Below are 57,506 nucleotides of genomic sequence, written 5' to 3'. Positions count from 1 at the left end.
CCCCCACGGGCAGCTCCGGCAGCAGATTGCCGACCAGCTCGTCGGCCAGCTCGGCGGCGGTCAGTTGGCGGGTGGTGCGCAGCCCCGGTTCGCCGTGGATGCCCATGCCCAGCTCGGTGGTGCCGCCGTTGACGGTGAAGAGCGGCTCGGCCGCGCCCGGGAGGGTGCAGCCGGCGAACGCGGCGGCGAAGGTGCGGGTGTGGTCGTTGGCGCGGGCCGCGAGGCGGGCCACGGAGTCCAGGTCGTCGCCGCGCTCGGCGGCCGCGCCGGCGACCTTGAAGACGAAGAGGTCGCCGGCCACCCCGCGCCGGTCCCGGGACGGGTCGATCGGCTGGCCCTCCACCGGCGGCGGCCCGCTGGCCACGTCGTCGGTGACCAGCACCGTCCGGGTCGCCACGCCCTCGGCCGCGAGCCGCCGCGCGGCCAGCCCGAAGTGCATCACGTCGCCCGCGTAGTTGCCGTAGGCGAGCAGCACGCCGGCGCCGCCGTCCGCGGCCCGGACGGTGCGGTAGACCTGCTCGGCGCTGGGGCTGGCGAAGACGTCGCCGACCGCCGCGGCGTCCGCGAGCCCGGGCCCCACCAGCCCCGCGAAGGCCGGGTAGTGGCCGGAGCCGCCGCCGATGACGACCGCGACCTTGCCGGGGCGGGGCGCGTGGCGACCGACGATGCCGTAGGCGCCCGGGACCCGGCGGACCGTGCGCGCATAGGCGTCGGCCAGCCCTTCCAACCAGTCCTCGCGGAAGGTCTCCAGGTGGTGTCCGAGGCCGGCGGGTTCGGTCGTCATCAGGCCACACTCCTTTGTTTCTGCCTCTGTTGGATTTAACACCCAGATCACAGATTCGTCACCCCTGGCGGCCGAAATCCCGCGCAATCCTGTGAGAATTGCCGCCAAGAAAACCCTGCATCACACCTTGCATGTGAACTTCACAGGATTCATGCTGCTCCCATCACACCCGCACCCGCCGGAGGCGTGCAATGGCAGCATCCCCTCTCCTCGACCGGATCGGCATCCCCAAGGCCCTGGTCTTCGGCTATCTCGGCGTGTTGCTGTTCATGGTCGGCGACGGGGTGGAGTCCGGCTTCATCGCGCCGTTCATGGCCGACCACGGCGCCGGTACCGAGGTCCGCGCCTCCTACGTCATCACCGCCTACGGCATCACCGTGATGCTCGCCTCCTGGCTCTCCGGCGCCCTCTCCGACCTGTGGGGCCCGCGCCGGGTGATGCAACTGGGCCTGGCCGTCTGGATCGTCTTCGACGTCCTCTACCTCACCCTCGCCCTCGGCCCGCACAACTACCCGCTGATGCTGGTCTTCTACGGCCTGCGCGGCTTCGGCTACCCGCTCTTCGCCTTCGGCTTCCTGGTCTGGATCACCGCCACCGCCCCCAAGGCCCGCATGGGCACCGCGGTCGGCTGGTTCTACGTCGCCTTCACCGGCGGCCTGCCCACCCTCGGCTCGCTCGTCGCCGGCGCCACCAACCCCTGGTTCGGCCCCTTCGGGACCCTCTGGATCGCCCTCGGCATCATCGTCCTGGGCGGCGCCTGCTGCCTCCTCGGCGTCCGCGAACGCACCGGCTTCGCCCGCCTCGCCCCACCCGAGGTCAAACCCGTCCAGTCCCTGGTCTCCAGCCTCGCCATCGCCTGGACCCACCCCAAGGTCGCCGTCGGCTGCCTCGTCCGCATCATCAACACCGCCCCGGAATTCGGCTTCCTGGTCTTCCTCCCGACCTTCTTCGGCAAGGAACTGGGCTTCGGCGAGGGCCGCTGGCTGACCCTGCTCGCCGTCATCTACGGCACCAACGTCTTCTGCAACCTGCTCTTCGGCGTCATCGGCGACAAGATCGGCTGGCGCCGCACCATCGCCACCTTCGGCGGCCTGGGCTGCGCGGTGACCACCCTCACCCTGTACTTCGTCCCCCAGGCCGTCGGCCCCCACTACTGGGTCGCCCTCCTCGTCGGCATGCTCTACGGCGTCACCCTCGCCGGCTTCGTCCCCATCTCCGCCCTCGTCCCGGCCCTCGCTCCCGACAACAAGGGCGGCGCCATGGCCCTCCTCAACCTGGGCGCCGGCGGCGCCGCCTTCGTCGGCCCCGCCATCGTCAGCCTCTTCCTCGACCCCCTGGGCCCCGCCGGCGTCGTCATCATCTTCGCCGCCCTCTACGTGGTAGCCGCCCTCCTCACCCTGTACCTCGAACTCCCCGAACCCCGCCCCACCCACCCCACCACAACCCCAACCCCCATCACAGCCGCGCAAGGCTGAACGCCCCACACCACCCCACGAGTTGAGCCGCCGACGGACGCCCTCACCGGCGGACGGCCACCAGCGCGTCCCGGCCCGCGAGTTGGGCTGGTGCCGCACGGCCCCACCATCGGAAAGTCGGCGACGGCGCGGGGCGGAGGGGCTGTCCCGGGGTGCGCCCGCAGGATCCGGAGCGAAGCCCCGGTCATTCCTCATCCACACACCAGAGGCGCCCGCCCCCACAACGGCAACAGCCAAAACACACGGCGGCCCCCACACCACCAAGGTGCGAGGGCCGCCGAACGCGCAACAAGCTAGCGGTACATCACCGCTGCCAGCTGGTCGCCCCGTGGAACCCCATCTGCCGCTCCAGCCGCCGCCACCGAGCGGCCGTCGTACGCGGCCGGACCGGCGCCGCCGGCTGATGCGCGGCACGGGCCACCAGGACGGCGGTCAGCGCAGCGAGCTCCTCCTCGCTGGCCTGACCCTTCTCGACGCGGATGGGCGCAGCGGCAACAACACTGCTATCGGCAGGCTTCACGACGATCTCGATTCTCCGTGACGGAATGAAAGACGGGTGGCGGAACGAGGGGCAGAAGGAACGAGCACGGCGCCCCGCGGCGGAACCCACCACGGGCGCGCCGCAACTCCCCTACTGCGGCGGGTTACCGTGCTTGCGCGCCGGCAGATCCGCGTGCTTCGTCCGCAGCATCTCCAACGCCCGCACCAGCGTGTGCCGGGTCTCCGCCGGGTCGATGACGTCATCGACCAGGCCGCGCTCGGCCGCGTAGTACGGGTGCATCAGCTCGGACTTGTACTCCTTGACCATGCGGCTCCGCATCGCCTCGGAGTCATCCGCCTCGGCGATCTGCTTGCGGAAGATCACGTTGGCCGCGCCCTCCGCGCCCATCACCGCGATCTCGTTGGTCGGCCACGCGTACGTCAGGTCGGCCCCGATGGACTGCGAGTCCATCACGATGTAGGCACCGCCGTACGCCTTGCGCAGCACGATGGAGATCCGCGGCACGGTCGCGTTGCAGTACGCGTAGAGCAGCTTGGCGCCGTGGCGGATGATGCCGCCGTGCTCCTGGTCGACGCCGGGCAGGAAGCCGGGGACGTCCAGCAGCGTGACGATCGGGATGTTGAACGCGTCGCACATCTGGACGAAGCGGGCGGCCTTCTCGGACGCCTCGATGTCCAGGACGCCGGCCAGCGACTGCGGCTGGTTGGCGATGATGCCGACCACCCGGCCGTCGAAGCGGGACAGCGCGCAGATGATGTTGGTGGCCCAGCGCTCGTGGACCTCCAGGTACTCGCCGTCGTCGACGATCTCCTCGATGACCTTGCGCATGTCGTACGGCCGGTTGCCGTCCGCCGGGACCAGGTCCAGCAGCGTGTCGCAGCTCCGGTCGACGGGGTCCTCGCAGGCCACCACCGGCGGGTTCTCCCGGTTGTTGGCCGGCAGCAGCGACAGCAGGTAGCGGACCTCTTCGAGGCAGGTGACCTCGTCGTCGTAGGCGAAGTGCGCGACCCCGGAGGTCTCGGCGTGCACATCGGCGCCGCCCAGGCCGTTCTGGGTGATCTCCTCGCCCGTGACGGCCCGCACCACGTCCGGACCGGTGATGAACATCTGGGAGGTGTCCCGGACCATGAAGACGAAGTCGGTGAGCGCCGGCGAGTAGGCGGCACCGCCGGCGCACGGGCCGAGCATGACGCTTATCTGCGGGATGACGCCGGACGCCTTGGTGTTGCGCTGGAAGATGCCGCCGTAGCCGGCGAGCGCGGAGACGCCCTCCTGGATGCGGGCTCCGGCGCCGTCGTTGAGCGACACCAGGGGCGCACCGGCCTGGATGGCCATGTCCATGATCTTGTGGATCTTGGTGGCGTGGGCCTCGCCCAGGGCGCCGCCGAAGATCCGGAAGTCGTGCGCGTAGACGAAGACGGTCCGGCCGTGGACCGTGCCCCAACCGGTGATCACACCGTCCGTGTACGGCTTCTTGGCCTCCAGGCCGAAGCCGGTGGCGCGGTGCCGGCGGAGCGGCTCGACCTCGTTGAAGGAACCCTCGTCCAGCAGCAGGTCGATCCGCTCGCGGGCCGTCAGCTTGCCCTTGGCACGCTGCGCTTCGGTGGCTCGCTCGCTGGGGCCTCGCCGGACCTGCTCACGGATCGCGCGCAGTTCGGCGACGCGCCCGCGGGCGTCGTTGGCACCGGCGGGCACATCTTCGACAGTGGTCATGTATCGACGGTACGTGGGCGAGGCCCCACACACCGATGTCGGTTTCGTACAACGTCGGGCGCGATTTCGTGGGCAGGCGGTACAGAACCACGCTGCACGCGGCCCGACTGCTGGGCTGTGGCGGGGTGGACGCGGTGTCCAGCGTCTGTGTGGTGCCGACAAACGACGCGCGGGCGACGTTGTGCCGGTCGGTGGTCGGCGGCCCGGCCGGCGGCGGTCAGCGCAGCAGCACGGTGCAGGTGTGGGTGGCGCAGGCGGTGCCGGGGGCCAGGCGCAGCCGCAGGGCGTCGCCGGTGGCCAGGACCTCGACCGCGTCGTCGTGGGCGAGCACCGCGCGGACCGGCCGGGACCAGGTGAGCTCCAGGGGTTCGCCGGTGCGCTCGGGGGCCGCGGCGCACAGGGTCGCGGTGCGGCCGGCCCGGCCGGGGGCGCGATGGGTGCGGAGCAGGACGCTGGCCGGGCCGTCCGTGGTGAGCGGCCCGGCGGTGCCGGCGCGCCAGAAGTTGGCGGCGGTGACGCCGAGCGGGTCGACAGCGACGGCCTGCCGGCCGGCGTCGTTGGCGAGGACGGTCAGCCAGTGCCGGTCGGCGGCGCGGGCGGCGAGGGCCCGCCGGTCGGCGCCGGGCATCAGCAGGTAGGCGTAGCCGGCGTCGGTGGGGTCGGTGCCGTGGTCGTGCCAGAGGGTGAGGTAGCGGCGGGTGTACGGGTCGGTGGTGGAGGTGGTGTTGAGGTCGGACCAGCGGCCGGTGCGGTCCTCGCGCAGGGCGTGCAGCGGGGCGCCGCCGGGGAAGACCCAGCCGCCGTGGCCGGCGAGGTGGGCCCAGTGGGCGCGGGGGAAGGCGGCGGGACGGCCGGGGGCGGTGGGCTGGCGGACGCCGTCGACGGTGAGGGCGGCGGTGCCGCCGGCGCCGAGGTTGCGGTTGTCGACGACGGTCTCGGCGGGGACGCCGTCCCGGCAGGTGATGCCGGCGCCGAGGCAGACCACGCAGTCGGCGAGGGCGAACCAGGATTTCCTGGCGCGGAGGGTGGAGCCGAGGCCGCGGAGGTCCTGGCCGAGCGCGGCGTAGCTGCCGTCGGTGGTGCCGCCGACCCAACGGGCGTCGGGCTTCGGCTCGCCCCAGGGGCCGCCGGCGCCGTCGGCCAGGCGCCGGGTGGAGACGGTGGTGCCAGGGAGGCGGTAGGGGTCGACGGTCGGCCAGAAGGCGTCGGTGTACTGGTCGCCGGCGCGGCCCGCGGGCCACCAGGAGAGCATGCCGGCGCCGGTGTGCCAGCCGCGCTTGTTCTCGCCGTTGCCGTTCTCGTAGTGGGCAATGCGGTCGGAGGCCATGGCCAGGCCGGCGGTCCAGCCGGGGCGGCGGTGCACGGCGCGGTCCATGGCGGGGAAGAGGCGGTGGCCGACGGGCTCGGGGGCGGCGGGGGCCGGGCCGGCGTCGACCGCGGCGAGGCGGGCGAGGTCGGCGACGGAGAACTGGCGGTCGGTGCGGACCGGCAGGGTGCGGTCGCGGGCGACGTGGCCCTTGATCAGGGCGTGCCAGCGGTCGCGTTCGGCGGCGCTCGCGGCCTCGGCGAGCAGGGCGATGGCGGCGAGCACGGCGTGGCCGTGGCGGTGGTCGCTGTGCAGGAGGTGCCGGGGGTCGTTGCGCAGGTAACCGCGGCTGACGGCACGGCCGTTGACGCTGTCCATCATCAACCCGTCGTGGAGCAGCGGCGCGTAGGCGTGCTCGACGCCGTCCAGGACGAGCTGCCGGTGAGGGTCGGTGATCTCCCAAGTGGAGCCGCCGAGCAGGGTGAAGAGCCGGCCGAGGCCGTCGAGGAGGACCGCGCCGTAGGTGCCGGAGTAGGCGACCCAGGTGTGCTGGACGAAGGAGCCGTCGGCGTAGAGGCCGTCGCCGTGGGTGACGTGGGGGAAGACCGGGGAGAGCGCGTCGCGGGCCAGGGCGATCTTGGCGGGGGCGCGGCCGAGGACGCCGCGGAGGGCGACGACGCGGCAGAGGTCGACGCGGTTGGCGCCGGTGCTGGTGCCGGTGTACGAGCCGAGGGCGCGGTCCGGGACGAAGTGGTCGACGGCGGCCAGGCAGCGGGCGCGCAGGGCGTCGCCGGCGCCGCCGGGGAGGTGCTCGTCGAGGACGGCGAGGGTGTCGAGGAGGAGTCTGGGGCTGCCGATCTGCCACTCCCACCAGTTGCCGTAGGGGGTGGTGGCGGGGTGGTAGACGGTGCGGTCGAGGTGGTCCAGGCCGGTGCGGACGGCGGCGGCGAGGTCGGCGTCGCCGGTGTGGCCGGTGCCGGGCTGGGCACAGGCAAGGGCCATGGTGGCGAGCCGGTCGTAGCTGCGGGTGAGGCCGGCGGGCGGGTCGTAGGGGCTGTCCGGCCAGAGGGAGTCGGCGGTCGGGCGCATGGTCCGGCGGTAGCCGGCGGCGAGCCGGCCGATCTCCTTGAGGGCGCCGGCGTACGGGGCGGCGGTGGGGTCGTAGCCGGTGCCGAGGGCGAGGTCGCACCAGCGGCGGCGGAGGGCGGCGTAGGCGTCCCCGTCGGCGGGGACGGCGTCGGCGGGCCGGGCGGTGGGGCCGAGGGCGAGGGCCAGAGTGCCGGCGGCGGTGGCGGACAGGAATCCTCGGCGCGACCAGGCGGGCGGGGCGGCGGGCGACATGGTCGCTCCTCTCCGTGGCGTCAACTGGGGTGTGGCGCTGCGCACTTGGGAGTTCCCGATGGTCTAGCACGGGCTCGGACGGGGCGGCAATGACCGCGCCGGGGGGAGCCGGCGCCACTCGTGCGGGGGAACCGCCCATCACAAAGGTTGAAAGTTAAACGAGATCCCGCTACCGTGAATCTCGTTGAACATTAAACAAGAACGGTTCAACGCCCCGCGCCGCGCATTCCCCGCCCGCGGCCGTCCCCGAGGAGGAGCCATGCCCCTGTTCCGCAAGCGCCCCGCCGCTGCCCCCGCCCCGACCGCGACCACCGCCGTCCTGGACGTGGACCCCGCGCTGGCCGCCCTGACCGGCCACTACACCATCGACCCGGCCCACAGCAGCATCGGCTTCAGCGTCCGGCACGCCATGGTCACCAACGTCCGCGGCACCTTCGGCAGTTACGAGGGCGCCCTGCACCTCGACGGGTCCGCCCCGGCCCGCTCCACCGCCACCCTCGACGTCACCATCGCCAGCGTCGACACCGGCATCGCCGACCGCGACGCCCACCTGCGCGGCGCGGACTTCTTCGACGCCGAGACCTTCCCCCGGATGACGTTCCGCTCCACCGCCGCCGAGGCGACCGGCGGCGACGGCTACCGGATCACCGGCGACCTGACCATCAAGGACGTCACCAAGCCGCTCACCATCGACCTGGAGTTCAACGGCGCGGCCACCGACGTCTACGGCGCCGAGCGCGTCGGCTTCGAGGGCAGCGCCGAGATCCTGCGCTCGGAGTGGGGCCTGACCTGGAACGCGGCGCTGGAGACCGGCGGCGTGATGGTCAGCGACAAGGTCAAGCTGGTCTTCGACATCTCGGCGGTACGGGCGGGGAGTTGAGCGGGTACGCGGGGGCGGGGCGGGTGACCACCACCGCCCACGCCCCCACGACCGCGGCGCTCCCCCGCGCCGCCGACGCTCAACCCTGCGGCTCGACCCCGGCCCGCAGCAACCCGTACGCATAGGCGTCGTCCAGCGCCTGCCAGGACGCCGCGATGACGTTCTCGGCGACGCCGACCGTGGACCACTCCCCCCGGCCGTCGCTGGTGGAGACCAGCACCCGGGTCGTCGAACCGGTGCCCAACGCGCCCTCCAGGATGCGGACCTTGTAGTCCACCAGCTCCATCGCGGCCAACTGCGGGTAGATCCGCTCCAGGGCCACCCGCAGCGCCCGGTCCAGCGCGTTGACCGGGCCGTTGCCCTCGGCCGTGGCGACGATCCGCTCGCCCTTGGCCCACAGCTTCACGGTGGCCTCGTTGGCGTGCGTGCCGTCGGGGCGGTCCTCGACGATGGCCCGCCAGGACTCCACGGTGAAGTAGCGCAGCGGCGCACCGCCCTCGCCCGACCGCCGCAGCTCGTCGCGGAGCAGCAGCTCGAACGACGCGTCGGCGGCCTCGTAGGTGTAGCCGGCCAGTTCGCGCTCCTTGACCCGCTCGACGACCCGGCCGACCAGCTCCCGGTCGTCGCTCAGGTCGATGCCGAGCTCCTTGCCCTTGAGCTCGATCGAGGCCCGGCCGGCCATGTCGGAGACCAGCATCCGCATGGTGTTGCCGACCAGCGCGGGGTCGATGTGCTGGTAGAGGTCCGGGTCCACCTTGATCGCGGAGGCGTGCAGCCCGGCCTTGTGGGCGAACGCCGAAACCCCCACGTAGGGCTGGTGGGTGGAGGGCGTGAGGTTGACGACCTCGGCGATGGCGTGCGAGATCCGGGTGGTCTCGGCCAGCTTGCCGGGCGGCAGGACCGGGCGCCCGTACTTCAGCTCCAGGGCGGCGACGACCGGGAAGAGGTTGGAGTTGCCGACCCGCTCGCCGTAGCCGTTGGCGGTGCACTGGACGTGGGTGGCGCCGGCGTCGACCGCGGCCAGGGTGTTGGCGACGGCGCAGCCGGTGTCGTCCTGGGCGTGCACGCCGAGCCGGGCGCCGGTGTCCGCGAGGACGGTGCGGACCACCGCGGTCACCTGCGCCGGCAGCATCCCGCCGTTGGTGTCGCAGAGCACCACGACGTCGGCGCCGGCCTCGTGCGCGGCGCGCACGACCGCCTTGGCGTAGTCCGGGTCCAGCGCATAGCCGTCGAAGAAGTGCTCGCAGTCGAGGAAGACCCGGCGGCCCTGGGCGCGCAGGTGCGCGACGGTGTCGCGGACCATCGCGAGGTTCTCCTCGGGCGTGGTGCGCAGCGCCAGTTCCACGTGCCGGACGTGGGACTTGGCGACCAGGGTGATGACCGGGGCCCCCGAGTCCAGCAGCGCGGCGACCTGCGGGTCGTCCTCGACGCGGACGCCGGCCTTGCGGGTGGCGCCGAACGCGACCAACTGGGCGTGCCGGAAGGCGATCTCCGCGCGGGCGCGCTCGAAGAACTCGGTGTCCCGCGGGTTGGCGCCGGGCCAGCCGCCCTCGATGAAGCCGACGCCGTAGTCGTCCAGGTGACGGGCGATGGTCAGCTTGTCGGCGACGGTCAGGTTGATGCCCTCGCGCTGGGCGCCGTCGCGGAGCGTGGTGTCGAATACGTGGAAGTCGTCGGGGACGGCGGCTTCGGGTACGTCCGTCATGCTGGTCAAGGCTCCTGTCGGATCTCGGTCTACCGGAATGCCCGGTTCCACCGTCCCTCCATGATCCCTCGCGCCGCGCCTCCGGTGCAGGGGGTGGGCCCCGGAAACGAAAAAACCCCTCGCGGGTGCGAGAGGTCTGCGCGCGGGTCTGGGACGACGGTGGCCACGCCGTACTCGGGTCGTACGGGGCGGTCACTGCGGACCGGCGCGCCTGCTGCCAATAATCATGGCGAACGAGAGCACGGGGGCAGTGTGGCACACCACCGCCCCCGACACGTCGTCGTCTCAGGATGCGAGCACCCGGTCCTGGTCCGCGGTCCCGTCGCCGCGCGCCGTCCCGACCCGGCCCAGGTCGATGGTGCGGGTCTCCCGCATCGTCAGGTAGACGACCAGCGAGACCGCCGCACAGCCGGAGACGTACCAGGCGAAGCCGGACTCGATGCCGGCGTTCTTGAACCACAGGGCGACGTACTCGGCCGTGCCGCCGAAGAGGGCGTTGGCGATGGCGTAGGGCAGCGCGACGCCCAGCGCGCGGATGCCAGTGGGGAACAACTCGGCCTTCACACAGGCGTTGATGGAGGTGTAGCCGGTGACCACGACCAGGGCCAGCAGCGACAGTCCGAGCGCGGGCCAGAAGGAGCCGGCGTGCTTGAGCATCGTCATGATCGGCACGGTCAGGAGGGTGGAGCCGACCGCGAAGGTGATCAGCAGCGGGCGGCGGCCGATCCGGTCCGACAGGTGGCCGGCCAGCGGCTGGAGGCACATGAAGAGGAACAGCGCGCAGAAGCTCACCAGGGAGGCGGTGGGCTTGGACAACCCGGCGGTGCCGGAGAGGTACTTGGTGAGGTAGGTGGTGTACGTGTAGTACGCCACGGTGCCGCCCATGGTGAGGGCGATGACCAGGAACGCCTCGCGCTTGTGGGCCCACAGCGCCTTCATGGTGCCGCGGTCGGGGTCGGTGCTGGCCTGGTCGTCCTCGGCGTAGACCTCGGTCTCCAGCATGTTGCGGCGCAGGTAGAAGACGATGCCGGCGCCCAGCGCGCCGACGATGAACGGGATCCGCCAGGCCCAACTGTGCAGCGCCTGATCGGACATGGTGCGCTGGAGGACGATCTGGAGGGCCAGGCCCAGCAGTTGGCCGGCGGTCATCGACACGTACTGGAAGCTGGAGGCGAAGCCGCGGCGTTCGGGCGCGGACGCCTCGGTGAGGTAGGTGGCGCTGGCCGCGTACTCGCCGCCGACCGAGAGGCCCTGGAGCATCCGGGCCACCAGCAGGACCGCGATGCCGCCGTAGCCGGCGACGGCGTAGGTGGGGGCGACGGCGATCAGGACGGCCGAGGCGGACATCAGGGTCACGGTCAGGGTGAGGGCGGCCTTGCGGCCCCGGCGATCACCGACCCGGCCGAGCAGCCAGCCGCCGACCGGGCGGAGGAAGAAGCCGACGGCGAAGATCCCCATGGTGTTCATGAGGTTGGCGGTGTCGTTCCCCTTGGGGAAGAACGCGTCGGCGAAGTACACCGCGAAACTGGCGTAGACGAACCAGTCGAACCACTCCACCATGTTGCCGGCCGAGCCGACCCAGATCTTCTTCCACTGCTCTCGTCCCATAGCCGATCACGGTCGTCGAGAGCGGGCCCTTCGGCAAGGGTGGCGGCGGCAACGATCACGCGTACTTGCGTGCGTTGCGGTCACGGCGGCCGCGGTCCGGGCCGGTGCGGCGGCGGGCGGTCGCCGGGCGGGGTGAGCGCCTCGTCCAGGAAGTCCCGGACCTCGCGGCGCGCCCGGTCGCGGTCGGTGCCGGGCAGGCCGACGACGAGGTGGGTGCCGAAGCCGTCCAGGAGGGCGCGGGTGCGGGTGGCGAAGCGCTCCGCGTCGACGGGCCGGAACTCGCCCTTGGAGGCGCCCTCGACGAGCAGTGCGACCAGGTCGCGGTGCCAGGCCAGTTCGAGGTCGAGCTGGCGCTGGCGGGTCTCGTCGTCGGCGTTCTGGGAGCGGACCCAGACCTCCAGCCAGAGCGTCCAGCGCGGGTCGCGGTGGCCCTCGGGGAGGTAGAGGTCGACCAGGGCGTCCAGCCGTTCGCGGGCGGAGACCCGGCGGGCGAGGGCGGCCCGGCGTTCGGCGCCGAGCTGCTCCTCGCTCCACTGGAGGGTCTGCAGCAGCAGCTCGTCCTTGGTGCCGAAGTAGTACAGGATGTGGCCGCTGCTCATCCCGACCTCGCGGCCCAGCCCCGCCATGGTGAGCCGGTCCAGCCCCTCGGCGGCGATGGTGGCCATCGCCGCGGCCAGCACCTGCTCGCGCGGCTGGCTGAGCCGCCGCCGGGGACGGCGTACGGGACCGGGCACGGGGACCTCCGGGGTCGGGGCGGGGCTGGTGGGTCAGACCCTCGGTTGCTGCTGGGTGATGCAGTGGATGCCGCCACCCGCTGCGAAGATCGTACGGGCGTCGACCAGGGTGACGTCGCGGCCGGGGAAGAGCCGGCGGAAGAGCGCGGCCGCCTCCTCGTCGCGCGGGTCGTCGAAGGCGCACAGGACGATGCCGCCGTTGCACTGGAGGTGGTTGAGGTAGGAGTAGTCGACCGGCTCGCCGTCCACCTCGACGACGGTGGGCGCCGGGACCTCCACGACCTCCAGGTGCCGGCCGCGGGCGTCGGTGGCGGCGCGCAGCAGCTTGCCGAGCTCGGTGCAGATGGCGTGGTCGGGGTGGTCGGGGTCGGGCTGGGTGTGCAGCATCACCACGCCGGGGCGGGCGAAGGCGGCGACGATGTCGACGTGGCCGCGGGTCCCGAACTGGCCGTAGTCGGCGTACAGTCCGCGCGGCAGCCAGATGGCCTTGGTGGTGCCGAGGTGGGCGTGGATCTCCGCCTCGACCTCCTCCTTGCCGCGGCCGGGGTTGCGGCCCGGGTCGAGCTGGACGGTCTCGGTGAGCAGGACGGTGCCCTCGCCGTCGACGTGGATGCCGCCACCCTCGTTGACCAGGGAGGTGGCGTAGCGGCGGGCGCCGGCGAGGTCCGCGACCTGCTCGGCTATCCGCGCGTCGCGGTCCCAGGCGGCCCAGTCCTGGGCGCCCCAGCCGTTGAACACCCAGTCGACGGCGGCCAGTTGGCCGTTGCCGTCGGTGAGGAAGGTGGGGCCGATGTCGCGCATCCAGGCGTCGTCGAGGGGGCGTTCGACGAGGTCGATGCCGTCGCCGAGCAGGGCGCGGGCGCCGTCGAGTTGGCCGGGGCCGGCGACGACGGTCACCGGCTCGTACCGCCGGACCGCACGGGCCACCGCGGCCCAGGCGCGGCGGGCGTCGGCGAGCGAGGCGTCGCCCTCGGCGCCGAAGGTGAAGTTGGGGCCGGGCCAGGCCATCCAGGTGCGCTCGTGCGGGGCCCACTCGGGGGGCATGCGGAAGCCGTCGGCGGCGGGGGTGTTCATACGGGTCCTCGGTCCTCGGGAGGTGCGCGGGGTCGCGGGCGGAAGGGGGGTTGCGGCGGGACGGCGTCCCGGGGCGGTGGGTGCGGGCCGGTGGCCGGTGGTGTCAGAGGAAGTAGAGCCTGGACAGCGAGACGGTGTCGGCCGGTTCGGAGCGCATCGGCTCGCCGTCGAGGGTGACCAGCCCGGTGCGGGCGTCGACCTGGACGTCGCCGATGCGGGCGTTGTGGATCAGGTCGCGGGGGCCGATGCCGCGGGTGCCGCGGACGGCGACCCGGCGCCGGCGGGTGGGCAGGGTGTCGCCGCCCTGCTGGGCCGCGGCGCCGGCGACGAAGGCCACCGAGATCTCGGCCGGGGTGGCGCCGTGCGCCCCGAACTGCGGCCCCAGCACCAGGGGTTCGCAGGTGTCGGTGGCGGCGTTGGGGTCGCCGGTGACGCCGTAGGCGGGGAAGCCGGACTTGAGGACCAGTTGTGGTTTGGCGCCGAAGAACTGCGGTTGCCACAGCACGAGGTCGGCCATCTTGCCGACCTCGATCGATCCGACCTCGTGCGAAAGGCCGTGCGCGAGGGCCGGGTTGATGGTGAGCTTGGCGATGTAGCGCAGGACGCGCGCGTTGTCATCGTGCGGGCCGTCGCCCTCGGCCGGGCCGAGTTCGGCCTTCATCTTGCCGGCCATCGCGAAGGTCCGACGGACGGTCTCACCGGCCCGGCCCATCCCCTGGGCGTCGGAGGAGGTGATGCCGATCGCCCCCAGATCGTGCAGCACGTCCTCGGCACCCATGGTGCCGGCCCGGATGCGATCACGGGCCATGGCGGCGTCGCCGGGCAGATCGGTCTTCAGGTCGTGAACGGAGACGATCATGCCGTAGTGCTCGGCCACCGCGTCCCGCCCGAAGGGAAGGGTGGGATTGGTGGAGGAACCGATGACGTTGGGCACACCGGCCATCTTCAACACGTTGGGCACATGCCCACCGCCGCAGCCCTCGATGTGGAAGGCGTGAATGGTGCGGCCGTCGAGGACACCCAGGGTGTCCTCGACGGAGAGGCACTCGTTGAGGCCGTCACTGTGCAGGGCGACCTGGACGTCGTACTCCTCGGCGACCCGTAGCGCGGTGTCCAGGGCACGCGCGTGCGCACCCATGTCCTCGTGCACCTTGAAACCCAACGCGCCCCCCTCGGCCAACGCCTCGACCAGCGGCGCCGGATCCGAGGACGAACCACGGCCCAGGAAGCCGATGTTGACCGGCCAGGCGTCGAAGGCACCGAACGCGTGACCCAACGCCCAGGGGGAGTTGACACCCACACCCCAGACCGGGCCGAACTCCTGCCCGATGATCGTGGTCACGCCGGAGGCCAGCGAGGCTTCCATCACCCGCGGGGAGAGCAGGTGGACGTGGGTGTCGATGGCACCGGCCGTGGCGATCATGCCCTCACCGGAGACGATCGAGGTGCCCGTGCCCACGACGACCTCGACACCGTCCAGAGTGTCGGGGTTACCGGCCCGCCCGATGGCGTGGATACGCCCCTCACGGATACCGATCGAGGTCTTGCGGATCCCCAGGACCGCATCGATCACCAGGACGTTGCTGATCACCACGTCGCAGGTCTCCCGCACCGCGGCGGCCTTGAGATGCAACCCGTCACGGGCGGTCTTGCCGAAGCCGGCCAGGAACTCCTCACCACGCTTCTGCGAGTCCGACTCCACCCGGACGACCAACCCACTGTCACCCAACACGACCCGGTCACCGGCCCGCGGACCGTGCACCGCGGCGTACTCGTGCGGATCGATACCCCGACTCATCCCCGCTCCTCCGCTCCCCGATAACCGCACGCGACGGCCCGCCGCAGCGCCTCGGCCCTGGCACCCGGCGCATCCAACGGACCGTCCACCAACCCCGCGAAACCGATCGCGACCCGCTCACCACCGATCGGCACCAACCCGACCTCGCTCGCCTCACCGGGATCGAACCGCACCGACGAACCCGCCGGAACACACAACCGCATGCCGTAGGCGGCACCACGATCGAACTCCAACCGGGGATTGACCTCGAAGAAATGAAAGTGCGAGGTGACACTCACCGGCACACTCGCGGTGTTGCGAACCGCCAGCGTCAACGCCGGCTCGGGCTCCGGATCGGCCGGACCGGGCAACACCGCACCCGGAGCACCCGCACCGAGCCCGCCACCCTGGAACGGATCACCGACCACCGCGAGCCGGGAACCGTCGTCGAAGACCGCCTCCACATGCACCTCGGTGACAACATCCGCCACCCCCGGCAGCACATCGTCGGGACCCAACACACTGCGCGCCGCCTCGACGGCCTGCGCGAGGCGACGCCCGTCCCGCGCCGCCTCGCAGACCGTATCGGCGATCAACGCCGTCGCCTCGGGCACGTTCAACCGCAGTCCACGGGCCCGCCGGGCCCTCGCCAGCTCCGCCGCGCCGAACAACAACAGTCGGTCACGTTCCGTCGGGGTGAGCCGCATCCGGTCCCTTCCTCCCGCTCGAATTGAGCGCCACTCTAACTCGGAATTCATCATTCCGAAACCATTGACCTAGCCCGGAAGCGTGCTTCATATTGAGCGTCGCTCTAAGGGATGGCTTGAACTGATCGCTCTTAGAGCATCACTCAAAAGTCCTCGCCCGCGCGAGCACCCGCTTCGTAGGCATCGCCGACGAACGCCCCACCCACCGACGGAGCACCGCACCAGCACCGCTTCGAAACCTGCCGTTCCGGCCTCTCAGGGGAGCCCTCATGCCGATAGAACAACGCGGAGTCGACACCGTCCCGGACGAGGAGCGGACCAGTCGCCCGCGCGACCTGGTCTCCCTCCTGCTCGGCTCGAACCTCGCGCTCGGCGTGGTGATCTTCGGCTGGCTCCCGGTCTCCTTCGGCCTCGGCTTCTGGGGTTCGGTCACCTCCCTCGCCGCCGGCACCCTGGTCGGCGCGCTGCTGACCGCGCCGCTCGCCCTGGTCTCGCTGCGCAGCGCGACCAACCTCTCCACCTCCAGCGGCGCCTTCTTCGGCGTCCGCGGCCGGCTCATCGGCTCGGTGATCGGGCTGCTGCTCTCGCTCGGCTACACCGCGCTGACCCTGTGGGTCGGCGGCGACGCGATGGTCGACTGCCTGCACCGCCTCACCGGCCTGCCGGCCGACGGGGCGGCGTACACGCTCGTCTACGCGGTGCTGGCCGCGGCCACCGCCGTCGGCGCGGTCTACGGCTACAAGGTGCTGCTGCGGCTCAGCAAGGTGCTCTCGGTGGGCCTGACGATCCTGCTGGTGATCGGCCTCTTCGCCTACGCCCACCACTTCAGCACCGGCCCGGTGCCCGGCGTCCACTACGCGCTCGGCGGCTACTGGCAGACCTGGCTGCTCTCCGCGGTCTCCGCCGGACTGAGCGGCCCGATCGCCTTCATCACCCTGCTCGGCGACTACAGCCGCTACATCTCCCCGCGCCGCCACTCCTCCCGGGCGGTCTTCGGCGCCACCTACCTCGGGCTGGTGCTCGGCCTGCTGGTGCCGCAGCTCTTCGGCACGTTCAGCGCGCTCGCGGTCGGCGCCGGCACCGACTACGCCGGCCCCCTGGTCGCCGGGGCACCCGCGTGGTACCTGGTGTTCCTGCTGCTCAACGCCTCGGCCGGGTCGGCCGGCAACTCCGGGCTGATGCTCTACAGCATGGGCCTGGACCTGGACGCGATCCTGCCGCGCGCCACCCGCACCCAGGCCACCTACGTCGTCGCCGCGCTCTCCACCCTGCTGGTGTACGTCGGCCACTTCCTGTGGGACGCGCAGAACGCGATGACCTCCTTCGTCCTGCTGATGACCGCCATCGGCACGCCGTGGGCGGTCATCACCGTGATCGGCTTCGTCCGCTGCCGCGGCGTCTACGACGCGGAGTCGCTCCAGGTCTACAACCGCGGCGCGGTCGGCGGCGTGTACTGGTTCCGGGCCGGCTGGAACGTGCGGGCCACGCTCGCCTGGGCGCTGGGCTCCGCGGTCGGCCTGCTGGCCGTCGGCTCCCCCTACGAGGGGCCGCTGCTGCACCTCACCGGCGGCATCGACATGAGCTTCCTGCTGGCCGCCGCCACCGCCGCCGTCGCCTACCTCGCCCTGGTCGCCCGGCAGCCGCGCCCGGTGCCGCCGCTGCGCCCGGCCGCGGCGCCGACCACCCAGGAGGCACCCGCCGAGGTCGGCTGACCCGCCGGCCCGCGCGGGCGAACGGCGAAGGCCGCCCCGGCGGGGAGCCGGGGCGGCCTTCGAAGGTGCCCGGGAGACGCGGGCCGTCAGCCGATGGGGTGCATCCAGCCGTGCGCGTCGGGGACCACCCCGCGCTGGATGTCCAGCAGCGCCTCGCGCAGCTTCAGCGTGACCTTGCCCGGCTCGCCGCCGGACTCGTGCCACTCGGCACCCGCGCGCTTGACCGTGCCGACCGGGGTGATCACCGCGGCGGTGCCGCAGGCGAAGACCTCGGTGAGCGCGCCGCTGGCGGAGTCGTTCTGCCACTGGTCGCAGGAGACCCGGCCCTCCTCCGCCTCGTAGCCGAGGTCGCGGGCGACGGAGAGCAGCGAGTCGCGGGTGACGCCGGGCAGCAGCGAGCCGGTCAGGGTCGGGGTGACGATCTTGTCGCCGTAGACGAAGTAGAGGTTCATCCCGCCCAGTTCCTCGACCCAGGTGTGCTCCACGGCGTCGAGGTAGGCGACCTGGTCGCAGCCGCGGGCCGCGGCCTCGGCCTGGGCCAGCAGCGACGCGGCGTAGTTGCCGCCGGTCTTGGCGTCGCCCATGCCACCGGGGACGGCCCGCACCCGGTCCTCGGAGAGCCAGATGGAGACCGGCTTGACGCCGCCGGGGAAGTAGGCGCCGGCGGGCGAGGCGATGACGACGAAGAGGTACTCGTTGGCGGGCTTGACGCCCAGCCCGACCTCCGTGGCGATCATGAACGGGCGCAGGTAGAGCGACTCCTCGCCGCCGTGCGGCGGCACCCAGTCCTGGTCCTGCTGGACCAGCAGGTCACAGGCGGCCAGGAAGGTCTCGACCGGCAGCTCCGGCATCGCCAGCCGGCGGGCGGACGCCTGGAAGCGCCGGGCGTTGGCGTCCGGGCGGAAGGTGGCGACGCTGCCGTCGGGCTGGCGGTACGCCTTCAGCCCCTCGAAGATCTCCTGCGCGTAGTGCAGGACGTTGGTCGCCGGGTCGAGGGAGAGCGGACCGTAGGGCACGAGCTGTCCGTCGTGCCAGCCGCGCCCCTCGGTCCACTTGATCGTCACCATGTGGTCGGTGAAGTACCGGCCGAAACCGGGGGCGGCGAGGATCTTCTCCCGCTCCGCCGCGGGCAGCGGATGCGCGGAGGGCTTGAGCTCGATGGTGGGCGTCGTCATGTATCCGTGTCCTTCGCTGCGTGTCCGATACCGGGGGTACTCCCACCCAGCGCGCGCCGGGGAGGATCACCGGCCCTCCGGCCGGGGGCGTTCCCCGCTCGCCGCACCGGTGCGGTGGGGAGCGGCCGCACACCGTCGTCCCTTGGCCGTACCGGTCGTTACTGGGACGTTTCGAGTTTCCGGCCGACGGCCCCTCGTCCGATTATCGCGCGTGGGTGTCCGCCTCTGGAACCGGTGTGCGTGGCCCGCGTCAGATGGTGGCATCCGACCCGCCGGTTGCCCAGACGGGCCGGGGCCGGGGTATGCGGACAGCGCCGGACCGTGGTCGGCCCGGCGCTGTCGGTACTGCTGGTGCGTCGGGCGTCAGCCCGCTACGCGTGCGGCGAGCGCGTCCCCGATCTGCTCGGTGGTGCGGGCCGTGCCGTCCCGGGCCTCCAGGTCGGCGGCGACCTCCGCCTCGATGCGGGCCGCCTGCTCGTCGAGGCCGAGGTGCCGCAGCAGCAGGGCGACGGAGAGGATCGTGGCGGTCGGATCGGCCTTGCCGGTGCCCGCGATGTCCGGCGCGGAGCCGTGCACCGGCTCGAACATCGAGGGGAACTCCCCGGTGGGGTTGATGTTCCCGGAGGCGGCCAGGCCGATGCCGCCGGTGACGGCCGCGGCGAGGTCGGTGAGGATGTCGCCGAAGAGGTTGTCGGTGACGATCACGTCGAACCGCTCGGGCTGGGTGACGAGGAAGATCGTCGCCGCGTCGACGTGCAGGTAGTCGGTGGTGACCTCGGGGTACTCCTGGCCGACCTTGTCGAAGATGTTCTTCCACATGTGGCCGGCGTAGACCAGGACGTTGTTCTTGTGGACCAGCGTCAGCTTCTTGCGCGGGCGGGAGTTGGCCCGCTCGTAGGCGTCCCGGACCACCCGCTCCACGCCGTAGGCGGTGTTGACGCTGACCTCGGTGGCGACCTCGGCGGGGGTACCGGTGCGCAGGCTGCCGCCGTTGCCGGTGTACGGACCCTCGGTGCCCTCGCGGACGACGACGAAGTCGATCTCGGGGCGGCCGGCCAGCGGCGTCGCGGTGTTCGGGAAGAGCTTCGAGGGACGCAGGTTGACGAAGTGGTCGAAGGCGAAGCGGAGTTTGAGCAGCAGCCCGCGCTCCAGGACGCCGGACGGCACCGTGGGGTCGCCGATCGCGCCGAGCAGGATCGCGTCGTGCTCCTTGAGCGCCGCCAGCTCCGCGTCCGGGAGGGTCTCGCCGGTGCGGTGCCAGCGCCTGGCCCCGAGGTCGTATTCCTTGGTTTCCAGCTTGACGTCCTGCGGGAGGACCGCGGTCAGGACCTTCAGGCCCTGCGCCACGACTTCCTGGCCGATTCCGTCACCGGGGATCACTGCGAGGCGAATGCTGCGAGACATGCCTGGACCCTACTCTTCGTCCCATTGATTGACACGTCATGTCCGACATGCGGACAGGGTGTGCCGGCCGACGGCCAGCGGCCATCCGCCGTTCACCCGTGGGCCCCACCGCCGTCGGTCGGACTTGTCAGATTCGGCCACATGACTGCACACCCCCGGGGGGAGCGCCCCCAGCCCTCGCACACCCCCCGCGTCGGCATACCGGAGCACCTCGCGGCCCGGATGACCATGCCCGAGCAGCACGAGTACCTCCGTACCAAGCTGACCCGCCGGGGCCTGCTGCGCAGCTCCGCGGTGACCGCCGGCATGGTCGCCGGCGCCGGCCTGCTGACCGCCCCGGCCGCGCAGGCCGCGCAGGCCGCTCAGCCCGCCGGCCCGACGCTGCTCTCCGCGCCCGCCACCGCCGCCGTCGACGGCCACCTGGTCGCCCCGTTCGGCCGCCACCTCGCCTTCGGCGCCGACCCGCGGACCCAGATGCGGGTGTCCTGGCAGGTGCCGTTCGCGGTCAAGCGGCCGTTCCTGCGGGTCGGTTCGACCCCCTGGGACCTGGGCCGCAAGGTCTCGGCGGAGGTGCGCCACCTGCACACCCCGGCGCTGTCCGGCAAGCTGCCGGCGGTCGACCAGTTCTACCTGCACGCGGCCCTGGACGGCCTACGCCCGGGCACCACCTACTACTACGGCGTCGGCCACGACGGCTTCGACCCCGCCGACCCGCGCCACTTCGGCACCGTCGGCACCTTCCGCACCGCGCCGGCCCGCGCCGAGAAGTTCGTCTTCACCGCCTTCGGCGACCAGGGCGTCAGCTACCACGCGCTCGCCAACGACCAGCTGATCCTGGGGCAGAACCCCTCCTTCCACCTGCACGCGGGCGACATCTGCTACGCCGACCCGGACGGCCAGGGCTCCGAGCACGACACCTACGACGCCCGCACCTGGGACCAGTTCCTCGCCCAGACCGAGACGGTGGCCAAGTCGGTGCCGTGGATGGTGACCACCGGCAACCACGACATGGAGGCGTGGTACTCCCCCAACGGCTACGGCGGCCAGTCGGCCCGCTGGTCGCTGCCGACCAACGGCCCGGACCCCCAACACGCCCCGGGCGTCTACTCGTTCACCTACGGCAACGTCGCGGTGGTCGCCCTGGACGCCAACGACGTCTCCTACGAGATCCCCGCCAACGCCGGCTACACGCAGGGCCGGCAGACCCGCTGGCTGGACCGCCGGCTCGGCGAGCTGCGCGCCACCCACGGCATCGACTTCCTGGTGGTCTTCTTCCACCACTGCGCCTTCTCCACCACCAACTCGCACGCCTCGGAGGGCGGGGTCCGGGACGCCTGGCTGCCGCTCTTCGAGAAGCACCAGGTGGACCTGGTGATCAACGGGCACAACCACGTCTACGAGCGCACCGACGCCCTCAAGGGCGGCCGCGTGGCCAAGCAGGTCCCCGTCGGGGAGACCGTCGACGCCGCGCACGAGGGCATCGTGTACGTCACGGCCGGCGGCGCCGGGAAGTCGCTGTACGACTTCCCCGTGCCCGACAGCTACGAGGGTCACGTGAAGGACCTCGACCACGTGGACACCTACCACTGGATCAAGGGCGGGGCGAAGGCCAAGGAGAGCGTCGAGTGGTCCCGGGTCCGCTACACCGGCTACTCGTTCATCGCCGTCGAGGTCACCCCGGGCGCCCGTCCCAGGATGGCGGTCACCGCCCTCGCCGAGTCCGGTGAGCGCATCGACCACTTCGCGGTCACCCGGTCCCGCCGCCGGCACTGACCGCCCGCACCACCGCGCGAAGGGGCGTCCGGGATCAACTCCCGGGCGCCCCTTCGCGCTTGAGCGGGGTCGGCGGGCCTCAGTGACCGGTGGCGCCGCCGTTGTCGCGGCGGTCGAGTGCGCGCTGGAGGGCGGCCGCGGCGTTGCGGCGGTCGGCGTCGTTGGTCTGACGGGAGGAGTGACGGGTCCTGCGGACGATGGTCTCGGCCATGATGCGCGTCTCCAATGCCAAAGCCCCGAGCTGAAGGGGTGCGTCGAAGAAGAGGGGTGGGTGGTGCAGGGATGGCCAAAGGGGCGGGGGCCGCGGCACCGCAGGGGTCACCTGCGCTCGGCGTACCGGGCCGCATCCGCGTTCGCTGGATGGAGCGAAGCGTTCGGCTTCTACAAAGCTAGGCCAGCGCGGCCGTGCTGTCTGCACAATTACTTGGGCTTCCTACTATTTGAGACGGAAGCGACCCGGCAGCCGGGAACGCCGAGGGCCCGGCCCCCCGAAAAGAGGAGGCCGGGCCCTCGGTGCGGGCGGGTGTCAGCCCATGTGCGGGTACCGGTAGTCGGTCGGCGGGACCAGCGTCTCCTTGATGGAGCGGGTCGAGGTCCAGCGCATCAGGTTCTGCTTGGCGCCGGCCTTGTCGTTGGTGCCGGAGGCCCGGCCGCCACCGAACGGCTGCTGGCCGACGACGGCGCCGGTGGGCTTGTCGTTGATGTAGAAGTTGCCCGCGGCGAACCGCAGCCGCTCGCAGGTGGCGACGGCCGCGGCGCGGTCCTGGGCGATGACGGCGCCGGTCAGGCCGTAGGCCGAGGCGGACTCCATCTGGTCCAGCATCGCCTCGTAGCCGCCCTCGACCGAGTCGTCGTAGACGTACACGCCGAGGATCGGGCCGAAGTACTCGTCCTTGAAGATCTCGTTCTCCGGGTCGGTGGAGACCAGGACCGTCGGGCGGACGAAGTAGCCCACGCTGTCGTCGTAGGTGCCGCCGGCCACGACCTCGATGGTCGGGTCGGCCTTGGCGCGGTCGATCGCCGCCTTGTTCTTGGCGAACGAGCGCTCGTCGATGACGGCGCCCATGAAGTGCGCCAGGTCGGTGACGTCACCCATGGTCAGGGCGTCGACCTCGGCGGCGAACTCCTCCTTGAGTCCGGCGTTCCACAGCGAGGCCGGGACGTAGGCGCGGGAGGCCGCGGAGCACTTCTGGCCCTGGAACTCGAAGGCGCCGCGGGTCATGGCGGTCTTCAGCACGGCGCGGTCGGCCGAGGGGTGGGCGACGATGAAGTCCTTGCCGCCGGTCTCGCCGACCAGCCGCGGATAGGTCTTGTACGCCTCGATGTTGGTGCCGACCGTCTTCCAGAGGTACTGGAAGGTCCTGGTCGAGCCGGTGAAGTGGATGCCGGCCAGCTCGGGGTGGGTCAGGGCCACCTCGGAGACGTCCTTGCCGTCGCCGGTGACGAGGTTGATGACGCCGGGCGGCAGGCCGGCCTCCTCCAGCAGGCGCATCAGCAGCACCGCGGCGAAGGTCTGCGTCGGGGACGGCTTCCAGACCACCACGTTGCCCATCAGGGCGGGGGCGGTGGGGAGGTTGCCGGCGATCGCGGTGAAGTTGAAGGGCGTGATCGCGTAGACGAAGCCCTCCAGGGGGCGGTGGTCCGAGCGGTTCCACACGCCGGGGGCGTTCACCGGGGGCTGCTCGGCCAGGATCTGCCGCGCGAAGTGGACGTTGAAGCGCCAGAAGTCGACCAGCTCGCAGGGGGTGTCGATCTCGGCCTGCTGGGCGGTCTTGGACTGGCCGAGCATGGTGGCGGCGGCCATCGTCTCGCGCCAGGGGCCGGCGAGCAGGTCGGCGGCCTTGAGGATGATCGCGGCACGGTCGTCGAAGGGCATCGCGCGCCAGGCGGGGGCGGCGGCCAGCGCGGCGTCCACCGCTTCCTGGGCGTCCTGGACGGTGGCGTTGGCGTAGGTGCCCAGGCGGGCGGAGTGGTGGTGCGGCTGCACGACGTCGAAGCGCTCGCCGCCGCCCATCCGCCGCTCACCGCCGATGGTCATCGGCAGCTCGATGGGGTTGCCGGCCAGCTCCTTGAGCTTGGCCTCCAGGCGGAAGCGCTCCGGGCTGCCCGGGGCGTAGCTGTGCACCGGCTCGTTCACCGGCACGGGGACCTGGGTCACAGCGTCCATAGCGGCCGTGTCTCCTTACGCTTGCGATCGTCGTTCGCGATCGTCTCGTTGTCGTACGTCGGTGTACGTCGGTCGTGCCGAGGCCACTGCCACGGCGGGTGTTCCGGAGGGCGGCGGCGAAGGCGCCGCCCCCGGAGGTTTCCCCCACTTCCAGAATCCACCCATAGGCTCTCAAAAGGGATGGTAAATCCCGCCCCAAAAGAGCCGGTCGGCAGGGGTCAGCCGCGGGTGGCCAGGGACCTCAGGAAGAAGGCCAGGTTGGCGGGACGCTCGGCGAGCCGGCGCATGAAGTAGCCGTACCAGTCCGTCCCGTACGGGATGTAGACCCGCATCCGGTGGCCCTCCTCCACCAGGCGCCGCTGCTCCGCCTCGCGGATGCCGAACAGCATCTGGAACTCGTAGTCGGCGGGCTTGCGGCCGCCGCGGTGCGCCAGCTCCTGGGCGATGGCGACCATCCGCGGGTCGTGGGACCCGACCATCGGGTAGCCCTTCCCCGCCATCAGGATCTTCAGGCAGCGCACATAGGCCCGGTCGACCTCCCGCTTGTCCTGGAACGCGACCGTCGCGGGCTCCTTGTACGCGCCCTTGACCAGTCGCACCCGGGAACCTTCCCCGGCCAGTGCGCGGCAGTCGTCCTCGGTGCGGAAGAGGTAGGACTGGAGCACCGCACCGGTCTGCGGGAACCGCTCGCGCAGCGCCTTGAGGATCGCCAGGGTGGAGTCGACCGTGGTGTGGTCCTCCATGTCCAGCGTCACGGTGGTGCCGGCCTCGGCGGCGGCCTCGACGACGGGGGTGACGTTGCGCAGCGCGAGGTCGTGCCCGCCGGACAGCGCCTGCCCGAAGGCGGAGAGCTTCACCGACATCTCGGCCCTGGCGCCGAGCCCCAACTCCTTGAGCGCCGCGGCCAACTGGAGATAGGCGTCGCGGTTGCGGAGCGCCTCGGCCGGGTCGGTGATGTCCTCGCCGAGGTGGTCGAGGGTGACCTCCATGCCGCGGGCGGCGAGGTTGCGCACCGCCGCCATCGACTCGTCCAGGTGCTCGCCGGCGACGAACCGGTCCACCACGGGACGGGTGACCGGAGCGGCCGCGACGACGCGTCGGATGCTGTCGCTGCGCGCGGCGGCGAGAAGCACGGGACCCAGCATGGGGCACCTCCACGATTCAGGATGACAAATGCCGAGGCGGGCGCCGATCGGCAGCACGCGGCGGCAAGATGAGCCACCTGAAATTTAAGGATCTCGCCACTTTCCGGCCATCGACAGCTGTCACGCCTTCGTGGCCGGCATCTCAGACAGATGTATGAGAATGGGAGTGAGGTGACGGCAGGGACAGGAGAGGGGCCGGGCGACGGTGCGCAGCGATTACCAGCAGTTGGTGGACGAGATCTCGGCGGCGCTCGGCGCGCCGGCGACCCTGGAGGACCGGGACTTCCAACTCATCGCCTTCGGGGCGCACGAGGGCGAGGACGACGAGGTCATGGACCCGGTGCGGACCCGCTCGATCCTCCAGCGGCGATCCTCGGCGGCGGTGCGGGCGTGGTTCGAGGCGTTCGGGATCGCCCGGGCCACCTCCCCGCTGCGGATCCCGCCGGACCCGGCGGCCGGCGTCTTCAAAGGCCGGATCTGCCTCCCGGTACGGCACCGGGGCGTGGTGCACGGCTACGTCTGGCTGCTGGACGACGGCCATCTGACCGACCTGGAGCTGGGCGGCGGCGACACCCCGCCGGACCCCCGGATGGCGCAGGCGATGGAGAGCGCCGCCCGGATCGGCGCCCTGCTGGCCGAGGAGTCCCGAGCCGGTTCCGAACTCGCCGAGGTGCTCCGGGAGTTGCTCACCTCCCGTACGGACGGCAAGGCCGCGGCCGCGGCGGGCGCGTTGCGGGACGCCCTCCGGGACACCCTCCGCTTCTCCCCCGGCACCCCGCTCACCCTGGTCGCCGTCCTCCCCTGGGACACCACCGCCACCGACGCGGCCCCGTTGCCGGCCCTGCCCGGACTGCTCGCCGCCTGTCCGCTGCCCGCGGCGGACGCCGGAGCGCCGGACCGGTCGGGTCCCGGCGCCGCGGAGCCCGTGCTGGCCGCGCTGGTCCGGCTGCGCCAGGCCGGCTCGCTGGCCCCGGCCCACACCGCCGCCGACCATCTGCTGCGCTCGCCGCGGGCCGGCAGCGCGCCCGCGGCGACCGGCCGGACGGGGGCCCGCCCCACCCGGGGCGCGGCCGGAATCGGCGTCCCCACCCGGGAGTTGACCGAGCTGCCGGACTCCTGGCGACAGGCCCTGGCCGCGGCCCGCGCGGCCCGCGCCGAGCCCCGGCTCAGCCCCGTCGCCGAGTGGACCGACCTCGGCGCCCACCGCCTGCTGACCGCCCTCCCGGCCGCCGCGCCCGACTCGGCGGTCGGCCCGCTGCTCACCCCCGCGCACGCCGAACTCGCCCGTACGGTCGAGGCGTTCCTCGACTGCGCCGGCCAGGCCGGCCGCACCGCCCAGCAGCTCGGCATCCACCGCCAGACGCTCTACTACCGCCTGGGCCGGGTCGAGAAGCTGACCGGGCTGGACCTCGACGAGGGCGCGGACCGCCTGCTGCTCCACATGGCCCTGAAGGCGGCCCGGCTGTGAGGTGACTGTGCGGCCGCTGTACGGCGGTCGCCGGCGGGGTGCCTGGAGTGCCCCGGGATAGCACCTGTTGGCCATCTGGCGGCCGCAAACCCTTTGTCCACAGGACCTGTTGCCGGCCACTACCGGCAAGTAGCGTGTGCGCCGATCGAGGGTGCCCGGCCGCCGGACCGGCTCGCGGGACCCGTCGCCCACCGCCATGTGCGGCCACTCCAGGGGGATTTGATGCACGGGATGAACCGCCGCCAGTTCGTGTCGAGGGCGTCCGCCGCGATGGCGGGCGCGGCGCTGTGGTCGGCGGCCTCCTACGACCGGGCGCTGGCGGTCACCGCCGCGCGGGCCGTGCGGACCGGGGGCACCACGCTGGAGCAGGCCGCCCGGCCGACCGGCACCGGGGCGTACAAGAGGCTGGCGGCCGGGCCGGGTTGGCCGCTGGTGGTGCGCCGCGAGCTGGCCGCCGGGAGCTTTGGGCGCGACGACCGCCGGACCGGCCTCGCCTCCTTCGTACAGTTCACCGACCTGCACCTGGCGGACGTCGAGTCGCCGGTGCGGTTCGAGTACCTGGCCCGGCTCATCGACAGCGCGCACCGCCCGCAGGAGGCGCTGACGGTGCGCGGCGCCGCCTCCCTCGTCGAGCGGGTCAACGCGGTGCGCCAAGGTCCGTACACCGGCCGGCCGTTCGGCCTGGTCATGGCCACCGGCGACAACACCGACAACCACGAGAAGATCGAGCTCGACTGGTATCTGACGGTGATGAGCGGCGGGCGGATCACCCCCAACAGCGGCGACCCCAAGCGCTACGAGGGCGTGCAGAACTCCGGCAACGTCGCGTACTGGAACCCGGAGTCCCCGATCCGGGACGCCTACAAGGCCAAGGGCCTGCCCGAGATACCGGGCTTCCTCTCCGGCGCGACCCGCCCGTTCACCGCGCCCGGCCTGTCCGTCCCCTGGTACACCACGGTCGGCAACCACGACGACAGCATCCAGGGCACCCTGCCCGACCTCGGCCTGTTGAACGCGCTCTACACCGGCGACCGCAAGCTGGAGGGCTGCGACGACACCACCGCGGCCAAGCTGGCCGACGCCCTGCGGAACGACCCGGGCCACGCCGCGACGCTGCTCGGCTCGCTGCTGGCCGACCGCGGCGCGATCCGCAAGGTCACCCCGGACGAGCGGCGCCACCCGTTCACCCCGGCCGAGTTCGCCAAGGCCCACCTGGACCCGGCGCACACCGGCCCCGGCCCGGTGGGCCACGGCTTCACCTCCGACGCGGCGGCCAGCGGCCGGCTCTACTACACCCTCCCGCTCGCCGAGGGCGTCCTCGGCATCAGCCTGGACACCACCAACCGGGCCGGCTGGGCGGACGGTTCGCTCGGCACCGAGCAGTTGCACTGGCTGGAGTCGACGCTGAAGGCGCACAGCAGCCGCTGGTACGACGCCGACGGCCGCCCGGTGCGCGGCAGCGGGGGCGACGCGCTGATCGTCCTGTTCAGCCACCACACCAGCGCCACCATGGGCAATCTGCTGCCCGACCCCTACCGCCCGTTCGAGGGCCGGCACGACGGCAAGGCCCTGGTCGCCCTGTTGCAGCGCTTCCCCAACGTCGTCGCCTGGGTCAACGGCCACACCCACGAGAACCGCATCACCCCGCACGCGCACGCCGTTCCCGAGCGCGCCTTCTGGGAGATCAACACCGCCTCGCACGTGGACTATCCGCAGCACGCCCGGATCATCGAGCTGGCCGACAACGGCGACGGGACGCTCTCCCTGTTCACCACCCTGATCGAGTCCGCCGCCCCGTACGCCGCCTCCGCCACCGACACCTCGGACGCCGGACTCGCCGCCCTGTACCGCGAGTTGTCCTACAACGACCCCTACGCCACCCCGGACGCCAAGCTGGGCGCGCCCGCCGACCACAACACCGAACTGCTGCTGACCCGCCCGGGGAGGTGAGCCCCGGGCCGGGGCACGGCGCGCAGGCGGGCTGACGGGGCGGCACCGCGGGCGACGTGCCCGGACGCGGGCCGCGGCGCCGCGCGCCCGGCCCGCTCGTGCCGGCCCGCTCGGCGCCGCCGGTCCCGTTCAGCGCGTCCGGCCGGTTCCCGGTCCGCCGCGCTCGGTGCCCCGTCGGGTCCCCGTGCCGTCGTCGAACTCCAGCGTCTCCCGGCGGACTTCGGCGGTCACCTCGCGCTGCTCGGTGACCCGCTCGGTCTCCAGCCGGACCCGCTCGACCGGCACGGTCCGCTTGTTGATCACCGGCTGCTCCTCGTGCAGCACGACCTCCACCTGGCCCTCGCCGATCTGCGGCCCGCCGCGCCCGGCCCGCCGGTCCTCCTCGGTGATCTTCTCGCGGACCACCCGGACCTCCTCGTGGCTGACCGGCACGGTGCGGTGCACGTCCTCGGTGACCACGTGCTTGCGCAGGTGGGCCCGGCCGGACTCGTGCTCCTCGGTGCCGATCTCGACCCGCTCCTCGGACAGCACGATCTCGGTGGTGCCCTCCGCCTCGCGGGCCGCGTCCGTCTCGGCCCGGCCGCGCGAGACCGCCATCGGCCGGTCCGCGCCCGAAGTCCGGGCGTCGGTCAGCTTGTTGCGCTCGTCGCCGGCGCGGGTGCGGTGCTGGAGCGGGGCGTCCGCCGCCGCCCGGCGCCGGAGGCCGGCCGCGCCCGCGCTCTGCCCGCCGGTGGTCCCGCTGGTCACCGTCGGCCGGGACGAGGCGACGCCCGGCCCGGTGGTCCGCCCGACCGCGCCCGCGGCACCGGCCGCGCCGGCGGCACCGGTTATCCCGGGCCGGATCAGCCCGTAGTGGCGGTAGAGCCGCTCCTCCTCGGACGGGTCGAGGTGACCCTCGGCGTCGATCCGCGGCGCGTCCTTGATCGTCTCCTTGGTGTGCGGGATGTGCAGTTCGTCGCCCAGCCGCCGGGCCCCGGCCAGCGGCACGAAGGTCTCCTTCATCCCGAACAACCCGGTCCGCACGGTGATCCACTCCGGCTCGTTGGTGGCGTCGTCGCGGTAGACCTGCTGGACGACGCCCACCTTCGCGCCCTCCGCGTCCACCACGTGCAGCCCGGTCAGACTCTGCGGAGTGCCACCCAGGGGTGCGTTCATGGCGTCCTGCCTCCTTCCGCGCGCACCTCCTCCGGGACACGCGCAGTTCCCATTGCGCGCCGCGAACGCCGCCCCAGCGACTCGGGGAACCGGGCGGCCACCGGCCCCGGCGGCCCCCCGACGCTGCTCACGGGGTGTCCACCAGCCACCTTCTTTAGCCCAAACGGGTGAATGGTTGAGGGGTCAGCCATCGCGCGCGCCCCGGCCGCCGGCTGCGTACGATGCCCGGAACGAGCGCGGGCCCGGTCCCCGCTCGAAGCGGGGGCCGGGCCCGTTGACCTGCGCGGAGCGCGGTGGCGTCAGTGGGTGAGGTTCACCGCGCGCACCGAGCTGGCGCCGATCTCGTCGGAGATCTCGGCCAGCACATTCGCCGGAATGGTGTCGTCGACGGTCAGCACCACCATCGCCTCGCCGCCGACGTCGGCCCGGGAGACCTGCATGCCGCCGATGTTGATGCCCGCCTCGCCCAGGATCCGGCCGACGGTGCCGACCACGCCGGGGCGGTCGGTGTACCGCAGGAACGCCATGTGGTCGGCGAGCGCGAGGTCGATGGAGTGCTCCCCCACCGCGACGATCTTCTGGACGTTCTTGTGGCCGGCCAGGGTGCCGGAGATCGACACCTCCTCGCCGCCCGCGAGCGTGCCGCGGACGGTGACCACGTTGCGGTGCTCGGGCGACTCGCTGCTGGTGGTCAGCCGCACCTCGACGCCGCGCTCCTGCGCGAACAGCGGGGCGTTGACGTAGGACACCGTCTCGTCCACCACGTCCTCGAACACGCCCTTGAGCGCGGAGAGTTCGAGCACCTTGACGTCGTGCTGGGTGATCTCGCCGTACACCTCGACGTCGAGCCGCAGGGCGACCTCGCCGGACAGCGCGGTGAAGATCCGGCCCAGCCGCTCGGCCAGCGGCAGCCCCGGCTTGACGTCCTCGGCGATCACGCCGCCCTGGACGTTGACCGCGTCCGGCACCAACTCGCCGGCCAGCGCCAGCCGTACCGACTTGGCGACCGCGATGCCCGCCTTCTCCTGCGCCTCGCCCGTGGAGGCGCCGAGGTGCGGGGTGCACACGACCTGGTCGTAGGCGAACAGCGGGGAGTCGGTGCACGGTTCGACGGCGTACACGTCCAGGCCCGCGCCGGCGACCCGGCCCTCCTTGAGCGCGCTGGCCAGCGCCGCCTCGTCGACGATCCCGCCACGGGCGGCGTTGACGATCCGGACGCTCGGCTTGACCTTGTGCAGCGCCTCGTCGCCGATCAGGCCGAGGGTCTCGGGGGTCTTGGGGAGGTGGACGGTGATGAAGTCCGAGACCTCCAGCAGCTCGTCCAGGGTCAGCAGCTTGACGCCCATCTGCGCGGCGCGGGCCGGCTGCACGTAGGGGTCGTAGGCGACGACCTTCATGCCGAAGGCGGACATCCGCTGGGCGACCAGCACGCCGATCCGGCCGAGGCCGACCACGCCGAGGGTCTTCTCGCTGAGCTCGACGCCGGTGTACTTGCTGCGCTTCCACTCGCCGTTCTTCAGCGCGGTGTTGGCCTGCGGGATGTTGCGGGCGGTGGCGACCAGCAGGCCGCAGGCGAGCTCGGCGGCGGTGACGATGTTGGAGGTCGGGGCGTTGACGACCATCACGCCGGCCTTGGTGGCGGCGGAGACGTCGACGTTGTCCAGGCCCACGCCGGCGCGCGCGATGACCTTCAGCTTCTTGGCGGCGGCGATCGCCTCGGCGTCGACCTTCGTCGCACTGCGCACGAGGATGGCGTCGACGTCGGTGATGGCGGGCAGCAGTTCGGCGCGGTCGGCGCCGTTGCAGTGCCGGATGTCGAAGTCCGGGCCGAGGGCGTCGACGGTGGCCGGCGACAGTTCCTCGGCGATCAGTACAACGGGTTTACCGGAGTTGGCAGTGCTCACGTGGTCTTCAGTCCTCACTAGTCCTTCGCGGACGGCCGTCCCGACGGCCGAAGGCGGTGAAGGGGGAAAAGCCGCGTGGAAGACGCACGACGCTGTGAGCCTGACGCGCTTGTGACGAGCAGTGTAGTGGCGGGGCGCGAAACGGTCTGTGCCGTTGCGTAAGGATCACCCATGCGTGGTTCTACGCGGTGGACAAGGCGGCGTGCGGGGAATCCGGCGGCATGCGGACGAGGGGGTCGCGAGCGGTGTCGCGACCCCCTCGTCCGGTGGCTCACGCCTCGTCGTCCACCCAGCTCATCAGCTTGCGCAGCTCCTTGCCGGTGGTCTCCAGCAGGTGGTTCTCGTCGGCCTTCTTGTACTCGTTGTACTTCGGCAGGCCGGCCTTGTACTCCGCCATCCAGTTGTTGGCGAAGGTGCCGTCCTGGATCTCGGTGAGCACCTTCTTCATCTCGGCCTTGGTGGCGTCGGTGATGATCCGCGGGCCGGTGACGTAGTCGCCCCACTCGGCGGTCTCGGAGATCGACCAGCGCATCTTCTCCAGGCCGCCCTCGTACATCAGGTCCACGATCAGCTTCAGCTCGTGGAGGCACTCGAAGTAGGCGATCTCCGGCTGGTAGCCCGCCTCGACGAGGGTCTCGAAGCCGGCCTTGACCAGGGCGGCGGCGCCGCCGCAGAGCACGGCCTGCTCGCCGAAGAGGTCGGTCTCGGTCTCCTCGGTGAAGGTGGTCTTGATGACGCCGGCGCGGGTGCCGCCGATGCCCTTGGCGTAGGAGAGCGCCAGGTCGAACGCCTTGCCGGTGGCGTCCTGCTCGACGGCGGCGATGCACGGAACGCCGCGGCCCTCCTCGTACTGACGGCGGACCAGGTGGCCCGGGCCCTTGGGGGCGACCATGCAGACGTCCACGCCGGCCGGGGCCTTGATGAAGCCGAAGCGGACGTTCAGGCCGTGGCCGAAGAACAGCGCGTCGCCGTCCTTGAGGTGGTCCTTGATGGACTCCTCGTAGACGTCGGCCTGGATCGGGTCCGGCACCAGGATCATGATGACGTCGGCCTCGGCGGCGGCCTCGGCGGGCGTCACCACGCGCAGGCCCTGCTCCTCGGCCTTGGCCTTCGACTTGGAGCCCTCGTGCAGACCGACGCGCACGTCGACGCCCGAGTCGCGCAGGGACAACGCGTGGGCGTGGCCCTGGCTTCCGTAGCCGATGACCGCCACCTTGCGGTTCTGGATGATGGACAGGTCGGCGTCGTCGTCGTAGAACAGCTCGGCCACTTCGGGTATCTCCTTGGTTCTAGCGGGTGCCCACACAGTACGTCGGGCGGGGTGGGGAAGGTTGGTGGGTCTCGCCATGCGGTCCGGTGGGGCCGCGGGCGGGCAGGGAGGTCAGGCCGTGCGGTCCAGCGCGCGCAGCGAGCGGTCGGTGATGGACCGGGCGCCACGCCCTATCGCGATGGTGCCGGACTGCACCAGTTCCTTGATGCCGAACGGCTCCAGCATCCGGAGCATCGCCTCCAGCTTGTCGCTGGAACCGGTGGCCTCGATCGTGACGGCCTCCGGGGAGACGTCCACGGTCTTGGCGCGGAAGAGCTGGACGATCTCGACGATCTGCGAGCGGGTCTCGTTGTCGGCGCGGACCTTCACCAGGACCAGCTCGCGCTGGATGGCCGAACCGGGCTCCAGCTCAACGATCTTGAGCACGTTGACCAGCTTGTTGAGCTGCTTGGTGACCTGCTCCAGCGGCAGCGACTCGACGCTGACCACGATGGTGATGCGGGAGATGTCGGGGTGCTCGGTGACGCCGACCGCCAACGAGTCGATGTTGAAGCCGCGGCGGGAGAACAGCGCGGCGATCCGGGCGAGGATGCCGGGGGTGTTCTCCACCAGGACGGAGAGCGTGTGCTTGGACATGTCGTCTTCTCTCTTCTTCCGTGCGTCCGTTGACGTCCTGGCTGTCAGTCGTCCTCGTTGTCGCCGAAGTCGGGACGGACGCCCCGGGCGGCCATCACCTCGTCGTTGGAGGTGCCGGCGGCGACCATCGGCCACACCTGGGCGTCCTCGTGGACGATGAAGTCCACCACGACCGGGCGGTCGTTGATGGCGTTGGCCTCCTCGATGACCTTGTCCAGGTCGGCCGGGTCCTCGCAGCGCAGCGCGGCGCAGCCCATCGCCTCGGCCAGCTTGACGAAGTCCGGGACGCGGGTGCCCCGGGCCTCCGGGTTGACGTCCTCGGGGCCGGAGTGCAGCACGGTGTTGGAGTAGCGCTGGTTGTAGAAGAGGGCCTGCCACTGGCGGACCATGCCCAGCGCACCGTTGTTGATGATCGCGACCTTGATCGGGATGTTGTTGAGCGCGCAGGTGACCAGTTCCTGGTTGGTCATCTGGAAGCAGCCGTCGCCGTCGATCGCCCAGACCGTGCGGTCCGGCTTGCCGGCCTTGGCGCCCATCGCGGCGGGCACGGCGTAGCCCATGGTGCCGGCGCCGCCGGAGTTCAGCCACGTGGCGGGCTGCTCGTAGTCGATGAAGTGCGCGGCCCACATCTGGTGTTGGCCGACGCCGGCGGCGAAGATGGTGCCCTCCGGGGCGAGTCTGCCGACCCGCTCGATGACCTGCTGCGGGGAGAGGCTGCCGTCGTCGGGCAGTTCGTAGCCCAGCGGGTAGGTCTCGCGCCAGCGGTTGAGGTCCTTCCACCATGCGCTGTAGTCGCCCTTGTGGCCCGCGTCGAACTCGGCCTGGACCGCGACGATCAGGTCGGCGATGACCTCGCGGGCGTCCCCGACGATCGGCACGTCCGCGGCGCGGTTCTTGCCGATCTCGGCGGGGTCGATGTCGGCGTGCACGACCTTGGCGCCCGGGGCGAAGGAGTCCAGCTTGCCGGTGACCCGGTCGTCGAAGCGGGCGCCGAGGGTGATCAGCAGGTCCGCCTTCTGGAGCGCGGCGACGGCGGTGACCGCGCCGTGCATGCCGGGCATGCCCACGTGCTGGGGGTGGGTGTCGGGGAACGCGCCCAGTGCCATCAGGGTGGTGGTGACCGGGGCGCCGGTCAGCTCGGCGAGCACCTTCAACTCGGCGGTGGCGCCGGCCTTGAGGACGCCGCCTCCGACGTAGAGGATCGGGCGCTTGGACTCGGCGATCAGCCGGGCCGCCTCGCGGATCTGCTTGGCGTGCGGCTTGGTGACCGGGCGGTAGCCGGGCAGGTCGGTGTGGGGCGGCCAGACGAAGGTGGTCTGCGCCTGGAGGGCGTCCTTGGCGATGTCGACCAGGACCGGGCCGGGGCGGCCGGTGGAGGCGACGTGGAACGCCTCGGCGATCGTCTTGGGGATGTCGGCCGGGTCGGTGACCAGCCAGTTGTGCTTGGTGATCGGCATGGTGATGCCGCAGATGTCCGCCTCCTGGAAGGCGTCCGTGCCGATCGACTTGGAGGCGACCTGACCGGTGATCGCGACCAGCGGGACGGAGTCCATGTGCGCGTCGGCGATCGGGGTGACGAGGTTGGTGGCGCCCGGCCCGGACGTCGCCATGCAGACCCCGACCTTGCCGGTGGCCTGGGCGTATCCGGTGGCGGCGTGCCCCGCGCCCTGCTCGTGCCGCACCAGCACGTGCCGGACCTTCGAGGAGTCCATCATCGGGTCGTAGGCGGGAAGGATCGCACCGCCGGGGATGCCGAACACGGTGTCGGCCCCGACCTCCTCCAGCGAACGGATGAGGGACTGCGCGCCCGTGACGTGCTCGACGGTCGCGGGCTGCTGCGATCCGCCGGAGTTACGGGTCCGCGGCTGCGGATGGTGGGCCCCGGTGGCCTGCTCGGTCATCTGCGTCTCTTCTCGAAGCTGAGGGTTTTTGACGGATTTGTGAGGTTGCGGTGCAACAAAAAACCCCTCGTGCCGTGAGGCAAGCGAGGGGAGCGCGTCGGTGTGGTCAGCCGGGTTCGTCAGGGTCCCAGCTTCAGCCGACGCGCTTTCCAAGTACGAGAATTCGGGTGCGCATGGCACTGACCCTCCCCCTCACGCGCACTGAGTGTCAAGTGGGTGGGACGGAGGTCTCACTATTTGGGCGCAACGGCGGATGCACCAGCGCGTCCGCTCCCGCGACCGCCGCCCGCCGGGCCGGTCGGCTGCCGCTGAGCACCACCGCGCGACCCGGGCCCGTGAGGTCCGGCACCGGGTAGCTGCCGCGGGTCAACGCCCGGCGCAGCCGCGGTTCGTCCAGGGGCCCGGAGAAGGCCAGGCCCATGCCGTGCGTGCATCCCATGGAGCGCAGCGCCAGGACCTGTTCGGGCAGGTCGACGCCCTCCGCGACCGAGCGCATGCCGAGGTCGGAGGCGATCCGCAGCAGCCCGGCGGTGATCTTGTGCTCCCGGGGGGACTCCACCACCCCGTCGATCAGCCCGCGGTCCAGCCGCAGTACGTCGATGGGGAGCCGGCGCAGGGCGCCCATCGCGGCGCATCCGCTGCCGAAGCCGTCCAGCGCGATCCGCACGCCGAGCCGGCGCAGTGCGACCAGCCGCCGCTCCAGGTCGTCGAGCGGAACCCGGGGGTCGCTCTCGGACAGCTCCAACACGAGGTCGCCGGAGGGCAGACCGTGCCGGGCGAGCAGCGCCTCGATGGCCTTGGGGGTCAGGGCACGGTCCAGCAGCCGACGGGCGGAGAGCCGGACCGCGATCGGGACCGGGTGGCCGGCGAGGTGCCGGGCGGCGGCCTGCGCGACCGCCTCCTCAAGCTGCCAGCGACCCAACTCGGCGGCGCGCTCGCCGCCCTCGTCGGTGAGCCGACCGCGGTCGCCGACCCGGAGGAACTCGGCCGGGGTGAAGAATATGCCCTCGGCCGACCGCCACCGGGCGTGCGCGGCGACGGCCGTGATCTTGCCGCTGGCGAGCTCGACCACCGGCTGGTGCTGGAGCGCGAACTCGCCGTCCTGAAGGGCGGTACGGAGCTTGCTGGCGAGCTCGGCGCGGTGCGCGACCTCGTCCTGCATCTGCGGGGCGTAGAGCTCGACCCGGCCCTTGCCGGCCTGCTTGGCGCGGTACATCGCCAGGTCGGCGTTGCGCAGCAGGGTCGAGGGGCTGATGCCCGGTTCGGCGAAGGCGACGCCGATACTGGCCGCGACCCGGACGTCCCGGCCGTCGATGCGGTACGGCTCGGAGAGCCGGAGGCGCAGCCGGTCGGCGATCTCCAGGATGCGGAACTCCCGGGCCGCGTGGTCGCGGGTGCCGTCGCCGGTGATGAGCGCGGCGAACTCGTCGCCGCCGAGGCGGGCCGCTATGTCCCCGGCCCGCACCGACTCGGCGAGCCGCCGGGCCGCCTGGATCAGCAGCTCGTCGCCGGCCTGGTGGCCGATGGTGTCGTTGACCTGCTTGAAGCCGTCGAGGTCGATGTAGAGCACGGCGGTGTCGTGGTCGGTGGCCCGCCGGCCGGTGACGGCCTTGGTGACCCGCTCGGTGAACAGCGCGCGGTTGGGCAGGTCGGTGAGCGCGTCGTGCGAGGCGTTGTGCTGGAGCTGGGCCTGGAGCCGGACGCGCTCGGTGACGTCGCGGGAGTTGAAGATCAGGCCGCCGTGGTGGCGGTTGACCGTGGACTCCACGTTCAACCAGCCGTCGCCGCCGGCCCGCTGGCCGCCGGCCCGGAAGCGGCACTCGATCCGGGTGGTCGGCTCGGCCTCGGGCGAGGCGGCGAGGAACCGGCGGACCTCGTGGACCACCCGGCCCAGGTCCTCGGGGTGGATCAGCGAGGCGAGTTCGGAGCCGACCAGCTCCTCGGCGTCCCGGCCGTAGACCCCGGCGGCGGCCGGGCTCACGTACCGCAGCACGCCGGTCGGTGCGGCGATCATGATGACGTCGCTGGAGCCCTGGACCAGGGAGCGGAAGTGGTTCTCCTTCTGGGCGAGTTCCTGGGTGAGGGTGATGTTGTCGAGCAGCATGATGCCCTGCCGGACGACCAGGGCCAGCACGACCGTGCAGCCGGTGAAGAGCACCACGCGGTCGATGCGCCGGCCGTCCAGGACGTTGGTGAGGATGCCCAACGTGCAGACGGCGGCGGCCAGATACGGCGTCAGGGCGGCCAGCGAGCCGGCGATCGGACGGCTGCCGGGCGGCGTCTGCGGGCGGTTCAACTGCCCGGTGGGGCCGGCGGGCACGGTGGCGTCCGCGCCGGGGCGACGGCCCACCCACGGGGCGTACGCGAAGAGCAGCGAGCCGGCGAACCAGCCGGCGTCCAGGATCTGGCCGGAGCGGTAGTGGTCGTGCAGCAGCGGGGAGCTGAACAGCGCGTCGCACAGCACCGTCAACGCCAGTGCGGCGATCGCGGTGTTGATCGCGGAGCGGTGCACGGACGAGCGCCGGAAGTGCAGCGCCAGGACCATGCTGACCAGGACGATGTCCAGCAGCGGATAGGCCAGCGAGAGCGCGCCCTCGGCGACCGAGCGGCCGTTGAAGTGCGCGGTGTGCGCGAGCGCCAGGCTCCAGGAGAGGGTGAGCAGCGAGCCGGCGATCAACCAGGCGTCGAGCCCGAGGCAGACCCAACCGGCCCGGGTCACCGGCCGCTTGGCGAGCACCAGCAGGCCGACGATGGCCGGCGGCGCGAACAGCAGGAAGCAGAAGTCGGCCATGGACGGGCTCGGGACCGCGGCCTGCCGGACGACCTCGTAGTAGCCCCAGACGCCGTTGCCGAGCCCGGCCATCCCGGAGGAGACGGCGAACAGGACCCAGGCGGGGCGGAAGGGCGTGGCGTACCGGCGGGCGTAGAGCCCACAGGAGACGGCGGCGACCAGGGCGGCCAGGCTGAGCCCGAAGTCCCCCATGAACCCGGCCAGTCGCGGTGAGCCCCAGCCCATCGCGGAGCCGACGGCGTAGCCGCCGCAGACGACGGCCAGCACGATCTGCGGGACCGGGCTCGGTGCGCTGCCGGTCTGCACGGGCGGGCGGGCGAGCATCGCCCCCGGGGCGCTCACTGTGCTCTTCCGTTCACCCGTGCCGGACCGCGTCGGGATCGGTGCGCGCGGGGTCCCGGCGGCATTCCTGCGGGCGGTCGTGGATCGCGCATCTCGCGGATCATCCATCGGCAGTGCATCGCCCGTCGCCCCCCTCGGTTCCGGATCTTTCGTGTCTCGCCGTGACGATCCCGGCGCTTTCCCCGCTCGGACGATACACCAGACCGTCACTCAGGGACATAGCGCCTCTACGGAGCGTGACATCGAGGGGATTTGTAGATACAGAGAGCAGCCTTACGGACTCGTAGAGCGATCCACTTCGGATTCCGGTGCGGTGGCGACGACGTACCGGACGGGCTCGCCGGCCGCGAAAAGTGCCAACTGGGCTCGCAGCAGCCGCTTCGCACGGGGCAGGAAGGCAGAACTGGGGCCCCCGACGTGTGGAGTGACGAGCAAGCCGGGAGCGCGCCACAACGGATGGTCGGCCGGCAACGGTTCCGGATCGGTGACGTCGAGGGCGGCGCGCAGCCGTCCCGACTCCACTTCGGCGAGGAGCGCGGCGGTGTCGACGATCGCTCCCCGAGCGATGTTCACCAGCAGTGCGCCGTCCTTCATCCGGGCCAGAAAATCGCATCCTACCAGGCCACGGGTGGCTTCGGTGAGCGGAGTTGCGAGGATGACGACGTCCGCGGCGGGCAAGAGGGCGGACAGCTCAGACAGTGGATGCACCGGACCGCGCACAGTGTCACGTGCGGTGCGCGCGATGCGTGTGACCCGCGCGCATTCAAAAGGTGTGAGCCGGTCTTCGATGGCACTGCCGATCGAACCATAGCCCACAATGAGGACCGACTTGTCGGCGAGCGCGGGGCGGAACTCCGGCCGCCACGCGCCCGTTTCCTGGGCCCGGACGAACTCCGGGATGCCGCGCAGCGCCGCCAACGTCAGGGTGAGCGCCAACTCGGCGGTGCTGGCGTCGTGCAGCCCGCGGGCGTTGCACAACTGGGCACCGGGCGGCATCCGGTCCAGCCCCGGAAGCAGGTTGTCGACCCCGGCGGTGAGGGTCTGCACCACCCGCACCCGGCTCATCCGCGCCAACGGGCGCAGGCAGACGTCGACCGGCTTCATGTACGGGACGGCGTAGAAGACGCAGCGGGCGGGGTCGGCGGGGTACTCGGGACCGGCGTCCCAATGGACGTAATTCAGCCCCTCGGGAAGGCCGTCGATCTCACCGGGCGCGATCGGGAGCCAGACGTCACCGGGGGTGGAGTGCGGGTCTGCGGTTGCCATGGCCCGAGGCTATGCGAAGAGACGTTTGGTTCAGACGTTAGTTTGGTCTGGCCCTTGATCGGGGGCGAGGGGACGGAGGCACGACCAGGTGGAGCGCAGGACAATCGGCGCGGCGGCCTTGGAGGTGGGCGCGATCGGCCTCGGCTGCATGCCGATGAGCTGGGGGTACAGCGCGTCGCAGCGCAGCGGCGAGGGATCGCTGCGGGCGCTGCACGCCGCGCTCGACCGGGGGTGCAGCCTGCTGGACACCGCGGACATGTACGGCCCGTTCACCAACGAGCTGTTGGTGGGGCGGGTGCTCAGGGAACGCCGCGCGGACGCCTTCGTCTCCACCAAGTGCGGACTGCTCGCCGGCGACCAGCACATCGTCGCCAACGGGCGGCCCGGCTACATCAAGCGCGCCTGCGACGCGTCGTTGCGCCGGCTCCAGACCGACCACATCGACCTCTACCAACTCCACCGCGCGGACCCCGAAGTACCCATCGAGGAGACCTGGGGGGCGATGGCGGAACTGGTGGCGGCCGGCAAAGTGCGGTCGCTGGGGCTGTGCGCGGTGGGCGCCCGGGCCGCCCGGACCTGGCGCGGCCCGCGGGCGGCCCGGAGCGCGCCCGACGGCCGGGCGTTCCGCCGCCCCGGCCTGCACGACGGCACCCTGCGCCAACTGGAGCGCGTCCAGCAGGTGTTCCCCGTCAGCAGCGTGCAGGCCGAGCTGTCCGTGTGGGCGGCGGAGGCGCTGGTCGAACTGCTCCCGTGGTGCGAGTCGCGCGGCGTGGGCTTCCTGGCCGCGATGCCGCTCGGCAACGGCTTCCTGACCGGCACCCTCACTCCCGGCCAGGGCTTCGAACCGGACGACATACGGGCCCGACACCCGCGCTTCACCGCCGAGATGATGGCCGCCAACCAGCCGGTGGTGGCCGGCCTGCGCCGCGTCGGCGCGCGCCACGGGGCCACCCCCGGGCAGGTGGCACTCGCCTGGACCCTCGCCCAGGGCCGCCACGTGGTCCCCGTCCCGGGCACGAAGAAGGAACGGTGGGCCGCGCAGAACGCGAACGCGGCGGAGCTGGTGTTGACCCCGGAGGATCTCCGGGAGATCGCCGCGTTGCCCGCGGCGCGGGACTCCTGGTACTAGCCGGACGTTGCCGTGGGCCTGCGGCCGGCTGCTTCCCACGTTGCCGTCTGTCCCGCCGCGCGGGGTGCTGTTCTTTGCGCCTGCGGCGCGGACTTGTTGTCCGCTGCCGGTCCCGCTGCGCGGGGCGGGTCGCGTTGCCTGGTCCGCTGCCGGTCCCGCTGCGCGGGGCGAGCCGATGGGTCCGCTGCGCGGGGCTGTCGGGTGCGGTGACGGGCCGGAGGGGTGGGGGTGCCAGACTGCTTCGCTTTACGTCTGGCACCCCCACCCCTCCGGCCCGCCCCCTCCCGTTGGAGGGGGAGTAGTGATAGAACCCGCCTGACCCGCCCCTCGTGTAACCATCCGTCGCTCTGAGTAGCCGTGGGTGGGCGGGCATGCGAACGGCCACCCTCCGTGACGTTGGAGGGTGGCCGTTGGGTTGGCTTCGGGCGGTTCAGTCGGGGAACTGTCCTTCTTTGATGACGGATACGAACGCCAACCAACCTTCGGCCGGGAAGACCAGGGCCGGCCCCTGAGGGTTCTTGCTGTCACGCGTTGCCACCGCCTCACGAAGAAACGCTGCCTCGACGCACTGACCATTTCCACTGCTGTAAGTGCTCTTGCGCCATTTCACGCTCGTAAGATCCAGTTCATGCATGCTTGTACCTCCCCTCACTGCATCTCGCCTATCAGTGTAGTGATCAAGTTCAGCGTGCCGTCGGGGCTGAGGGCTTGAGCACGCAGGTTGTCAAACATCACGCCGTACCTGCGTACGTCGATCTCGGCTTCAAGAAAGAGGTCCCCGGCCATGCTGTCCAGGTAGACAATCTCTGGATCTTCAGCATCCGCGAAGCCCATCAGCACGAAGGACCCGGGCATGCCTGCATGCGCTCCAGCACTGAAGGGGATCACCTGGAGTGTCACATGCGGCTCATCCGCCATCCGCTCAAGGTGCTTCATCTGCTCAAGCATGGTCTTCGGACCGCCCACCATCCGGCGCAGCGCAGCTTCGTCCATGATCGCCCAAAGACGTAGCGGCTCGGCCTTTGTGAGCACCGCTTTCCGCTCAACTCGTGCTTGTACTCGTTGCTCTACCGCCTCGGTACTGGCCATGGGCAATGTCCCTCTGATCACTGCCCGTGCATAGTCCGAGGTCTGCAACAGGCCAGGGATGAACAGCGACTCGTAGTTGCGAACTTCCCACGCTTCGGTCTCAAAGCTGATGTACGCAGTGTATTCCTCGGGTAGTTCGCTGTGATACGGCCGCAACCACCCTTGCTTGTTCGCTCCCTGCAACAGCGCCAGAACTTCGCCACGCTGTGGATCACGAACGCCATACAGATCCAACAGGGCGACCAGCGTGCGACGTTGGGGGCGGACACGCGCTGTTTCGATGCGGTACAGCGTCGCTTCGTTGATGCCAGTCCGCCCTGTCACATCTTCCCTGGTCAGCTCGGACTCGTTGCGCAGCCGCCGCAGTTCCGCAGCAAGACGACGCAGACGGACAGTTGGAATCTGCCGCTTCGGAGGCACGGACTCCCACCCTTCATATGCATGTGAGGTAGGCCGATTCTTACCGTCCACTGACCCTCCATCAAGCTCAGACAGCAGATGCAAGGTATGCATTCTCATGCCTTGCGCATGCTGTGTCGGCAGGTGCACTCTAGTCGCCAGGGTTGCGCTTCGTAGCAACTCGCCTACAGGCACGCCCGATTGGAGGTGGCTGGACATGTGCGCGAAAGGTGCCAGCCGCATCCCTGAAGCGGTGTGCAAACAGAAGTGACCCCCGCGACGTTGCTGGAGCGGCGAACGTCCGGGGGCGTGGCTATCAACCCTCAGGAGGTTGACAACGTGCCTCACACTATCCGAACGATCTTCGAAACGCTGTTGGGGCTGTTACTGCCCTCACAGGGGCGTCACCGGTCCGACGACACACCACCCGCCCCCGAACACCCCGACACCCCCACGCTCACCATCCCCCACGTCCCCGCCAACGAACGGCCGTTGCGGGGTGAGGACGTGGCGTTCGTCCGCCCGTACGTCCTAGCCCACCAGGGACACCAGGAGCGGCGGTTGCAGCGTTCCCGGCGCCGGGCGTTGTGGCTGGCTGCCTATGGCATCGACACCGGGCCGCGTTGGATTCACGGCGTGGAGGTGGGGTGCTGATGGCTCCCCGCATGAGTGACCCCGTGTATCTGTCGGACCCGTTCCCGGAGCCGAAGCCGGTTGAGGGGTGCGACGTGTGCGCCGAGCTGGTGAAGCAACGGGCGGCGCACCGGAAGGACGAACAGTATGGGAAAGCCGCCATGTGCACTGTGGAGTTGACGACCCACGCCCACAGGCGGAAGGCGAAGCGTTGATGCGCTGGACGCGATGGCTCTGGAAGGTCGAGGAGTGGTGGCACCGGCACGTGAGGTACCGGGACCTGTTCCGCCAACTCGACGCCTGTCGGGACGACATCAAGGCCCGTTCCACATGGGTCGATGAGCTAACCGACGACGAGTTGGAGGAGATGCAGCGTCGCCTGGAAGCCTGCATCGACGCCCTACAGGGCACGTCGGAACCTCCGGGCAGTGCGTCATGACAGCGCCGGAGAGGTTCCTGCAATGGACGCTGCGAGCGAAGTCGAGCCCTGGCTACGTGGGGAAGTGTTGGGTCTGCTCTGACTTCAGTCTCGATTCCCCGTCCAAGGATGAAGCCCGGGACTGGTGTCTCCGACATGTGGATGCCACCGGCCACGTCTACTTCCAGGTGACGGCGGAAGAGTCCTTCGCCGCTGTCCTTGCGGACCATCCGGGGACGTAGACCTGAGTGCCGTCCCGGTCGCACAGTTGTCCCGCCCTTTCTTGGGGTTTCCGGGGAAGGGCGGGGTTGCCCCGCGTGAGTGGGGCTCGTTCTCGCATTGGAAGTGTGAGAACTGTCAACACCACGACTATCAATTCAAGGAGAAGACTGCGCTATGTGTCCCGCCTATGCCGACGGGCAACACCGTTACGACGTCAATGGTAATCAGATGAAGTGCGCTTGTGGGCACGTCGTCAACGTCATTTGGTAGCAAAGGAGGGGACTGCACATGTGCCCTAACAGCCCCGATGGGACTCACTCGTTCGTGAGGAACGGCGACCAAATGGTCTGCATTCATTGCAGCACTTCAGTGTCACCTAGCTGGTAGTTTGCATGGTGGGACCCGCCAGTGTGGGGCTGGCGGGTCCTTGTTTTTTCAGCCGTGGTGTATGTGGTACCAGGTTTGCAGTACGTGTAGCGGGTCGCGATTCAGAATTGAATCCACGTGTTCTCCTCTGAGGTCTCGCCAGGCATAGAGTGCGCTGGCTTGAATGATTTCCTTCATTTTCTTCGGTCGGGGTTTGCTGCCCTTCCGGTATTGCTTGACTTGAGTTCGTGACGCGACGTTGCTTTCGATGCACTGGTCTAGGAAGAAATCAACGAGAGGGAACCAGTCTTCCCAGGTTTTCCCGAAAAGGACCGGTGCGATTCCTTCGGCGTCGAGTAGTTCAGCCCCCTCAAGACTGTTGGATTCCTTGCCTACCGTGGTGGCGCTGGGAGCGTGTATCCATTGGCGCCTGAGTATTCCTCGGGTCGTTGTCAGACAGTATTGGCCGTTGACGTCTTCGAATTTCCATTCCGGGTGAACGGCATAGTCGTCAATGACGTCTTGGAAGGCAACGAGCGGTGGGCGTTTGATGGGCTTGTCGGGGTTGTTCCTGTCCACCCATATCACGCGATCCCATTTGGCGCTGTCGGCCTCAAAGGGCGCGATGAGCAATCCCGATTCCGGGGCCCGGTACATGGGGTCAATCTGCCCGATCATCATGAAGTTGAAGGGTTTCATTTGCTGCGGGTAGGGCTTCTTCGCATTCAGGGTGCGGAAGGCATTGTAAAGTCCCCACGATGAAACACTGTGACGCATGAGGGCAGGGAGGGTTCCCCATTCTGGTTCTTCGTCGTCGAGAATGGCACGCCACAAACGCTCGATCCACGCTCTATGTCCACCCTTCTCCGGCGCCATGAGATAGCCCAAACCGTGTTCGGAACTCTTGACGATGTTCCCGGCCGCGTCGGTAAGGACGTAACGCTTGGCACTGATGACGTAGGCGAATCCGTCAAACTCCCTCTTGAGCATGTGTGGCACGAGGTCACGGTCATAGGGGTTCAGTGCATCGAATCGCTCAATGATGGCATCGGGATCGGCCCCCGTCACCGCACAGGAATCTGTGTCCATGAACGCGTAATAACCCCTAGCGTCCAGAACGATTTTCTCCATAAGTGCGAGCATGAGTCGGGCTCCGGAAGTCGGCATGGTCGCCAATGGCGGATAGCAATACTCGCCCGGTGTTTCCTTCTCTGTGCTGATGCGTTGGGTTACCCCGGAACGGTGCAGCAGTTTGCCCGGGGTCGGTTGGGCGAATTTCTTGCGGTTGACCTGAGCGAAAATCCCGTAACTCCCCGAGTTTACTACCGTCTTGAGAAGCGCTGCCAATTGTGGATCGGAGTTCTTCACCCGTTGGCGTTCCTCCACTGCGTATTTGAAGAAATCTTCCTCAGGGGATACGTCGATGCGCCCCAGGAGCGAGACCGGTTGAAGTGAGGACGCGCGGCCAGCCGACGTGAACCGGTACGCCTTCAACACCATCGGGGCCTTTCCGGTGAGGAGGGTGGAGGCGATTACGTCGGGAATGGCGTACCAGAAAGGTTCGGTGGCACTCAAGTAATTCACGCCGATATTGGGAGTCTCGTTCAGCCCGTAGTTCGCGCGTACCGGCAACACGTCCCTATCCGGCATGACTTGGGCTATGCCGACGAAGCTAGGCCAGTTATCGGGATTCAGGCAGTAGTCCACATCGACGTTCGACAGATCAAGGTCGAATTCCTCAGCTTGAATATCAGCGGACGTAATCAGGTCCCACAAACCCATGAGGTGACCGACCGTGGGGTACATGGACGTGAAGTCCAGTACCGTCACGGGAGCGGTGGTGCGTCGGATGCGTGCTTCGGCCCGGCCGCCAAAGAACGTGCTCATGGTGTACCCCAGCACATCGTCCGGAACCGAGGAACGGCCCATGTGCGGAGTAATGCCCATGGCTTCGAAATAACCTTTGGCCAACGTGGCGGGGCTGTAGACCTGATGTGCCAACTTGGGGATGGGGTGCTTGTAGAAATCGGCCAGCATGGCGTCAAAAAGCCTGGCAGTAGCCGCTACGTCCTCACGGCAATAGTCGATGTACTCGGGCGTGATGAGGCCGTGTTCGACTATGGGGTTCTTGCCCTCAACTCCGAACGCCCGGCAAGCCGATTCGAGACTGTGTGGCGTACTGGTCAAGCCGAATGCCAGAGTGCGGCAGTCAATGAACAGTCCGCGCCATTTGTGCTCGGGTGTGGTGCCCCATCCGATGAACGATTTCTTCGAATCCAGGTGCTTGACCCGAAGTCGGGGGCGCCAGTGGTCGTTGTCCTCCCAGAGTTTGAATGAGAATCCACCGCCGTAGAAACCTCGTGCGGCGCCTACGTCGATGGCGACTCGGGAGATATCGAAAGGAAGGTTGAAGCCTACGACACCCATGCGGTATCGGTAGGCGCGGCGCCATAGGTAGTGTTCGACGAATTCGGCGCGAGAGAGGAAATGCAGCTTGCGAACGGCGACCGACATCGACGGGATGCGGTGATCAATCGGGGCCGTGTGGGACTCGGCGTATTCTCGCAGCGTCGCGAACCCTTCTGGATCGCGTTCCGGCAAGTCATCCTGGTGAAAAATCCCTTCCTCGATCAGGGTGAGGATTTGCCCCTTGTAGTCGAGTTCGTAGATGCGCCAGGCACCGAAGTTCAAGTTTTGTACGGTGTCGGCGGTGGTTTCAGTATCGAAAACGAGAATGTGCCTCACGGTTCGAGCCCCCGAATGATGACGTCCATGACGCGCGGTTTCGTCGGGATGAGGTCTTCGGGCTTAGGTAACACGAGGGGTTCGGTATCCGACTCGGGCGTCGGGGTGGAGTCCGTAGCGGTCGGCAATTCGTCGGGCGTAGACATTGGTGATCGTCTCCACGATGATGAGTAGTCCCAGGACCATAGCGGCGGTGCGTTGGGTTTCGTGGGTGGTTCCGGAAAGTGGCACGCCAAGCGCCCCTTGGCATGCGGTGATGCGGCGGTGGCATTCGACACAGAGTCGTGTGGTGGCGGATGAGTTCCGACGTCCGGCAATGTGGTGCTCTTCGTAGCGCACGATTCGCCTTTCACGCGGCAACGTAGATGGATTCGACGTTCATTTGCCCGGTGAGGGCGAGTTCGTAAAGGTCCATGCTCGCTCCGGCAAGGGGGATGTTTTCCCCGGTGTCCACATCTTGCACAGTGACCCCCGCCATTGCGTTGATCCTTTCGGATTGACCTTTCTTAGCCCATATCTTCGCAGCGTTCCAATGCTGAGCGACTTTGCTCCGGTCGGCTTTGTCGAGTCGCACCCGACGTAGTCCGTTGTCCGTGAGTACGTTGATTTTCTTCGCGTTGCGTACTCGGTAGGCCGTGAAATCGGTCGGGCGCCGGGCCGCGTCGCGTGGGTGCTCGGGTGTATCCCTGTGCCCTCGTGCAGTTTTGAGGGACGCCCCGGATTCGTAGGCCGCACGGTCGATGCCTTTTCGTTCGAGCCGTGATCGGTAGCCGTCGCTGAGAGTGGACCATTCGCGGCGACTGGCCACCACACGCCCCTTTCAGCTAAAGGAAAGGTGGGGCACACGTTCCCCATGACGTGTGCCCCACCAGCTTCCGAAATCAGGTCAGGTAGAAGGTCGTGGCCTTCCTCCAGTCCCCGTCTTCAGGGCGCTTACGGGAGATGTCACCCGTGTGGGGGTTGAACCAATATTCGGAGGTGCGCAACCCGCCCTTGTGCATGATCGGCCCCCGTTGGCGTCCGATGCTTTCGGTCAGTTGCTTGTACTGACGGTATATTCCGGTGCCACCGTCATTGAGAACGGAGAGGGAGTTGTCCCGCTGCATGATGACTGCTGACACGAATTCTCCGTTATCGCCCTCGTGGAACTGCCACTCCAGTGAGACGAACGGAACCGCGACCAACTCTCGCTTATCCTTGATGACCTCGTAAGAATCCGAGAACTTGTCGAACAGTGCGGCATGCGCTGCGACGGATTCGAATCCCGCTTCCTGGATTCGGGCGATTTCCTCGTCTGTGAATCGTGCGGCATCCGTTTCGGGGATAGTGGTTACGTCGGTGCTCTGCGCTTTACGCGGCAATGTGACCTCCGTGCGTTGCCGGGTGAGTGATCACTGTAGGCGGATGCTCTCGACCGTTGCCAGCGTTTACATATTCGTCTTTTGTATGGTCGAACGCGGATCGATAGTGGGGAATGCTGGTGGAAGTCCCGCACTATTGGGCTTGCGGCGACGCAAACGGATGCGAATTGCGAGTCGAATCCTCAACAGAACTAGATACTTTTTCATACGGAAGTTGCCCCGCCCCCTGGTCGCGCCTTGACCGAACCCCCCGAACTCCCCGGAGGGTTACCGGAGTTGGTCCCCGAGTTGCCCGTCCCGCCACCCTGAACCCGCACGGCGTCATCCGTGGTGACGCCCTGGGGGAGCACGAACACCGTCGGCGCCTGAGTGGGGACCACTCCCGCATTCACGGCCTGGCCCTGGCCCTGCCCAGCAGTCGCCGCCTGTGTAGCTTGACCTGCGGGTTTCTTTCCCGCGGCCCCCTTGAAACGCTCCCACAAGTACATGCCAGCGACCCCGCCGAGAATCCACACCCACATGGGCCACGGGCCAAGATCACGGGTGAAGAACTGGCGGTCCACCCCCTCAGCCATCACGGCCCCCGATCACCTGGGTGGTGGCTGAGTACGTCTGTCCTCGGTAGCGCTGTTCCGTGAGCCTGGCGCGTCGAGGACGCGTCATGTTCTTGGGCTTGTTGCTGCCCTTCGTCCTGGCGGTCCTCATGGCCACGGGGGTGCCGGTGTGGAGCCCTTCCCGGTCCTGGTGCGACCCGCCCGACCAACGGCGCCAGGTGTGGGTATCCATGTGCAGCTCGGCACGGATGGGGCCAGAGTCGGTCCACCGGATTGGGTCGGCGGCTGGTCGGTAGTTCCCGGCCCGCCAGTAGGGCCCCCTGCGACGCGTCTCAACGGCCGTTGAGGGATTGGCGAACACGGGCCCGCCGACCCGCTCAATGCGCCCCCAGGCGCGACGTATCCGGCCGCTCTCGGGCGGTCCGCCGGACGCGTCACCGCGTCGGGGGGTGGCGGTGTCGTAGCGGGGCCGGGCGTACGGCAACGGGGTGCTACTGCGGTGGCTCATCATGACCAGGACCCTCCGCCCGTCGCTGCCTTGATCATCGAAGAGAACGAGGACCCAACCGAGTTGACCAGTGAGGGTCCCTGTGATCCCGGGCGCACCAGGACCATGATTCCGGCGACGATGATCACGCCGGTAAGAATGTCAACTACCTTGTTCACGTGCTCACGCTCCCATTTCCTTGACTTCCGTTCGCCTGAGTTCCGTTGCCCTGGTTTCCCATCCCGGCCCCGAAATTGCTGTTGGTGGTCGGCCAGGTCACACCGGAGAACAGCGTTTGCGTCTTCGTGTCGCTGGATTGTTTCGCGTTCGACGCCCCATCATCGGACTGAAGCGCCTTGCCAAGTCTCCCCAATGCGCCGGAGACTAGGAGTCCTTCCCGGGCCGAACCTCCGTAGACCAGCAGCCCGAGGACAATCAAACCGCCCAGTCCCGCAGCGACCTTTCCTGTCCTGGCTCCGAACTTTGAAGCCAGCATCAGGAAAACGAATGTCAGCCATACCGCGATAAGGCGTTTGAGCCACGCCACGGGAGAAAAATTCTTCGCGACTAGGGGATAGAGCGCGATGATGATCAAAGCAGCAATGAACTCCGCCTTTACCGCCTGCGGGTAGCGTCCAGTGGCCTTGGGGAGTGGAACACGGGATTTCTTCCCCTTCGCTTTCCCCTTCGGCGCTGGGGCTCCCTTGGCCTTCCCGCTTGCTTGGTCTTTGGCTCCCTTCGCTGCAACCACCATGGCGCCCGCCTTGACGGCGGGAATCGGTGCCACTTTGGCGGCAACCTGGGCGGCCTGCTGCACCTTTTCGCTAGGCACTGCCGCCCCCCTTTTCGTTCGCCTGCACCTTGCCGAAGAACTGACCAAGCATCTCTGACATGGTGCCTTCGTGGCCGTGCACACCGATCCAAATCAGCATGGCGCCCACCCCCATCAGCAGTAGCCCGATTACGTCGCCCATGACTGACGGCAAAGTTCGGTGGCTTCGGCGATCACCAGGCGTGCCGAGAACTGGCGGAAGAACTCGGCCAGGAGCGCGTAGGCGACTGCACCGAGAACGACACCGGTTGTGAATCTAGGTCCCATTGCGGAGTCCCTTAAAACCGGCCATGAGGATGGTCGGGGAGATCAATAGTGCCGCCAGCCATCCGACGAAGAACGCAATAACGACGTGCTTATTCATGTAGTGTCAACCTCCGTGAGCATTGCGGAAGACATGGCGAAGGAAGGCGTAAGTGCCGAACTCGGCCAGGACCAACAGGACGAGATAGACCGTGGTGGGGTGCCAGGACGTGACACCGCCCTTTCGAGAGAAATTCGGGCTGTTGGTTGGCTGGCCGTTCGGGATATCGTCGGATGAACCCCCGAGATTCATGCCGAGTCGGTATTGCATCTAGCTCACACCCCCTCAAGTTCCACCGGAACCGGTGCCACGGGTACGACTTCATCCGTGATGAATTCGGCGGTTCCGGGAACGTTGGTAGCGTCGTTTGGTGTGGCCGACTCGATCACCAAGTACGTGGCGTTGGACGTACCGAGCCAGTATTCGCCTATGAGGTCACCAGGGCGCCGGAATCGCGGAATGACGTAAACACCGGTCTCCCGATGGCTCGTACCATTGGAGAGGAACGGATAAAAGTCCGTCATCTTATTGACCAGAGTTGTCGGGGAGAACACCGACAGTGAACGGTCATCAAGACGGAAACGGATCGGCGACGACAGATAGTCCTGCCTGGCGCCCTTTGAGTCACGGGCCACAATGATGAGGCACCGAACCTCGTTACCCGTGTTGGTGAGTTGAAAAGTGTTGTCGGCCCCGGCCGCGTTCAGCGTCAGAATCTGGTGCCGGGTAATCGCAGCAACCGCCAGACCATCCGGCCGGGCTTGGATCGGATTGCCGTGCAAGTCAGCCGTATCCGTCTGTGCCCACGCTTCCATCACGCCCGTGACGGTGGTAATCGGCATGGTCGCCGGAACAGTGCTGTAGACCTGGGAAGCGGGCGCCATCGTGATACGAATGCGGTACTGCGCCCGAGCATCGGTGTTCGCCAGGACACCGGCGGTGTCACGAATTTCGGGGAACATTCTCAGCTCGAAGGAGAAATTCCCGCCGGAGTGCCCGATGTTGTGCGCCCGGGGCCCGCGTGCGGGGTCGCCGTGCCAGGGGGCCGCGTACTTGTTCTGGAGGTACCAGGAGAAACCATTCATGGGGTATTTGATGGGACTGCCGTCGATGTTCTCCAGGGAAATACTCTGGATAATCGACCATGGCGCATCATCGTGATACTTGGCGCTACCGGAACCGCCCGAGTTGCTGACCTGAATACGAATACCTCGCAGGAATCCGCCGGGCGTGATGTTGTGGACGTATTCGTGAGCGGAAGAGTCCTGAACCAGCGAGAATTGGAAGTTCTGTTCACTGTAGTGGTTAGAGCCGACGACGAACGGAACACCGCCGGTCGCGCTCACCGTGGAACCCGGCGCCGCACCGTTCGCGCCATTAGTGGCAGCAGGCATGTAAGTGACCCTTTCAATACTGGAAAGCCATTGCCTTACCGAGATGGTTCGCAAAAGAGTTGTTGGAAGCTGTCAGATGTGCTGCAATGAGGCGCCAAAAGGTGCCCACCACGACTATTCCGAGAAAGGCACCCAGCGCCGCCATGGAACTAAAATGCGTGTGCATATTCACCCCCGCTCAACACAACGAAGAGAAACCCCGAGAAACCTTGGGAAAATGCTTTTGGGAAAGGCCCCGCGGCCAGGGTACTACGCAATCCGTGAGATGTACGCGAGTCGCTTTCTGCGATGAATGATGAGGAATTCTCGGGGCTCAAGAGACATCAATACTTCGGTGTACTTGCGTCGTCCGCCGATAATCTCAGCTACGCGTTTGGCTTCGTCCTCATCGCTGGGCAGGAAAGCCACGGACCACGTTGGTTCTGAGTGCATATAGCGCGATACGTAGCGGGGTCGCTGTGTGGTAGCGACAATTGTGATTCCGAGGGACCTTGCCTCTCTCCAGTACTTCGTAATGAAGGGCTGCAAACGTAGATCCTGCTCGACGTACGCGATTTCATCGAACGCCACGATGGTGTTTGCATCCGGTTTCCAGGTTTCTGCGAGAACGTCATAGATGGCTTTGCGCTGCTGCTGAACACCTTCAGCAAGTCCCGTTGCCTTGGGCCAGAATATGACGCGTTCCTCGCCGTAGGACGGTGGCCATGTGCGACGCATCTTCCACTCACCGGTTCTGGTGAGTCGAGTCATGGTGGAATCCGCTGGCTTCGTCGCGATAATCACCGCGTTCGCGCCGCTGCGTTTGGCCCGTTGGTCGATGATGTGCGTCATGAAGAACGATTTCCCGGAACCCGTCGGCCCCAGGATCGCCAAGTGTTCGGGTTCCCACTTCCCGCCCGGCCACCCCCATGAGCTGATGAATTCCGGGCCGAGTTCAGACCACGGGATTCGTTCCGGGGGCATCGTCACCCCCGTTCTCAAAACGTGCGGTGATGTGGTGCATCCGTACCGCCTGGAGAACCGGCGTGATGTGCATGAGCAGGGGGATTACTCGACCCATGTCGGCGGTCCGAGTGAGGTACTTCCTCGCCCATTCGCTTTTCATGGCCAGGGCCGCTAGGTCTTCCGCGATCAAGGGCGCCTGTTGCCCGAGAACTCCGGCGCACACGTCATCCCGTGTTCCCCAAAAGAGGGCGGCAAGCTGCATGAACGCCTGCAATTGGTCGCGAATCTCAGCCTCAATCGACGCATTCGACCGGCGACCGCGCCCCTTCTTCGACTTTTCCCCTGGCTTCGGTTCCTTTGGTGCTGCTGTCGGTTCGGATTCGAGAACATCGAACTCAATTTGTGGTATCGACATGACTCCCCCGGATCGGGCGGCGAGTGCTTACACTCACAGCATGCCAGCGAATTCCAGGAAACGGTGGGCGCGTTCCCAATCACTCATACCGACACCTGCGTTTCCGCTGGTCAGAGCGAGAAAACACAGGGTGCCTCGCGGCCCCACGACCACCCGGAAAAGGCAGGGAAACTCATGGCACGTTTGAGCGCCGAAGAAAAAGCACTTCTTGCGCGATTGATGGAGGAAGCAGAACAGGAACAGGAAGAAGCGGAACCCGAAAAGATCGCTGACCAGGTGGACAAGGCCGGAACGGAAGAGATCATCATTTTCCGGGGTAATGCGGAAGCATTCAAGAAGGCTTTCGGCTTCGCGGCGCCTGAATCCCCGAAGAACGAGGGTGGAGAGAAGGAACCGCCCGAGGAAACCGGTGAAGCCGAAACAGAGCCCGAGCGGAAGAAGGAACCCAAGGCACCGTCACGGAGCAAGTACTTTGGCTGACTCCGTCGTGCAAGCGATCCTTGACGCCACCCGCGACCCCCACGTTCGGGAATCCATGCTGCTTGGCTCCCGACTGGAGTCGAGTTGGAACCCCAACGCGGTGGGCGACAACGGGAGTTCCTTCGGCCCCTTCCAAATCCACCTGCCCGCGCACCCGGGCGTCACAGCCGCCCAGGCGCAGAACCCCGCATGGGCGACTCGCTACATGCTGTCGGCATACCAGCGTGGCGCCGCAGCACAGCCCGAGTCCCTGTGGCGCTCGAATCCCGAGCAAGCCGCAGAGCAAGCTGCGGTGGCTGCGGAGGCTCCAGCAGAGTCGTACTACTCCGGCCGGGGCGCTGAGACCGTGCACGCCGCCTGGAGGACCACGACCGGCGCTCTGGGGGGTCACGCCCCGGCCGATGGTGGAGCACCGCCAGGGGTAGGGCAGGGCGGGGCCGCGTCGGCGCAGAACGCGGGTTTTCTCGACTTCGGGCTAGGCGGACTGATATCCGCGATTGCTGTGCCGTTCGCGATGATCTCTCAGACTTTCGCGGAAATAGGCACCTTACTGACGTGGTGGTGGACCAACAGAATGAAGGTCACATTCATCGCGGTGGGTGTCGTGTTCTTCATCATCGGACTGGTCTTCTTCGCAAAGGACAACCTATGAAGTTCAAAATCAAAGCCGGCGCCGAAGTCGATTTCCTCACGCAGGACGAACTTAGTCAGGTGCTCACTGACCAACTCGGCCCCTGGCGTAGCGGAATTAGGTACAAGCGCATCCCCTACTCGGGGCCGCTCCCCGCGACCGTCGGTGCCCCCGAAAGCGGCTACGTCTGGTCGGTGCGGCTACTGTCCGCCACGTTCGACGAACACAGCCCCCTACGCGTCTTCACACAATCTCTCGAAACCTCCTCGCTGGTCGGAATAGAGCGGGGGGACGAGACGGAACACGTCATGCGCTGGCAAGACAACCAAGTCATTCTGTTCGGTACACAACCGCTCATCGTGGCCGGATCGGGCGAAGCGCGACACGTCACCGGGCTCATGACCGTGGCGGAGGTGCCCGTAGGGCGCGAATGGCAGCTATGACACCCTCGGGAATACGTGAGGGAAACATAGTGTTCGCCAATGTCATATGCCCCCGGCGCTTGACCAACTCATGGTCAACCAGCCACGATTTATTTACGAGACATCTCGCTACCGTCGGGTTAGACTTGGACGCGTGTTCGAGTAAGAGTGCGAGTACATGGGGGATTCACGTGCTGTCTGAAATTCCGATTGAGACCGTGCCGGAGAACGAGGTTCCCACCGGCCGGGGACGCCCCGGCCCCTGCCTCCCCACCTGGTTACTGGAAAGCATCTCCACCAGCGCCAAGAAGGGCGTATGGCTTTCCGCGAAGTTCGAAACACCCGAGAAAGCCGAAGAACTCGCGAAGCTACTCCAGTACGTCAACCGCTCCGCACGGTTCCCCTACCACGTGTCAACACGTCGGGAGGAAACCGAAGAAGGGACCCGCATTCTGTTCAAGGCGGCCAACAATGGCTGACGCAACCTTGATCATGCGGGCAGAACTGTACCGTGAAGCTGACGACACATTCAGCGTCGAAATCGTCGATCCAAACACCGGAACCAGCGAACGGCAACCAATTCCCGCCCAGTATGCCGCGATGCTCCCCCAGGTAATCGCCATGCTCAAGTAAGCACGTGCGCAACAACGCCCCGACCCCGCGTCGGGGCGTTCCGCATTTATTCGAACCTATAACGAGGGAAAAAACGTGTCTGAGCTATCGCCAATCACCGAACAAGGCTCACTTGTAGACGGAACCGCATTCGGTGCCCCCGGGCAACAAGTCTGGGTGATTCAGTTTCCACCGGACAACCGGCCGCGAACTTTCTACCGTATAGCGATCAACCCGCCAACCGGTATCCCGCCGAACACTACCCTTGAACTTCGCAACGACAGTGTGATGATTTCCGGTGCCCCGAGTGCCACCACACGTGAATTTGAGCCCTACCACAAGGTTTCCATCCCGCCCGGAACGCGGCTCTATCTCGTGTGGCTCACTGATGTTGGTGTCAACCCTCCTACAGCGACGCTTTTCACTCAGCTTGAAGGACTGATCTGATGCCGTGGGGTGAAGGGACCCAACGCGCTTTCGATTCATTGCACGTGTACGACGCGGGTGGGAAGTTGGTGGCTCACATCGATGGGGAAGGGAACGCGGTCTTCCAGACTGTGACCGTGAAAGTCGGACGGTTACGGCGCATGTGGCGACGATTGAGGCGCAAGAACCGCCCCCAAGTTGGGTAAAACCCAGACGTGTTGAGGTGGGGCCGGTAGAATTTAAGTATGACGGATGCTGAACTCCCCGAATTGGCTGAGATTTTCGCACCCCGCATCATCGGCCCCACACTCATCGTTGAGGGCTTCGGGGCCAAACTCGCCGTAGAACGCGGACAGTTGGTCATCCATGATGGCTTCGGCCCCCACCGCCGCACAGAGAAACTCTCCCGCATCGAACGACGAGTGCAACGCATCATCATCAAAGCCGTGGATGGATACGTGACCATCGACGCGATGCGCTGGTGCAAGAACGTGGGAATCAGCGTCGTCATGCTTGACCCCGCCGGTGACGTCATCATGACGTCGGAGAACATGTACTACGAGGGGCGACTTCACCGGGCGCAAGCACTCGGAAGCATCGATGCCGTGCGGTACATCATGGAACGCAAGATCACTGGACAGTACGAAGTCACGGGAAACCCCAAGATCAAAGACCATTTGATCCGGCTGCACGACGTGACAACTCTCGCTGAAATCTCCGCCATCGAAGCCAAAGCAAGCTACTCCTACTGGCGAAGCCTCAAGGGAACCCCGATCAAGTTCCGAGGTGACGTGCCCGAACACTGGACGACGTTCCAAACACGCTCATCCTCACTGCAATACACGGGGAAGACACCCCGCAAGGCTGTAAACCCCTTCAACGCCATGCTGAACTTGGGGTACGCAATCGGCTACGCCGAAGCCCGGCTAGCCTGCCACGCCCTAGGACTTGACCCTGAACTAGGGCTGTTGCACCGCCCCAAGGAACACAAGTCGCACAGCATGACCCTTGACTTAATCGAAGTCGCCCGCCCACACGTTGACAGCATGGTCATCAAGCTGGCGTCAGAACGAACCTTCAACCGCAAGGACTTCTACGAGACCAATGAGGGGCAGTGCACAGTGGGCAGTCCACTCGACCGCGAAGTGATCACACGAACACGAGAAGCAGTCAGGGAACCACTTGCCGAAGCCACCGAAGACGTGACGCACATACTTGCCGACCAGTGCGACACCAAAGTGAAGAAGCGCACGCCACTTACCAAACGGACCCTCAAGGCTACACACTGAACGAGTAGGTTCTACGTATCAGCGCCCAGTAACCCCCTGATTCGGTACGGTACTTGAATGAATACCATGGATGGCTACGACGCCCTTGCGCACGATTTGATTCGGCGCACCGAAGCGGTGGTAGCTGTAATTGCACCCATCGCGGTGGACACGGGAATTACATTCCAAATCGAGGACATCGTTCAAAAGGTGGAGGAAGGTCTGCCTCCTAACTACCCAGAAGCCTTGATCACCGACGGTTGGACACGTCAGGACGTAATCACTGCCATGGCCCGGGACATGCTCTCGGGCGAGATGTACAACGACTGAACCCAGCAAACCCCCAACGGCCACCCTCCAACGTCACGGAGGGTGGCCGTTCGCATGCCCGCCCACCAACGGCTACTCAGAGCGATGGATGGTTACACGAGGGGCGGGTCAGGCAGGTCCTATCACTACTCCCCCTCCCGTTGGAGGGTGGGAAAACCGGTGAGTGCCACGCCCTCCCGGTGGGTCAACTCGGGCCGCTGGGTTGAGCGGTGACCGTAAGAGGACAGATGCCCCCAGCGGCCGGGCAGTGACCGTCAGAGGACCACAGCGACTAGCCCCCACCTGGAGAAATCCACCCCTCAACGGGAGGGGACGGGTCGGAGGGGGTGGTAGGCCAGACGTAAAGCGAAGCAGTCTGGCCTACCACCCCCGGAGACCC

At 68.5% G+C, this 57,506-nt stretch carries 49 protein-coding genes (1 of these 49 running past the window's edge); 17 read left to right on the top strand and 32 right to left on the bottom strand.

All coding sequences use genetic code 11. The annotated features are described in order from the left end of the window. Positions 1-784: the 5' end (the start) of a dihydroxyacetone kinase family protein gene (locus ACIQU6_RS32520; RefSeq protein WP_403485318.1), read on the bottom strand. It extends 1,034 nt beyond the left edge of the window; only the first 784 of its 1,818 coding nucleotides appear in the window; the start codon lies at positions 782-784; its stop codon lies off the left edge, out of view. 191 nt (positions 785-975) lie between these two features. Between ACIQU6_RS32520 and ACIQU6_RS32515 the strand changes: the two genes are divergently transcribed. Further along, positions 976-2,259, top strand: coding sequence for an MFS transporter (locus ACIQU6_RS32515; RefSeq protein ID WP_403485317.1), 1,284 nt, complete (start codon positions 976-978; stop codon positions 2,257-2,259). 304 nt (positions 2,260-2,563) lie between these two features. On the opposite strand, the gene ACIQU6_RS32510 is transcribed toward ACIQU6_RS32515, so the two are convergent. The 3 genes from ACIQU6_RS32510 to ACIQU6_RS32500 form a co-directional block, all read right to left on the bottom strand. Next, the gene (locus ACIQU6_RS32510; protein WP_403485316.1) at positions 2,564-2,779 is read right to left on the bottom strand and encodes an acyl-CoA carboxylase subunit epsilon; all 216 of its coding nucleotides are present in this window, start codon (positions 2,777-2,779) and stop codon (positions 2,564-2,566) included. A 111-nt stretch (positions 2,780-2,890) separates the two neighbouring features. Beyond that, positions 2,891-4,474, bottom strand: coding sequence for an acyl-CoA carboxylase subunit beta (locus tag ACIQU6_RS32505; RefSeq protein ID WP_403485315.1), 1,584 nt, complete (start codon positions 4,472-4,474; stop codon positions 2,891-2,893). Between the two features lie 217 nt (positions 4,475-4,691). Continuing rightward, positions 4,692-7,121 carry a polysaccharide lyase 8 family protein gene (locus ACIQU6_RS32500; protein ID WP_403485314.1) on the bottom strand — a complete coding sequence of 810 codons (2,430 nt, stop codon included), beginning with the start codon at positions 7,119-7,121 and terminating at the stop codon, positions 4,692-4,694. A 259-nt stretch (positions 7,122-7,380) separates the two neighbouring features. Between ACIQU6_RS32500 and ACIQU6_RS32495 the strand changes: the two genes are divergently transcribed. Beyond that, entirely contained in the window at positions 7,381-8,001 is a 621-nt protein-coding gene (locus ACIQU6_RS32495; protein ID WP_403485313.1) for a YceI family protein, read from the top strand. Positions 8,002-8,080: 79 nt separating this feature from the next. On the opposite strand, the gene cimA is transcribed toward ACIQU6_RS32495, so the two are convergent. From cimA to ureA, 6 genes are all read right to left on the bottom strand, one after another. Then, positions 8,081-9,706, bottom strand: coding sequence for a citramalate synthase (gene cimA / locus ACIQU6_RS32490; protein ID WP_403485312.1), 1,626 nt, complete (start codon positions 9,704-9,706; stop codon positions 8,081-8,083). A 285-nt stretch (positions 9,707-9,991) separates the two neighbouring features. Next, positions 9,992-11,314 (bottom strand): MFS transporter, encoded by a 1,323-nt coding sequence (locus tag ACIQU6_RS32485; protein ID WP_403485311.1) that lies wholly within the window; start codon positions 11,312-11,314, stop codon positions 9,992-9,994. An 80-nt stretch (positions 11,315-11,394) separates the two neighbouring features. Further along, positions 11,395-12,048 (bottom strand): TetR/AcrR family transcriptional regulator, encoded by a 654-nt coding sequence (locus ACIQU6_RS32480; protein WP_403485310.1) that lies wholly within the window; start codon positions 12,046-12,048, stop codon positions 11,395-11,397. Between the two features lie 33 nt (positions 12,049-12,081). Beyond that, on the bottom strand, positions 12,082-13,122 hold the full coding sequence (locus tag ACIQU6_RS32475) for an agmatine/peptidylarginine deiminase (RefSeq protein ID WP_403485309.1): 1,041 nt from the start codon (positions 13,120-13,122) through the stop codon (positions 12,082-12,084). A gap of 103 nt (positions 13,123-13,225) precedes the next feature. Further along, positions 13,226-14,920, bottom strand: a complete 1,695-nt coding sequence (locus tag ACIQU6_RS32470) for an urease subunit alpha (RefSeq protein ID WP_403485308.1) — start codon at positions 14,918-14,920, stop codon at positions 13,226-13,228. Next, a complete protein-coding gene (gene ureA / locus ACIQU6_RS32465) occupies positions 14,917-15,606 on the bottom strand; it encodes an urease subunit gamma (protein ID WP_403485307.1) in 690 nt (229 codons plus the stop codon). Before ureA ends, ACIQU6_RS32470 begins: the two co-directional genes overlap by 4 nt. Positions 15,607-15,875: 269 nt before the next feature. On the opposite strand from ureA, the gene ACIQU6_RS32460 reads away from it, so the two are divergent. Then, a complete protein-coding gene (locus tag ACIQU6_RS32460; protein ID WP_403485306.1) occupies positions 15,876-17,318 on the top strand; it encodes a cytosine permease in 1,443 nt (480 codons plus the stop codon). An 86-nt stretch (positions 17,319-17,404) separates the two neighbouring features. Here the strand turns inward: ACIQU6_RS32460 and ACIQU6_RS32455 are convergent, their stop codons facing one another. After that, complete coding sequence (locus ACIQU6_RS32455; RefSeq protein ID WP_403485305.1) at positions 17,405-18,493, bottom strand: branched-chain amino acid aminotransferase; 1,089 nt, start codon at positions 18,491-18,493, stop codon at positions 17,405-17,407. Positions 18,494-18,856: 363 nt separating this feature from the next. After that, complete coding sequence (locus tag ACIQU6_RS32450; RefSeq protein ID WP_403485304.1) at positions 18,857-19,897, bottom strand: 3-isopropylmalate dehydrogenase; 1,041 nt, start codon at positions 19,895-19,897, stop codon at positions 18,857-18,859. 141 nt (positions 19,898-20,038) lie between these two features. On the opposite strand from ACIQU6_RS32450, the gene ACIQU6_RS32445 reads away from it, so the two are divergent. Then, positions 20,039-21,670, top strand: a complete 1,632-nt coding sequence (locus ACIQU6_RS32445; protein WP_403485303.1) for a purple acid phosphatase family protein — start codon at positions 20,039-20,041, stop codon at positions 21,668-21,670. A gap of 79 nt (positions 21,671-21,749) precedes the next feature. Here ACIQU6_RS32445 and ACIQU6_RS32440 read toward each other — a convergent pair whose 3' ends face one another. The 3 genes from ACIQU6_RS32440 to ACIQU6_RS32430 form a co-directional block, all read right to left on the bottom strand. After that, a complete protein-coding gene (locus ACIQU6_RS32440) occupies positions 21,750-21,881 on the bottom strand; it encodes a hypothetical protein (RefSeq protein ID WP_274913088.1) in 132 nt (43 codons plus the stop codon). Between the two features lie 315 nt (positions 21,882-22,196). Further along, a complete protein-coding gene (pruA, locus tag ACIQU6_RS32435; protein ID WP_403485302.1) occupies positions 22,197-23,837 on the bottom strand; it encodes an L-glutamate gamma-semialdehyde dehydrogenase in 1,641 nt (546 codons plus the stop codon). Between the two features lie 218 nt (positions 23,838-24,055). Then, positions 24,056-24,982: a proline dehydrogenase family protein gene (locus ACIQU6_RS32430; protein WP_403485301.1), complete on the bottom strand. Its 927-nt coding sequence runs from the start codon at positions 24,980-24,982 to the stop codon at positions 24,056-24,058. A gap of 205 nt (positions 24,983-25,187) precedes the next feature. Here ACIQU6_RS32430 and ACIQU6_RS32425 point away from each other — a divergent pair, with 205 nt between their 5' ends. After that, entirely contained in the window at positions 25,188-26,450 is a 1,263-nt protein-coding gene (locus tag ACIQU6_RS32425) for a PucR family transcriptional regulator (RefSeq protein ID WP_403485300.1), read from the top strand. Positions 26,451-26,672: 222 nt separating this feature from the next. Next, a complete protein-coding gene (locus tag ACIQU6_RS32420; RefSeq protein ID WP_403485299.1) occupies positions 26,673-28,400 on the top strand; it encodes a TIGR03767 family metallophosphoesterase in 1,728 nt (575 codons plus the stop codon). A 129-nt stretch (positions 28,401-28,529) separates the two neighbouring features. Here the strand turns inward: ACIQU6_RS32420 and ACIQU6_RS32415 are convergent, their stop codons facing one another. The 7 genes from ACIQU6_RS32415 to ACIQU6_RS32385 all read right to left on the bottom strand — a co-directional run bounded on the left by ACIQU6_RS32415 (position 28,530) and on the right by ACIQU6_RS32385 (position 39,665). Next, entirely contained in the window at positions 28,530-29,555 is a 1,026-nt protein-coding gene (locus ACIQU6_RS32415; RefSeq protein ID WP_403485298.1) for a DUF2382 domain-containing protein, read from the bottom strand. Between the two features lie 299 nt (positions 29,556-29,854). Next, the gene (serA, locus tag ACIQU6_RS32410) at positions 29,855-31,459 is read right to left on the bottom strand and encodes a phosphoglycerate dehydrogenase (RefSeq protein ID WP_403485297.1); all 1,605 of its coding nucleotides are present in this window, start codon (positions 31,457-31,459) and stop codon (positions 29,855-29,857) included. A gap of 271 nt (positions 31,460-31,730) precedes the next feature. After that, entirely contained in the window at positions 31,731-32,729 is a 999-nt protein-coding gene (ilvC, locus tag ACIQU6_RS32405) for a ketol-acid reductoisomerase (RefSeq protein WP_403485296.1), read from the bottom strand. Positions 32,730-32,840: 111 nt separating this feature from the next. Beyond that, positions 32,841-33,365 (bottom strand): acetolactate synthase small subunit, encoded by a 525-nt coding sequence (ilvN, locus tag ACIQU6_RS32400; RefSeq protein WP_274913099.1) that lies wholly within the window; start codon positions 33,363-33,365, stop codon positions 32,841-32,843. A gap of 44 nt (positions 33,366-33,409) precedes the next feature. Continuing rightward, complete coding sequence (locus ACIQU6_RS32395; protein WP_403485295.1) at positions 33,410-35,266, bottom strand: acetolactate synthase large subunit; 1,857 nt, start codon at positions 35,264-35,266, stop codon at positions 33,410-33,412. A 208-nt stretch (positions 35,267-35,474) separates the two neighbouring features. Next, the gene (locus ACIQU6_RS32390; RefSeq protein WP_403485294.1) at positions 35,475-38,399 is read right to left on the bottom strand and encodes a putative bifunctional diguanylate cyclase/phosphodiesterase; all 2,925 of its coding nucleotides are present in this window, start codon (positions 38,397-38,399) and stop codon (positions 35,475-35,477) included. A gap of 273 nt (positions 38,400-38,672) precedes the next feature. After that, positions 38,673-39,665 carry a 2-hydroxyacid dehydrogenase gene (locus ACIQU6_RS32385; RefSeq protein ID WP_403485293.1) on the bottom strand — a complete coding sequence of 331 codons (993 nt, stop codon included), beginning with the start codon at positions 39,663-39,665 and terminating at the stop codon, positions 38,673-38,675. Positions 39,666-39,753: 88 nt separating this feature from the next. Between ACIQU6_RS32385 and ACIQU6_RS32380 the strand changes: the two genes are divergently transcribed. After that, positions 39,754-40,794 carry an aldo/keto reductase gene (locus ACIQU6_RS32380; RefSeq protein WP_403485292.1) on the top strand — a complete coding sequence of 347 codons (1,041 nt, stop codon included), beginning with the start codon at positions 39,754-39,756 and terminating at the stop codon, positions 40,792-40,794. Between the two features lie 430 nt (positions 40,795-41,224). Here ACIQU6_RS32380 and ACIQU6_RS32375 read toward each other — a convergent pair whose 3' ends face one another. Further along, positions 41,225-41,428, bottom strand: a complete 204-nt coding sequence (locus tag ACIQU6_RS32375; protein ID WP_403485291.1) for a DUF397 domain-containing protein — start codon at positions 41,426-41,428, stop codon at positions 41,225-41,227. Positions 41,429-41,442: 14 nt separating this feature from the next. Next, a complete protein-coding gene (locus ACIQU6_RS32370; RefSeq protein ID WP_403485290.1) occupies positions 41,443-42,303 on the bottom strand; it encodes a helix-turn-helix domain-containing protein in 861 nt (286 codons plus the stop codon). A gap of 318 nt (positions 42,304-42,621) precedes the next feature. On the opposite strand from ACIQU6_RS32370, the gene ACIQU6_RS32365 reads away from it, so the two are divergent. Together ACIQU6_RS32365 and ACIQU6_RS32360 are read left to right on the top strand one after the other, a co-directional pair. Further along, positions 42,622-42,936, top strand: coding sequence for a hypothetical protein (locus tag ACIQU6_RS32365; RefSeq protein WP_403485289.1), 315 nt, complete (start codon positions 42,622-42,624; stop codon positions 42,934-42,936). 193 nt (positions 42,937-43,129) lie between these two features. Continuing rightward, complete coding sequence (locus ACIQU6_RS32360; protein ID WP_403485288.1) at positions 43,130-43,354, top strand: hypothetical protein; 225 nt, start codon at positions 43,130-43,132, stop codon at positions 43,352-43,354. Positions 43,355-43,990: 636 nt separating this feature from the next. On the opposite strand, the gene ACIQU6_RS32355 is transcribed toward ACIQU6_RS32360, so the two are convergent. The 8 genes from ACIQU6_RS32355 to ACIQU6_RS32320 all read right to left on the bottom strand — a co-directional run bounded on the left by ACIQU6_RS32355 (position 43,991) and on the right by ACIQU6_RS32320 (position 52,958). Continuing rightward, entirely contained in the window at positions 43,991-46,666 is a 2,676-nt protein-coding gene (locus tag ACIQU6_RS32355; RefSeq protein WP_403485287.1) for a hypothetical protein, read from the bottom strand. Positions 46,667-47,015: 349 nt separating this feature from the next. Further along, complete coding sequence (locus tag ACIQU6_RS32350) at positions 47,016-47,474, bottom strand: hypothetical protein (protein ID WP_403485286.1); 459 nt, start codon at positions 47,472-47,474, stop codon at positions 47,016-47,018. Positions 47,475-47,547: 73 nt separating this feature from the next. After that, positions 47,548-48,027, bottom strand: a complete 480-nt coding sequence (locus ACIQU6_RS32345) for a hypothetical protein (RefSeq protein WP_403485285.1) — start codon at positions 48,025-48,027, stop codon at positions 47,548-47,550. 1,216 nt (positions 48,028-49,243) lie between these two features. Next, positions 49,244-49,900: a hypothetical protein gene (locus ACIQU6_RS32340; RefSeq protein ID WP_403485284.1), complete on the bottom strand. Its 657-nt coding sequence runs from the start codon at positions 49,898-49,900 to the stop codon at positions 49,244-49,246. Beyond that, on the bottom strand, positions 49,893-50,042 hold the full coding sequence (locus tag ACIQU6_RS32335; protein WP_403485283.1) for a hypothetical protein: 150 nt from the start codon (positions 50,040-50,042) through the stop codon (positions 49,893-49,895). The genes ACIQU6_RS32340 and ACIQU6_RS32335 overlap by 8 nt, the downstream gene beginning before the upstream one ends. 437 nt (positions 50,043-50,479) lie before the next feature. Beyond that, entirely contained in the window at positions 50,480-51,598 is a 1,119-nt protein-coding gene (locus ACIQU6_RS32330) for a hypothetical protein (protein WP_403485282.1), read from the bottom strand. A gap of 249 nt (positions 51,599-51,847) precedes the next feature. Next, a complete protein-coding gene (locus tag ACIQU6_RS32325; RefSeq protein ID WP_403485281.1) occupies positions 51,848-52,561 on the bottom strand; it encodes an ATP-binding protein in 714 nt (237 codons plus the stop codon). Further along, the gene (locus tag ACIQU6_RS32320; RefSeq protein ID WP_403485280.1) at positions 52,533-52,958 is read right to left on the bottom strand and encodes a hypothetical protein; all 426 of its coding nucleotides are present in this window, start codon (positions 52,956-52,958) and stop codon (positions 52,533-52,535) included. Before ACIQU6_RS32320 ends, ACIQU6_RS32325 begins: the two co-directional genes overlap by 29 nt. Before the next feature lie 63 nt (positions 52,959-53,021). Between ACIQU6_RS32320 and ACIQU6_RS32315 the strand changes: the two genes are divergently transcribed. From ACIQU6_RS32315 to ACIQU6_RS32280, 8 genes are all read left to right on the top strand, one after another. After that, on the top strand, positions 53,022-53,438 hold the full coding sequence (locus ACIQU6_RS32315; RefSeq protein WP_403485279.1) for a hypothetical protein: 417 nt from the start codon (positions 53,022-53,024) through the stop codon (positions 53,436-53,438). Next, positions 53,431-54,090, top strand: a complete 660-nt coding sequence (locus tag ACIQU6_RS32310; RefSeq protein WP_403485278.1) for a hypothetical protein — start codon at positions 53,431-53,433, stop codon at positions 54,088-54,090. Before ACIQU6_RS32315 ends, ACIQU6_RS32310 begins: the two co-directional genes overlap by 8 nt. Then, positions 54,087-54,512 (top strand): hypothetical protein, encoded by a 426-nt coding sequence (locus ACIQU6_RS32305; protein WP_403485277.1) that lies wholly within the window; start codon positions 54,087-54,089, stop codon positions 54,510-54,512. Before ACIQU6_RS32310 ends, ACIQU6_RS32305 begins: the two co-directional genes overlap by 4 nt. Before the next feature lie 197 nt (positions 54,513-54,709). Continuing rightward, positions 54,710-54,970: a hypothetical protein gene (locus ACIQU6_RS32300; RefSeq protein ID WP_403485276.1), complete on the top strand. Its 261-nt coding sequence runs from the start codon at positions 54,710-54,712 to the stop codon at positions 54,968-54,970. Next, complete coding sequence (locus ACIQU6_RS32295) at positions 54,963-55,124, top strand: hypothetical protein (protein ID WP_403485275.1); 162 nt, start codon at positions 54,963-54,965, stop codon at positions 55,122-55,124. The genes ACIQU6_RS32300 and ACIQU6_RS32295 overlap by 8 nt, the downstream gene beginning before the upstream one ends. 75 nt (positions 55,125-55,199) lie before the next feature. After that, positions 55,200-55,550 carry a hypothetical protein gene (locus ACIQU6_RS32290; protein ID WP_403485274.1) on the top strand — a complete coding sequence of 117 codons (351 nt, stop codon included), beginning with the start codon at positions 55,200-55,202 and terminating at the stop codon, positions 55,548-55,550. A gap of 224 nt (positions 55,551-55,774) precedes the next feature. Continuing rightward, complete coding sequence (cas1, locus tag ACIQU6_RS32285) at positions 55,775-56,818, top strand: CRISPR-associated endonuclease Cas1 (protein WP_403485273.1); 1,044 nt, start codon at positions 55,775-55,777, stop codon at positions 56,816-56,818. Between the two features lie 57 nt (positions 56,819-56,875). Next, on the top strand, positions 56,876-57,127 hold the full coding sequence (locus ACIQU6_RS32280) for a hypothetical protein (RefSeq protein WP_403485272.1): 252 nt from the start codon (positions 56,876-56,878) through the stop codon (positions 57,125-57,127). The last annotated feature ends 379 nt before the right edge of the window (positions 57,128-57,506 follow it).

The sequence above is a fragment of the Streptomyces sp. NPDC090442 genome (genome assembly GCF_044769405.1).
GTDB lineage: Bacteria > Actinomycetota > Actinomycetes > Streptomycetales > Streptomycetaceae > Streptomyces.
This window is presented reverse-complemented; position numbering and strand designations above follow the sequence as displayed.

Excerpts from the sequence above, each read along its gene's own strand:
- cimA (WP_403485312.1), bottom strand. The coding sequence starts at position 9,706 with ATGACGGACGTACCCGAAGCCGCCGTCCCCGACGACTTCCACGTATTC.
- ACIQU6_RS32445 (WP_403485303.1), top strand. The coding sequence starts at position 20,039 with ATGACTGCACACCCCCGGGGGGAGCGCCCCCAGCCCTCGCACACCCCC.
- ACIQU6_RS32375 (WP_403485291.1), bottom strand. The coding sequence starts at position 41,428 with ATGCATGAACTGGATCTTACGAGCGTGAAATGGCGCAAGAGCACTTAC.
- ureA (WP_403485307.1), bottom strand. The coding sequence starts at position 15,606 with ATGCGGCTCACCCCGACGGAACGTGACCGACTGTTGTTGTTCGGCGCG.
- ACIQU6_RS32505 (WP_403485315.1), bottom strand. The coding sequence starts at position 4,474 with ATGACCACTGTCGAAGATGTGCCCGCCGGTGCCAACGACGCCCGCGGG.
- ACIQU6_RS32460 (WP_403485306.1), top strand. The coding sequence starts at position 15,876 with ATGCCGATAGAACAACGCGGAGTCGACACCGTCCCGGACGAGGAGCGG.
- ACIQU6_RS32415 (WP_403485298.1), bottom strand. The coding sequence starts at position 29,555 with ATGAACGCACCCCTGGGTGGCACTCCGCAGAGTCTGACCGGGCTGCAC.
- ACIQU6_RS32395 (WP_403485295.1), bottom strand. The coding sequence starts at position 35,266 with ATGACCGAGCAGGCCACCGGGGCCCACCATCCGCAGCCGCGGACCCGT.
- ACIQU6_RS32385 (WP_403485293.1), bottom strand. The coding sequence starts at position 39,665 with ATGGCAACCGCAGACCCGCACTCCACCCCCGGTGACGTCTGGCTCCCG.
- ACIQU6_RS32330 (WP_403485282.1), bottom strand. The coding sequence starts at position 51,598 with ATGCCTGCTGCCACTAATGGCGCGAACGGTGCGGCGCCGGGTTCCACG.
- ACIQU6_RS32325 (WP_403485281.1), bottom strand. The coding sequence starts at position 52,561 with ATGCCCCCGGAACGAATCCCGTGGTCTGAACTCGGCCCGGAATTCATC.
- ACIQU6_RS32360 (WP_403485288.1), top strand. The coding sequence starts at position 43,130 with ATGCGCTGGACGCGATGGCTCTGGAAGGTCGAGGAGTGGTGGCACCGG.
- ACIQU6_RS32320 (WP_403485280.1), bottom strand. The coding sequence starts at position 52,958 with ATGTCGATACCACAAATTGAGTTCGATGTTCTCGAATCCGAACCGACA.
- ACIQU6_RS32485 (WP_403485311.1), bottom strand. The coding sequence starts at position 11,314 with ATGGGACGAGAGCAGTGGAAGAAGATCTGGGTCGGCTCGGCCGGCAAC.
- ACIQU6_RS32295 (WP_403485275.1), top strand. The coding sequence starts at position 54,963 with ATGGCTGACGCAACCTTGATCATGCGGGCAGAACTGTACCGTGAAGCT.
- ACIQU6_RS32500 (WP_403485314.1), bottom strand. The coding sequence starts at position 7,121 with ATGTCGCCCGCCGCCCCGCCCGCCTGGTCGCGCCGAGGATTCCTGTCC.
- ACIQU6_RS32440 (WP_274913088.1), bottom strand. The coding sequence starts at position 21,881 with ATGGCCGAGACCATCGTCCGCAGGACCCGTCACTCCTCCCGTCAGACC.
- ACIQU6_RS32455 (WP_403485305.1), bottom strand. The coding sequence starts at position 18,493 with ATGACGACGCCCACCATCGAGCTCAAGCCCTCCGCGCATCCGCTGCCC.
- ACIQU6_RS32335 (WP_403485283.1), bottom strand. The coding sequence starts at position 50,042 with ATGGGCGACGTAATCGGGCTACTGCTGATGGGGGTGGGCGCCATGCTG.
- ACIQU6_RS32515 (WP_403485317.1), top strand. The coding sequence starts at position 976 with ATGGCAGCATCCCCTCTCCTCGACCGGATCGGCATCCCCAAGGCCCTG.
- ACIQU6_RS32475 (WP_403485309.1), bottom strand. The coding sequence starts at position 13,122 with ATGAACACCCCCGCCGCCGACGGCTTCCGCATGCCCCCCGAGTGGGCC.
- ACIQU6_RS32430 (WP_403485301.1), bottom strand. The coding sequence starts at position 24,982 with ATGCTGGGTCCCGTGCTTCTCGCCGCCGCGCGCAGCGACAGCATCCGA.
- ACIQU6_RS32280 (WP_403485272.1), top strand. The coding sequence starts at position 56,876 with ATGAATACCATGGATGGCTACGACGCCCTTGCGCACGATTTGATTCGG.
- ilvN (WP_274913099.1), bottom strand. The coding sequence starts at position 33,365 with ATGTCCAAGCACACGCTCTCCGTCCTGGTGGAGAACACCCCCGGCATC.
- ACIQU6_RS32420 (WP_403485299.1), top strand. The coding sequence starts at position 26,673 with ATGCACGGGATGAACCGCCGCCAGTTCGTGTCGAGGGCGTCCGCCGCG.
- ACIQU6_RS32450 (WP_403485304.1), bottom strand. The coding sequence starts at position 19,897 with ATGTCTCGCAGCATTCGCCTCGCAGTGATCCCCGGTGACGGAATCGGC.
- ACIQU6_RS32495 (WP_403485313.1), top strand. The coding sequence starts at position 7,381 with ATGCCCCTGTTCCGCAAGCGCCCCGCCGCTGCCCCCGCCCCGACCGCG.
- cas1 (WP_403485273.1), top strand. The coding sequence starts at position 55,775 with ATGACGGATGCTGAACTCCCCGAATTGGCTGAGATTTTCGCACCCCGC.
- ACIQU6_RS32305 (WP_403485277.1), top strand. The coding sequence starts at position 54,087 with ATGAAGTTCAAAATCAAAGCCGGCGCCGAAGTCGATTTCCTCACGCAG.
- pruA (WP_403485302.1), bottom strand. The coding sequence starts at position 23,837 with ATGGACGCTGTGACCCAGGTCCCCGTGCCGGTGAACGAGCCGGTGCAC.
- ACIQU6_RS32470 (WP_403485308.1), bottom strand. The coding sequence starts at position 14,920 with ATGAGTCGGGGTATCGATCCGCACGAGTACGCCGCGGTGCACGGTCCG.